We start from the raw sequence: 42,377 nt of genomic DNA on the forward strand, positions 1-42,377 counted from the left end.
GCATCGCTCGCCGCGGTGCCCGATCCGGTACCCACCTCCCCTGGCCCCTCCCCCCGCAGGCGGGCGGAGGGGAAGCGGTGATGACAGTGCGGCGCGGCTTCGAGCCCTCTCCTCCCGGCGCGAGGAGAGGCTTGGATGAGGAGGGCGTCGCTCGCCGCAAGGCGCCGTCATGGCGTTTTCATGACGCTGTCGCGTCAGCATCATCACGTGGCCCTAGATTGCGCGTCCCGTGAATCCGCGCCCGCCCCGCCCGTACCCGACGCGCCGCCCGCTCGTCTTCCTGCTGCCGATCGCGGCGGCCTACGGCGCCGCCGTCGAGTGGCTGTGCGGCTGGCGGCAGCTGTTTGCGGCCTGGTCGGCGCTGTCCTGGCAGCTGCTGCTCGCCTTCGTCGCGGCCATGCTGGCGAGCTACGCGCTGCGTGCCTGGCGCCTTTATCTCGGCGCGCGCGAGGCGCTGCCGGCCGCGGCCTACGCTTCGACGCTGCGCCTGCTCTGGCTGCACAACGCCGCCAACCTGCTGCTGCCGGCGCGACTCGGCGAGCTGAGCTTGCCGTGGATGCTCGGCCGGCGCTTCAAGCTGAGCTGGGCGCACGGCGGCGGTTTGCTGGCCTGGCTGCGCGTGCTCGACCTGCACTGCGTCGCCGCCCTGGCGCTCGCCGCGCTGGCCCTGCGTCTGCGCCATCGGCTCGGCCCGGCGTGGCTGACGATGGCCGTCAGCGTCGCCCTGCTGCCGCTGGCCTTCCATCTGCTGCGCGCGCCGCTCGCGGCGCGCCTGCGGGCGCAGCCGCGCTGGGGCGAGGCGCTCGCCGCCATCCCGGCCGGCGTGCCGGCACTGCTCCGCGATCTCGCGCTGACCTGGCTGGCCTGGCTGCTCAAGCTCGCCGTGTTCGCGGCGGTCTTGCAGGCGCTGGCCGGCGCGGCGCCGGCCGCCGCGCTGCTCGGCGCCATCGGCGGCGACGCCAGCACCCTGCTGCCGCTGCACGCGCCGGCCGGCGCCGGCACCTTCGAGGCCGGCGTGCTGGCCGGCCTCGGCGACGGCGTGTCGGGCAGCGCGCTGGCCGCCGCCGTCACCCTGCACCTGCTGCTGCTCGGCAGCGCGCTCGGCGGCGCCTTGCTGGCACTGCCGGAAATTCCCCTGCTGATGCAGGGCCGCCGCGATGCTGCGAACCACTGATCGGTCCGACACAGGAACCGCGGCGTCCGCGGACGGCTCCGGCGGCGGGACCGCGCCCGGCCTGTCGGTCGTGGTGCCGGTCTACAACGAGGAGGACAACGTGCTGCCGCTGGTGGCGCGCATCCACGAAGGCCTCGCCGGCTATCGCGGACGCTGGGAGCTGCTGCTGGTCGACGACGGCAGCAGCGACCGCAGCGCCGCGCGCATGGCCGAGGCGATCGCCGCGCACGGCCCGCACGTCAAGCGCATCCGCCTGGCGCGCAACAGCGGCCAGACCGCGGCGACGCAGGCCGGCATCGACCACGCGCGCGGCGAGCTGATCGCCACGCTCGACGGCGATCTGCAGAACGATCCGATCGATATCCCGCGCATGGTCGACGAACTGGTCGCCGGCGATCTCGACCTGCTCTGCGGTCTGCGCGCCGAGCGCAAGGATCACTGGCTGTCGCGCAAGCTGCCGTCGAAGATCGCCAACCGCCTGATCGCGCGCGTCACCGGGGTGCGCCTGCACGACTACGGCTGCAGCCTGAAGCTGATGCGGCGCGACGTGGTGCGCCAGGTGCGCCTGTACGGCGAGATGCACCGCCTGATGCCGGTCTGGATCGCGACCGTGACGGCGCCCTCGCGCATCGCCGAGACGCCGGTCGCGCACCATCCGCGCCGGCACGGCCAGTCGAAGTACGGCCTGTCACGTACCTTCCGCGTCCTGCTCGATCTGCTGACGGCGTTCTTCTTCCTGCGCTTCCGCGCACGGCCCGGCCACTTCTTCGGCGCCATCGGCCTCGTGGTCGGCGCGATCGGCTCGCTCGGCATGATGCATCTCGCGTTCGTGAAGTTCGTGCTCGGCGAGGACATCGGCCAGCGTCCGCTGTTCTTCGTCAGCATCCTGCTGCTGATGTTCGCTGCGCAGTTCATCACCACCGGCATCGTCGCCGAGATCATGACGCGCGTGCTGCACGCGCCCGCCGCCGAGCGGCACACGCCGCTCGATCGCCTGTCCGATGCCTGGAGGGAACCGCATGCCTGAGCGCGCCTGGCTCGTCGTCTTCGCCGCGATCGGCTTCTGGCTCGGCGCCTGGAACACGCCGCTGTTCGATCTCGACGAAGGCGCCTTCAGCGAAGCGACGCTGGAGATGATCGACAGCGGCAATTACGTCAGCACCACGCTCGACGGCGAACCGCGCTACGACAAGCCGATGCTGAGCTACTGGCTGCAGGCCGCGTCGGTGCGCGTGCTCGGCCGCAGCGAGCTGGCGTTTCGCCTGCCGTCCATGCTCTGCGCGACGCTGTGGATGTGGCTGGTCTACGCCTTCGCCCGCGAGCGCGAGCAGGCGCGCGGCGAGGCGCTGGTCGCCGCCGGCGCGATCGCCTTCAGCCTGATGAGCAGCCTGATCGGCCACGCCGCGACTGCCGACGCATTGCTGAACCTGCTGCTCGCCTCGGCCGGCCTCGACATCTTCCGCTGGTACGAGCGCCAGCGCCGCGCGACGCTGCTGCGCGTGTACCTCGCGATCGGCCTCGGCCTGCTCGCCAAGGGGCCGGTCGCGCTGGCGATTCCCGGCGCCGCCTCGCTGATCTTCTTCGCCTGGCAGGGCCGCTTCGGATTGTGGCTGCGCGCCGTGCTCGATCCGTCCGGCTGGCTGCTGATGTTCGCCGTCGTGGCGCCCTGGGTGCTTGCCTCGCTCCGCCAGGACGGCGGCGTCTTCCTGCGTCACTTCCTGCTCGATCACAACGTCGGCCGCTATACCGAGACCCTGCAGCATCACGGCGGCCACTGGTGGTTCTACCTCGCGGCGCTGCCGGTCGTCGTGCTGCCCTTCTGCGGCGCGCTGCGCGCCGCGCTCGCGCCCGGGGTTGCCGGCGGCGATGCGTTCGATCGCTACGGGCTGGTCTGGTTCCTGCTCGTGCTGCTGCTGTTCTCGTTCTCGAAGACGCAGCTGCCGCACTACCTGCTGTACGGCTGCACGCCGCTGTTCGTGATGATCGGCCGCCATCACCAGGCGGTCCGCTGGCGCCGCGCCGCGCTCGTGCCGGCGCTGCTGCTGGCGATCGCGCTCGCCGCGCTGCCGTGGGCCCTGCCGCTGCTCGCGGCCGGCGCGCGGCGCGCCTACGAGCGCGGCATTCTCGAACTGGCGGCGACGCAGTTCGACGGCGCCTACGCGGCGCTGTCGGCGGCGGCGGCGATGCTGCTGCTGTACGCACTCGCCGTCGCGCCGCGCCGCTGGACGGCGGCGCTGCTGCTGGCCGGCGTCACGCAGGCCACGCTGCTGTGGGGCTTCACGGTCCCCGCCTTTGCGCGCGCCTACGAGGAGCCGACGCGGCTCGCGGCGCTGCACGCGCGCGCGCGCGGCCTGCCGACGGTGATGTTCCGCACCTACCTGCCAAGCTTCAGCGTCTACCGCGGCGCGCCGACGCCGCCGGGCCTTCCGGCGCCGGGCCAGCTGGTATTCGTCCGCCTCGACAAGCTGCCGGCATTGCGCGAGGCGCTGCCGGGCGACGCACTGTCAATGGAATTTCAAATGGGCGGCGTAGCCTTGCTGCATCGCCTCCCATGACCTCGCCCCGCCATGTCACTCGTCCGGCGTCTCCAGCTGCCGCCTGCCGCTCCGGGCCAGCATCGCTGGCTGCTCAGCACCGCCATGATGCTCAGCCTCGGCGCGCTCGTGCTGCTGCTCGGCGGCGGCTATCACGCCGGCTTCCACACGCTCAACGACGCCGGGCGCGGGCTCGGCGATCGCAGCGTCGAAACCCTGACGCAGGCGGGCGACACGCTGTTCGTGCTGAGCGTGTTCCTTTCGATCAGCTGGCGGCACCCGCGTGCCGTCTGGCACGCCGTGCTGGCGGCGCTGATCGCGACCCTGCTCTCGCACGGCATCAAGATCTGCGCCGATCAGCTGCGTCCGCCGGCGGTGCTGGCGCACGACAGCTTCCGCCAGCTCGGCCCGCCGTGGCGCCGCGACAGCTTCCCGTCCGGCCATTCGGTGACGGCCTTCGTCGCCGCTGCCGCACTCGCCTGCGAATGGCGCGAGCGCTTTGCGCGCGCCCTTGCGCTCGGCGTCGCCGCGCTGATCGCCGCGAGCCGCGTCGCGGTCGGCGCGCACTGGCCGGTCGATATCCTGGCCGGTGCCGCCGTGGGCCTGCTCGCGGCCTGGCTCGCCCTGCACGCGATGCGGCGCTGGCGCTGGGGTCTGCGCCTGCCCGGCCACCTGGCGATCGTCGCGCTGCTCGGCGCCTGCGCCGTCGCCGATTTCGTCCGTGTCCCGGCCTACGCCGCCGCGCAGCCCGCCGTGCGCGCGGCGGCCAGCATCGGCCTCGCGCTGGCGCTGTGGCACTACGTGCTCGTACCGCTCTGGCGTGGCCGCCCGCTGCGCGGCGCCGCGTTGCTGCCGAACGCCGAGGGGCACTGAGGTATCTCCGGCAGTTCAGGGCGGGTTCACGCCCGCCCGCTAGCTTCTGCGCGCAAGCTCTTCCCATTTGTTCGCGCGCTGCCGCACCATGCCGCCCGGCGCCGCAGTGACGCCGCCGAACGACCGAACATGGCACGCGCGATGAACGACAGCACGCAGGCGACTCTGGGCACTCCTTCCGCCGATCTCAACAGCCGGGCGCATACGCTCGGCAGTGATCGCGGCCTCGCCGCGCGTCTCGGCATCGTGCTGCAGACGGCGCTCGAGAACTTCGTCGCGCGCGTGTCGCGCCTGCCCGATGCGCCGGTCTACGCCAGCCGCGACTTCGCCTGGACGGAGAACCTGGAAGCGCACTGGCGCCTGGTGCGCAGCGAGCTCGAGCAAGTGCTCACGCAGCGCGACAACCTGCCGGCCTTTCACCAGATCCTCGACGAGGTGCGCACCATCAGCAACGACGATCAGTGGAAGACTTACTGGCTGATCGGCGCCGGCATGGACCTTGCCGAGAACCAGCTGCGCTGTCCGGAAACGATGGCCCTGCTGCGGCGGATTCCCGGCGTGCTCACCGCCTTCTTCTCGATCCTCGCGCCGGGCAAGAAGATTCCGCCGCACCGCGGTGCCTACAACGGCATCCTGCGCTGCCATCTCGGCCTGATCGTGCCGGAGCCGGCGACGCGCGTCGCCATTCGCGTCGGCAACCGGATCTGCCACTGGCGCGAGGGCGAGACGCTGATCTTCGACGACAGCTTCAATCACGAGGTGTGGAACGGCACCGACGGCTGGCGCGTGGTGCTGTTCATCGACTTCCCGCGCCCGCTGCGCCAGCCCTGGCACGCGCTGAACCGCCTGTTTCTCGGCGTCGCGCGTTTCCTGCCCCTGCTGCGCCGTGCCAACCGGCGGCATCGCGACTGGAAGCGCGCGTTCTACCGCGGCAGCGCGCCGGACTGAACGCGGCGCTCAGCCCGGGCAGCGCGCCGCGTCGCCCGCCTGCCGCAGGCTGCCGACCAGCGTGGCGATGTCGGCGGCGAGCCTGGCGAGGCCGTCCTGCGCGCCGCCGATCAGGGCGTCGTAGCCGGGCGCCACCGGCGTCGTCACGCTGCTCACGCAGGTGCGCCGCGCCTTCACGCCGGCCGCCGTGTCGAGCACCGTCCACACCGCGTCGATGCGCACGCCGCTGCCTAGCCGGGCGTCGAAGCGCTGCAGGTCGACCAGCACGCGATACACGGGCAGGCCGGGCGGCGGCGAGACCATCGAGACGTCCGGCACGCCGAGACGATCGGTGAGCTCGGCGGCGAGCGCGCCGCGCACCTCGTCCGGCAGCGGCGCCGCCCACATGCGCGTCTCGACCACCGCCACCTCGCCGCCGCTCTGGCGCAGCACCAGCTCCGGCACGTTGACGGTCGCCGGCACGCGCACCGGCTGCACGTCGAGCGCGAAGGCGGCCTGGCCGGCGACGATCGGCGTCGCCGAAGGCCGCAGCAGCGTGTAGTAGCGCACCGCTTCGCCGCTGCAGGCGGCGAGCAGGACGGCGGCGAGCGCGAAGGCGGCGGCGCGGATCATCGGCCTCATCACTTCTTCTCCTCTTTGCCCGGGTCCGCGGTGCCGCCGTCGTCACGTGGCGGCGCGTTGCCGGGCGTGCCGAACAGCAGCGATTCGGGATGGCGCTTCAGGTAGTCGGCCAGCTCGCGCATCGAGCGCGCCATGCGTTCCATCGAATCCAGCGTCGCCTGCGTATTGCGCTGCAGCGGCGATTCGTTGGCGATGAAGTTCTGGTTGGCGGCGTCGACCGCCTGGCGGGCGTCCTTGAGCAGGCCGACCGCCTGCGGCGCGAGCTGGCCGTCGAGCTGCTTGAGCAGGCTGTCGGCGCTCTGCAGCGTGCCATTGAGATTGCGGCCGATCTCGCCGAACGGAATCTCGTCGAGCTTGTTGACGATGCTGGCGATCTGCTGCTGGATCTCTTCCAGGCCGCCGGTCACCGTCGGCAGCTCGAACGGCGTCTGCGCGGCATCGACCTTGAACGGCGCGGCCTTCTTGTCGAAGTCGAGCGAGACGTAGAGCTGGCCGGTCAGCAGATTGCCGGGACGCAGCTGCGCGCGCAGGCCGTAGCCGATCATGCGCGTGAAGAATTCGCGGCCGGCGCGGCCCTCGTCGCCCGACTGGCGGATCTGGCGCTGGAACAGGCGGCCAAGCCGCTCCGGATAGAGGCGCGCGTCGACCACGGCGAACAGCTTGCGCGCGTCGCGATCATAGTCGAGCGCGGCCGCCGTCACGCTGCCGATGTTGACGCCGCGGAAATCGACCGGCGCGCCGACCGTGAGCCCGCGCATCGACTGGTTGAAGCGCATGCGCACGTCCATGGCGATGCCGTCCGGCGGCGCCAGCGCCGAGCTGCGATCGTCGAACAGCGCGAAGTGCTCGTTCTCGGCGACCACGCGGCCGGCGTCCTCGAGCGGCGGCGCCTCGAAGGCGATGCCGCCGGCGATCACCGCGGCGATCGATTCGGTGTCGAGCTTGAAGCCGGACGCGCCGACGCTGACGTCGACGCCGCTGGCGTTCCAGAAGCGCGTGTTGCGCGTGACGAAGCGGTCATACGGCGCGTCGACGAACACCGTCAGCAGCACGCCGCGGCCATCGTCGCGCAGCTGGTGGCCGACCACGCGGCCGACCTGGGTGCGGCGGAAGTACACCGGCGAGCCGATGTCGAGCGAGCCGAGATCGCCGGCTTCGAGCACGTAGCGCCGGCCCTTCTGGTCGTTGGTCACCGCCGGCGGCACTTCGAGGCCGTCGAACTCGGTGCGCTCCTCCTGCGAGGTGCCGACGTCGACGCCGATGTAGGCGCCGGACAGCAGCGTGGTCAGGCCGGACACGCCGCCCAGACCGACGCGCGGCCGCACCACCCAGAACTTGCTGTCCTCGACGGCGATGCTGGCGGCGTCGTTGCTGAGCTCGACCTTGACCAGCACGTGCTGGCGATCGTCGGACAGGCGGATGCGCTTGACCTGGCCGACCACCACCTCCTTGTAGCGAACCTCGGTCTTGCCGGCCTCGATGCCCTCGGCGGTCGCGAAGCGGATCGTGATGATCGGCCCCGAGGCCAGCCAGGCGCGCAGCAGCAGCACGATGCCGGCCAGCGCCGCGACCGCCGGCACCAGCCAGATCAGCGACAGGCTCCAGCGGCGGCGATGCAGGACCGCCGGCGCCGGCAGGTCGGACGGTGAATCGGGCGGAGTGGCGGGTTCGTTCTCGCTCATGGTGAGTCTTGTCGCTCGGGTTCGTCCCAGATCAGACGCGGATCGAAGCTCATCGACGCCAGCATCGTCAGCACCACGACGGCGCCGAAGGCGATCAGGCCGGGGCCGGCGCGCACTTCGGCGACCGACTGGAAGTTGACGAGCGCCACCAGCAGCGCGACCACGAACACGTCGAGCATCGACCACTGGCCGACGAACTCGACGAGCCGGTAGAGCCGCGCGCGCTCGACCTGCCGCCACTTGGAATGGCGGCGCGCGCTCAGCAGCAGCACGGTCAGCGCGACCATCTTCAGCAGCGGCACGCAGATGCTGGCGACGAAGACGATGATGGCCAGGTCCCAGGAGCCGCCGACCCAGAGCACGCGCACGCCGCCGAGGATGGTGTTGTTCTCGTCGTAGACCAGCGTCGAGGTCTGCATGATCGGCAGCGCGTTGGCCGGGATGTAGAGCAGCATCGAGGCGAGGAGGAAGGCCCAGCTGCGGCGATAGCTGTCCGGCTTGCGCCGGTGCAGCGGCGCCTCGCAGCGCGGGCAGCACAGCGCCGGCGCGCCCGGCGGCGGCGCGCGGCAGACCAGGCCGCAGGCTTCGCAGGGCAGCAGGCCCATCGCGGTCGCGGTGCGGACCTTCATGCGACGAGCCCGGCCGCGGCGCCGTCGGCGGCGACACGCTCGTGCGCGTCCCACAGCAGGCGCAGGTCGAACGAGTTGATCGTGGTCAGCAGGATCGTCAGCACGCCGAAGGCGAAGATGCCGATCTCCGGCGTCACCTGCGCGAGGCCGGCGATCTTCACCACCGACACCAGGGTGCCGAGCATGAAGACCTCGACCATGCTCCACGGCCGCATCAGGCGCAGGGCGTGCATGATGTCGACGAAGCCGCGCGGCGCGCGCCCGCGCAGGAGCTCGAACAGCACGTAGCCGAACATGAGGATCTGCGCGAGCGGAAAGAAGAACACGGTCAGCGCGGCGAGCACGGCGACCGGCCCGACGCCGGTTTCCCAGGTGGCGTGGATCGCGCCCCACAGCGTGCTGCGGTTGGCGACGCCCTGCAGCTCCAGCGTGATGATCGGATAGACGTTGGCGATGACGAAGACGATCAGGCTGGCCAGCGTCAGTGCCAGCATCGTGTAGAGATCGACGCCGCCGGCGCGGTACAGCTCGGCGCCGCAGCGCACGCACAGCGCCCGCTCGCGCGGCGCCAGCCGGCGCCGTTCGTGAACGGCATCGCAGTGTTCGCAGACGACGAGTGAGCTCGCGCGCATCGGGTGTTCCGCCGGATTCCGGTTCCGCCTCCCTGCTGTCCCGGTAGCGCAGTCTAGAGCGTGGCGACGGCTTTTGGCATCGGCCGCCGGCAGGCGCGTCACTCGGCGCGGTTGCGCATCCAGTCGGCGAGCGGCGCCAGCGCCCGCATGAGCTCCTCGCCCAGGGCCGGCGCGATGCCGGCTTCGAGCAGCGCGGCGGCCATGCAGTCGAGCCACTGGTCGCGCTCGCGCGTGGCGATCGCGAACGGCAGATGCCGCGCGCGCAGGCGCGGATGGCCGAAGCGCGAGACGTAATGCGGTTCGCCGCCGGTCCAGCCGCAGAGGTACCAGAACAGCTTGTCGCGCGAACCGTCGAGCGACGGTGGATGCAGGGCGCGGATGCCGGCGTAGACGGCGTCGCGGTCCATGCGGTCGTAGAAGGCATCGACCAGGCGGCGCAGCACCGCCTCGTCGCCGCCGAGGCGTTCGTAGAGGCTCGTCGTCATCCGCCTATGATCGCACGCCGCCTCGTCACGGCGCGGCGTCCGCCGGCGCCGGACGCTGCAGCAGCGTGTTGATCTCCTCGACGATGCCCGGCAGCGAGGCCTGCGGGGCGTAGCCATGGACATCGCCGTAGTCTGCCTAGTGCTGGCAGTCATGAGCTGAGACGCTTTTGCCCGGTCATGCGCACATCCGCGGGTAATCCCTTAAAATCGCGCCCCGCGCCATCGGGCGCACCGCAGGACGTGCCGTGTCGATTGCCGAAGCCATAGCCCCCGCCGCCCCGAGCGCGAACAGCGCCGGCCTGAGCGCGGACGCGATTGCCGAGCTCAATGCGCGCTATGCGCCGCTCGACTTCGAACGGCGCATCCGCCAGCTGTATCGCGAGTTCGACGTCGACAAGGTGCTCGTCACCTCCTCGTTCGCGGCGACCTCGGCCTACTTCCTGCACCTGATCTCCAGCATCGAGCCGCGCCAGAAATTCGCGTTCATCGACACCGGCTATCACTTTCCGGAAACGCTGAGCTATCGCGACTACCTCGTCGGACTGTTCAAGCTCGACGTGTTCAGCGTGCGCGCCGAGGACTGGAAGCACCAGTTCACGATCGACGACAAGACCTACGAGCGCGATCCGGATTTCTGCTGCGCGATCAACAAGGTCGAGCCGCTCGACGCAATCAAGCCGAACTACCAGATCTGGGTCTCGAGCCTGATGCGCAGCGACACCGAGCACCGCGCGCAGCTCGACATCTTCGAGGTCCGCAACGGCATCGTGAAGTTCAATCCGATGATCGACGTCACGCACGAGGCGCGCGACGCCTACATCCGCGAGCACGATCTGCCGTTCCACCCGCTGGTCGCCAAGGGTTACCAGTCGATCGGCTGCGTGCACTGCACGGTGCCGGGCCAGGGCCGCAGCGGCCGCTGGGTCGGCAAGCCGAAGACCGAGTGCGGCCTGCACCGCTGAACGGTCCGCCGGGCGCGTTTTCCACGGCACGATGAGCGACGCGGTACGTCTCGACCAATGGCTGTGGGCCGCGCGTTTCTTCCGCACGCGCAGCCTGGCCAAGCAGGCGATCGAGGCCGGTCACGTGCGCCACGAAGGCGAACGCTGCAAGGTCGCCAGGGACGTGCGTGTCGGCATGCAGCTGACGGTGCGACGCGGCGGCGAGGAGCACGAGATCGTCGTCGACGCGCTGTCGACCGTGCGCGGCGGCGCGCCGGAAGCGCAGAAGCTCTATCACGAGTTGCCGCAGAGCATCGCCCGCCGCGAGGCCGGGCGCCTCGCGCGCCAGGCGGCCGCGCCCGTGATCGACGGCGGACGGCCGAGCAAGAAGGGCCGGCGCATGCTGGAACGCTTCAAGCGCAGCCTCGGCCAGGAGTAATGGCGCACCATGAACAAGCCCCGCCGCGGACGCGGCGGGGCTTGTTTCGTTGCGAGGCGACCGCCTTATTCGGTCGCGCTCTTCAGGCGCAGATCGTTCTTGACGTCCTTGACGCCCTTGACGTGCTTGGCGACGTCGACGGCCTGATCGATCTGGGCCGACGAAACCACGAAGCCGGACAGCTGCACGACGCCGTTCTGCGTCTCGACGCTGATGTCGGTCGACTTCAGGCCTTTTTCGGCGAGCAGCGCCGACTTCACCTTGGCGGTGATCGCCGAATCCGACACGTACTGGCTCGCCTCGCTCTTCGTCGTCTGCGCGTCGGCGTGGCTCAACAGCGGCGCGGCGCCGAGGCCGACGGCGGCGGCTACGAGGATGGCTTTCATCTTCATGGACTTCTCCTTGTCTGCGACGCGCCGTGCGGGGCGTCGTCTCCATACCGGGACGTTCCGGACGCCGACCATCTTGCGGCGCCGCTCTGAATTTCGACTGAACTTTCGCGGCCGGCGCGCGTTCACGCCGCGCTCAGCTGCGGACATGAAAAAGCCCCGTGTGCGGGCGGGGCTTGGCGGCGAGGCGGTCCGCCTCAGGCGGCGATCGCGTCGCGCTTCTTGGCGACGGCGGCGAGCAGCTTGTCGTCGGCGTCGACGAACAGCTGCACGCCTTCGGCGACGAGGCGCTCGACGCTCGCCGCGAACGGCAGATTCAGCGCGGCGATCTCGTCGAACACTTTCTGCGCGTCGCCGAGCGCGTGTTCGAGTAGCGAGCGCGCCTCGCCGTGGTCGCGGAATGCATCGAGCGTCGCCGGCGGCACGGTGTCGACGGTATCGAGGCCGATCAGCTCCTCGACGTACAGGGTGTCGCGGTACTGCGGATTCTTGGTGCCGGTGCTCGCCCACAGCAAGCGCTGCGGCCGCGCGCGATGCTGCTGCGCGAGCTTCTGCCAGCGCGGCGTCGCGTACAGCGCCTTGTAGTCCTGGTAGGCGAGCCGCGCGTTGGCGATCGCGATCTTGCCGAGCAGCGCGCGCAGACGCGCGGCGTCGCCCTCGCCGGCGGCGATGCGCCGTTCGATCTCGGCGTCGAGCGCGGCGTCGATGCGGCTGACGAAGAAGCTGGCGACGCTGGCGACGCGGTTGCCTTCGCCGCGCTGCGTCCACTGCTCGATGCCGTCGATGTAGGCCTCGGCGACCGCGCGGTAGGCCTCGCGCGAGAACAGCAGGGTCACGTTGACGTTGATGCCCTCGCCGATCAGCGTGCGGATCGCCGCCACGCCGGCCGGCGTGCCGGGCACCTTGATCATCAGATTGTCGCGGCCGACCGCCTGCCACAGACGCCGCGCCTGGGCGATCGTGCCGTCGGCGTCGTGCGCCAGGCGCGGCGAGACTTCGAGGCTGACGTAGCCGTCGGCGGCGCGCGTCTGGTCGTAGACCTTGCGGAACTCGTCGGCGGCGAGACGGATGTCCTCGATCGCCAGGCGCTCGAACAGCTCGGCCGGCTCCTGCACGCCGGATTCCACCAGCGCGCGCAGCGCCGCGTCGTAGTCGCTGCTGCCGCCGATCGCCTTCTCGAAAATCGCCGGATTGGAGGTCAGGCCGGTGATCGCGTCCTGCTCGATCAGGCGCCGCAGGCCGCCGCCGGCGAGCAGATCGCGGCGGATGTAGTCGAGCCAGAGCGACTGGCCCAGCGCGTGGACGGCCTGTAGGCGGTTCATGTTTCCCGAGGAGTGAGCGTGGCTGAGAAAGTCATTACAGCAACCACAGATTACACAGATTTCACAAATGAACAGCAAAGCAACGTTCAGATTTTCAAGCTGTGCAATCTGTGAAATCTGCGGTTAACCGCCGGTGCTTTCACGCGACCAGCTGCAGGCTGGCCAGCCGCGCGTAGAGGCCGCCGCTCCTGGCCAGCTCGGCCGGCGAGCCGATTTCGACGATGCGGCCGTGCTCGAGCACGACGAGGCGGTCGGCGCGCTGCACCGTGGCCAGGCGGTGCGCGATGATCAGCGTGGTGCGGCCCTGCATCGCCGCTTCGAGGCCGCGCTGCACCAGCGCCTCGCTCTCGGCGTCGAGCGCGCTGGTCGCCTCGTCGAGCAGCAGCAGCGGCGGATTCTTGAGGATGGCGCGGGCGATGGCGATGCGCTGGCGCTGGCCGCCGGACAGGCGCAGGCCGCGCTCGCCGAGAAACGTCTTGTAGCCGTCCGGCAGGCGCACGATGAACTCGTCGGCGAGCGCGGCGCGCGCGGCGGCGATCACCGCCTCGTCGCCGGCGTCCGGCCGTCCGTAGCGGATGTTCTCGAAGGCGTCGGCCGAGAACACCACGGGTTCCTGCGGCACCAGGCCGATCTGCGCGCGCAGGGCGCGCGGGTCGAGGTCGCGAAGGTCGATGCCGTTGAACAGAATGCGCCCCGAGACTACGTCGTAGAAGCGCTGCAGCAGCTGGAAGGCCGTGGTCTTGCCGGCGCCGCTCGGGCCGACCAGGGCGACGGTCTCGCCTTCGCGGATGTCGAGATCGAAGTCCTCGAGCGCCGGCGTCTGCGGCCGCGACGGATAGCGGAACGCCACGTGCTCGAAGCGCACGCGCGCCTGTTGCGATGCCGGCAGCACCTGCGGCGCCGCCGGCGCGGCGATCGTCGGCTGCGCCGACAGCAGTTCCATGAGGCGCTCGGTGGCGCCGGCCGCGCGCATCACGTCGCCCCAGACCTCGGCGAGCACGCCGACGCCGCCGGCGGTGATGCCGGCGTACATGACGAAGGAGGCCAGCGCGCCGCCGCTCATCGCGCCGCCGACCACGGCCTGCGCGCCGAGCCAAAGCACGAAGACGATCCCGCCGAATACGCCGCCGATCATGCCGCCGGTCAGCAGCGCGCGGACCCGCGTGCGGCGGATCGCGGTCGCGAAGCTGTTCTCGACGGCGCGGTCGAAGCGGCGCTGCTCGAAGGGCTCGTTGGTGTAGGCCTGCACGGTCGGGATCGCGTTGAGCACTTCGCCGGCGACCGCCGAGCTGTCGGCGATGCGATCCTGCGACTCGCGCGACAGCCGGCGCAGACGGCGGCCGGTCCAGATCAGCGGCACGACCACGACCAGCAGCAGCACCAGCGTCACCGAGAACAGCTTGGGGCTGACCACCAGCATCATCACCAGGCCGCCGGCGAACTGGAAGAAGCTGCGCAGGCCCATCGACAGCGAGGAGCCGACCACGGTCTGCACCAGCGTGGTGTCGCCGGTCAGGCGCGACAGCACCTCGCCGGTCTGCGTCGTCTCGAAGTACTGCGGCGACTGCGACAGCATGCTGCGGTACACGGCGCTGCGCAGATCGGCGGTGACGCGCTCGCCGATCCAGCTGACCTGGTAGAAGCGCCCGGCCGAAGCGGCGCCCCAGACCAGCGCGATCGCGAACAGGCCGAGGAAATGCGCGCCGATCCCGCCGCCGCCGACGAAGCCGTGATCGATCAGGCCGCGAAACGCCAGCGGCACGCCGAGGAAGGCGGCGGAGCTGAGCAGCAGCAGCGCCAAGGCGAGCAGCAGCCGGCCGCGATACGGCGCGATGAAGGGCGCCAGCTGGCGCAGCGCGCCGAGCCGCCGCCGCGCCGCCGGCGCCACCGCGGCCTGCAGTTCGCGCGCCGCTTCGGCGGCGACCTGGTCGGGTGTACGTTCGTTCATGGCGCGCTCCGCGCAAAGACTTCACCGGCCGCGGCGCTCCACACCGTCCACTTGTGGCCGCCGTCGCGTTCGAGATAGTGCCCCGCCGGCAGGAGCGGCGCGATCATGCGTGCCGCCTCGACGAAGCCGTCGTCGTCGCCGCAGACCAGCCAGACGCGCCGCGTGTCCTGCGGGCGCTGCGCCCAGTCGCGCACCACGCGCCACTCCTCGCGCATCGGATTGCCGTCGGCGAGCGTCGCCGGGCGCGGACCCGGCTCCCACTGCGCCGGGCCGCCGGCCGCGCGCACTTCCTGGATCAGCTTGCCGCCGCCCATGTACGGCGCGAACAGCACGAGGCCGTCGAGTTCGCGCGGATGGTCATGCTCGTAGAGCAGCACGCCCATGCCGCCCATTGACGCGCCGATCAGCCAGATCTCGCGGTAGCGCTCGCGGGCCGGCGCGATGATCGCGTGCAGGCGCTCGATGAGCCGGCCCTCGAGGTAGTACGGCAGCGTCGCGCCGGCGAGCAGCACGTCGGCGTCCGGCCGCGCGCCCTGCAGCGCCTCGACGATGCCGGAGGCGCGCAGGCCGGCGAGATCGTCGGCGCGGCCCGGCAGCACCACGACCAGCGCGCGCGCCGGCCGCGGCGCGGCGACCGTCGCCGTCGGCATCACCGCCTCGGTGCGGCCCGGCGAGAAGCAGGAGCCGAGCCCGAGCGTGGCCAGCAGCGCCATCCAGTTCCGCCAGCGTCCCGCCATGGTTGCCGCTCCTCGTCGTTGCCGAAACCGTCCGCGCGGCGATTTTGCCGTACCCCTGGCTGCGGCGATAATGCCAGTCCATTGTCGCCTGGACCGTCATGAGCAAGATCGTCGACGCCGTCACCATCGCCCTCGTCTGCGGCGACGAGTTACTGATGGTGTACCGCCAGCCGTTTCTAAAGGCCTTTCCCGGCTACCACGCCTTTCCCGGCGGCAAGGTCGACGCCGCCGACAGCGAAGGTGCCGCCCTGCCCGCCTTCTGCGCCGATTTCGAGCCGCGCCTGCTGCGCGCCCTGATGCGCGAGCTGCAGGAAGAACTCGGCGTCGATCTCGCGCGGTACGAGGCGATCGCCCTGCGCCCTCTCGGCATTGCCCTGACGCCGCCGAACATGGCGGTGCGCTTCAACACGCATTTCTTCCTCGTCGCCCTGCCGTACAAGCCGCGGATCGCGGTGGATCTCAACGAGATCGGGCATGCCGGCTGGGCGAAGCCGGCCGAATGGCTGGCGCGCTACCAGGCGGGCGAGGTGCTGATGGCGCCGCCGACGCGCGCCGTGGTCGAGGCGCTGGCCGCCGACATCGGCGTCACCGAGATTCCCGGCCTCGACTTTCGCACGCGCGTCGATTTCGATCTGCCGCTGATCGAGCAGATCCACGGCGTGCGCAACATCCTGGTGCGCTCGCACACGCTGCCGCCGGCCGAGCACACCAACTGCTTCCTGCTCGGCGATTCGCAGTCGCACCGCGTGCTCGTCGATCCCTCGCCGGCCAGCGACGAGGAGAGTGAGAAACTGTGCCGCCTCGTCGAGCGCTTCGGCATCCACGAAGTGTTCCTCACCCACCATCACCCGGATCACCACGAGCGCGCGCCGGACATCGCGCGGCGCTTCGGCGTGCCGATCGGCATGTCGGCGGACACGCAGCAGCGCCTGCACGAGAAGAAGGGCCGCGACTATTTCCACGATCTCGCCGTGCATCACTATCGCGAGGGCGACGTGCTGTGCCGCTGGCAGAACCACCCGGTGCGGGTGCTCGAGGTGCCGGGGCACGACGAGGGCCAGCTCGCGCTGATGCCGGACAACCGCGCCTGGTGCATCGTCGGTGATCTGATCCAGGGCATCGGCACCGTGGTCATCGCCAAGCCCGAGGGCGACATGCGCAAGTACTTCGCGACGCTCGAGCGCCTGATCGCGCTCGCGCCGCGCGCGATCGTGCCCTCGCACGGCACCGCGCTCGGCACCGTCTACCGCCTCGAGGAGACGCTCAAGCACCGCCGCCTGCGCGAACAGCAGGTGCTGAGCCTGTGGCGCGAAGGCCGCGACCTCGACGCGATGCTCAGGCTGATCTACGCCGACGTCGATCCGCGCCTGCTGGGTCTGGCGCGCATGAACATCGAAAGCCATCTCGACAAGCTGCGCGCCGAAGGCGTGCTCGACGGCGCGGCGGCCTGAGGCGTGCCAGGCAGGGCTGAAGCGGGCAAAGCGGCGCTCAGCCGGCGCCGAGCAGTTCCATGCTCAGCTCGGTCTTGCCCTTGTTGATGTGCTGGATCTTCACCGGCACGTAGTCGCGCGACGGCGCCAGCCAGTAGCGGTAGGACTTCTTCGGATGGTCGATGCGCGCGACGCGCAGCGTCTCGAACTTGCCGGCCGGCACCTGCACGGTTTCGCGCGCCTCGATGCGGAAGCGGTAGGTGCGCACGTCCTTGTCGTCGATGAAGGCGAAATCCTGCTCGGCGCCGATGCGGTCGGCGTTCTCGGCGGCCCACAGGCGCACCGCTTCGCGGATCGAGAAACGGTCGTAGCTCGGATCGGGCGCGTTGATCTCGGTGACGACGCCGCCCTTGATCTTCTTCACGCGCTGCGTGCCGGCGTCGAAGTCGAGCGAGAAGTTGTCGTCGCTGCGCCTGTCGTTGCTGTACTGGAAGCGCTGCGGGTGCACGAGGCCGCCGCTCACGCAGAAGCGGCTGGCTTCGCTCGGCGAGCCGTAGGTCCAGCGCACGAGCGCGATCGGGTCGGTCGTCGACCGGTAGTCGTAGCAGCCGCTGCCGGTCGGCTTCAGGCTGATGGTGCCTTCGCCGAGCGACACGCTGCCCCAGGCCACGCTGTAGCGGTCGGAGCGCGCCGCCCAGAAGCCCTCGGGCAGGGCGAGCGTCGCGGCGGGCGGGTTAGAGGCGACGCTCGCCGATGCCGGCGGATCGCCGGCGAAAGCCAAGCCGCTCAGCATCTGCATCGCCAGAAGCACCGCGAACGGGCCGCCTGCGCGCAGGCGCGACGGCATCGGCATCTTCATCGAAAACCCTCCTCGAGCGCTTCCAGGCCGACGGGTCCGGCCAGTCTCCGCCCCCGCAGGATGACGCCATCGCCGTTCAATGCAAGCTCGCCGCGCGCCATCCATGCCACCGCCTGCGGGTAGATCTTCAGCTCGATCTCGGACATCACGCGGGCGGCCAGCATCTGCGCGGTATCGTGCGGCCGCACCATGAATTGCCCCTGAATGATGGCGGCGCCGCCGTCGAGCTGTTCGGTGACGAAGTGCACGGTCGCGCCGTGCGCGGCGTCGCCGTGCGCGAGCACCGCCTCGTGCGTGCGCAGGCCCGGATGGCGCGGCAGCAGCGAAGGATGGATGTTGAGCACGCGGCCGGCGAAGGCGGCGATGAACAGCGGCGTGAGGATGCGCATGAAGCCGGCGAGCACGACGATGTCCGGCCGCCGCGCGGCGAGCCGCGCGACCATCGCCGCATCGAAGTCCTCGCGGCTGGCGTAGTCGCGGTGCGACAGCACTTCGACGGCGATGCCGGCGCGCTGCGCGCGCGCGATGCCACCGGCCTCGGCGCGGTTGCTGAGCACGACGACGATCTCGCCTTTGATGCGGCCGTCGGCGCAGGCGTCGATGAGCGCCTGCAGGTTGCGGCCTTCGCCGGAGATCAGGACGGCGATGCGCGCCTTCGCTTCAGGCAAAGCGCACGTCCTGCTTGCCCTTGACGATCTCGCCCATGAGGAACGGCCTGGCGCCCGACTTCTTGAGGCTGGCGAGCGCCCGGTCGGCCTGCAGGCGCGGCACGACGAGGATGAAGCCGACACCGCAGTTGAAGACGCGCCACATCTCGTCCTGCTCGACGCCGCCCTTGTCCTGCAGCCAGTCGAAGATCGCCGGCCGCTTCCAGCTCGCGGTGTCGACCACCGCGGCAATGCCCTTGGCGAAGCAGCGCGGCAGGTTGCCGACGATGCCGCCGCCGGTGATGTGCGACATGCCGCGCACGGCGACGCCCTGCTCGAGCAGCTTGAGCACCGGCTTGACGTAGATCGTGGTCGGCTCGAGCAGCGCATCGGCCAGCGAGCCCTTGCCGAACGGCGCGCCGATGTCGGTCTTGCTGACTTCGAGGATCTTGCGGATCAGCGAGTAGCCGTTCGAGTGCGGGCCCGACGACGGCAGGCCGATCAGCACGTCGCCGGGCTTGATCTTGCTGCCGTCGATGATCTTGCTCTGCTCGGCGACGGCGACGCAGAAGCCGGCCAGGTCGAAATCGCCGCCGTGGTACATGCCCGGCATCTCGGCGGTCTCGCCGCCGACCAGCGCGCAGCCGGCCAGCTTGCAGCCCTGGGCGATGCCCTTGATGACCTGCGCCGCGATTTTCTGGTCGAGCTTGCCGGTCGCGTAGTAGTCAAGGAAGAACAGCGGCTCGGCGCCGGACACCAGCACGTCGTTGACGCACATGCCGACCAGATCCTGGCCGAGGCCCTGCACACGGCCGCTGTCGATGCCGAGGCGCAGCTTGGTGCCGACGCCGTCGGTGCCGGACACCAGCACCGGCTTTTTGTACTTCTTCGGCAGGCCGACCAGCGCGCCGAAGCCGCCGACGCCGGCCAGCACCTCGGGCCGCCGCGTCGACTTGACGATCTTCTTGATGTCGTCGACGAGGGCGTCACCGGCGTCGATGTCGACGCCGGCGTCGCGGTAACTGAGCCCGCTGTTCTTCTTCATTTGCTTGTGCCTGGACCACCGGAAAGGAAGACGCCGGCGGAACGCCGGCGCGATGCTGTTATTTTAGCGGTACGGCCCCGATAATTTGTCCATGCGCCCGCTCTCCTCCGCCCTGCTGGTCCTCGCCGTCCTGTACGCGAGCCTCGTCGCCCTGCCCGCCGCGGCACAGAACGACGGCGGCAATCCCTACGAAGGCCGCGTCGGCGTCGCCGACCAGAGCGCGGCGAGCCGCGACCAGGGCCTGCGCGAGGCGCTCGCCCAGGTGGTCGGCCGGGTCAGCGGCGTGGACGCGCTCGGCAGCGCCGCGCCGGTGCTCGGCCGCGCCGCGCAATACGTCCAGCAGTACGGGTTCACCCAGGAACCGGGCGGCGCGCTGCAGCTGGTCGCGCGTTTCGACAAGACCGCGGTCGACGCCCAGCTGCGCGCGCTCGGCCTGCCGGTCTGGGGTTATGCCTCGGCGCCGGCCGAAGAACTGAAGCTGAGCGTCAGCGGCCTGCGCGGCAGCGCCGACTACGCGCGCGTGCTGAGCACGCTGCGCGCCGTGCCCGGCGTCAAGGCCGTCGCCGTGCAGGGCGCCGAGGCCGATCGCCTGCAGCTGGGCGTGCGCGCCGAAGGCGGCAGCGCGCGTCTGGCCGCGGCGCTGGCGGGCGGCCGGGTGCTGGTCGCCGACGGCGCGGCGCCGCTCGCCGCCGGCACGCTGAACCTGCGCCTCGCCCGATGAATGCGCTCGACGAGACCGAATCCTCGGTCAAGCGTCACTGGCCCTGGTATCTGGGCGCCGCCGCCGGGCTCGCGCTGCTGTGGTTCCTGACGCCGATCCTCGCGCCCTTCGTGATCGGCGCCGGCATCGCCTATCTCGGCGATCCGACCGCCGACCGCCTCGAACGCCTCGGCCTGTCGCGCACGGCATCGGTGAGCATCGTCTTCACCGCCATCGTGCTCGCCTTCCTGCTGCTGTTCGTGCTGCTGGCGCCGATGCTCTACCAGCAGGCGGTGACGCTGATCCACAACATCCCGGCGTGGATCAACTGGATTCTCGAAACCGGCCTGCCGAAGCTCGGCATCCACGTCGGCACGCGCCTCGACGCCGGCGCGCTGCAGCAGATCGTCAGCGAGCACTGGTCGGAGACCGGCGACATCGTCAAGACCCTGTGGCTGCGCGTGTCCGAATCGGGCAAGGCCTTCATCACCATGGGCGCCAACCTGCTGATGATCCCGATCGTCAGCTTCTACCTGATGCGCGACTGGGATCGCCTCGTCGCCTGGATCCGCGCCCTCATTCCGCCGCGCCTGCTGCCGCAGACCACGCGCCTGGCGCGCGAGGCCGACGGCGTGCTGGGCTCCTTCATCCGCGGCCAGCTGCTGGTGATGGCGGCGCTGGCGGCGATCTACTCGATCGGCCTGACGCTGATCGGCGTCGACCTCGGGCTCATCATCGGCGTGATCGCCGGCCTGCTCAGCTTCGTGCCGTATCTCGGCTTCGCGGTCGGCTTCGGCGCGGCGCTGATCGCCATGCTCGTGCAGACGCACGAATGGCTGCCGCTGGTCTGGGTCTGCGTGGTGTTCGGCATCGGCCAGGTCGCCGAAAGCGCCTTTCTCACGCCGATCCTGGTCGGCGACAAGATCGGCATGCACCCGGTCGCGGTGATCTTCGCGGTGATGGCGGGCGGCCAGCTGTTCGGCTTCATCGGCGTGCTCGTCGCGCTGCCGGTGTCGGCCGTGCTCGCCGTGCTGCTGCGTCACGCCAAGGAACAGTGGCTGCTGAGCCCGCTGTACCTGCGCGGCGCGCCGCCGCCGGACGAAACCCCGCCCGACGCATGAAGGGCCGCCAGCTCGCGCTCGCCGTGCAATTGCGCGACACGGCGAGCTTCGCCAGCTATTGGCCCGGCGGCAACGCCGAGACGGTGGCGGCGCTGCGCGAACTGCGGCATCCGATCCTGCTCTACGGCCCGCCGCAGTCCGGCCGCACGCATCTGCTGCAGGCCGCCTGCCGCGCGCACGCCGGCGCCTATCTGCCGCTGCGCGAGATTGCCGCCTACGGCCCCGAGGCGCTCGACGGCTTCGACGCGCCGGCGCTGCTGGCCCTGGACGACCTCGACACCGTGGTCGCCGACCGCGCCTGGGCGCTGGCGCTGCTGCGCCTGATCGACCGTCGCCGCGCCGCCGGCCAGGCATTCCTGTTCAGCGCCGCGGCGCCGCCGGAGCACCTCGCCGTCGCCCTGCCGGATCTGCGCACGCGGCTCGCCGCCTGCGTCGTGCTCGGCCTGCTGCCGCTCAGCGACGCCGAACGCGGCGCGCTGCTGAAGGATCGCGCCCAAGCGCGCGGACTGGCGCTGCCCGACGAGGTGACGCGCTGGCTGCTGCACAGCCAGGCGCGCAGCACCGGCGCGCTGGTCGAGGCGCTCGATGCGCTCGATCGCGCCTCGCTGCGCGAGAAGCGGCGCCTGACCCTGCCGTTCGCGCAGTCGGTGCTCACCGCCCACGCTTCCTGAATCATGCGGCCACGGCCGCGCCGCGGCCCTGCCACGATCTCGCCGTCGCCGACCGCTTCGAACGCGCATCGCACCGCACGGATCGCGCCCTGCGCCGGCACGCGGCGCGCCGAGGCTCACGAACCCGACGAGCTGCCGCCGAGCTTGGCGAGTGCGCTGAGCTGCTGCGTGAGATAGGTGCTGGTGGTCTGCATCGAGGCCATCAGCGTGTCGAGCGCGGTGTACTGCGCGCGGTAACGGGCCTCGACCTTGGCCATGCGCGTGTCGAGCGCGTCGAGCTGGTCGCTGATCGTGTCGAGCTGCGCCTGCAGGGCGTCGTCGCGGGCGTCGATCTGGCCATCGTCGCCGACGATCTTCTCGATCGCCGCGTCGAGCCGGGTCGCGTAGCCGGCGCTGCCGCCGAACAGCTTCTGCACCGAGGCACTGTCGGTCTGCAGCGCCGACTTCAGCTTGCTGCTGTCGAGCGTCAGCGTGCCATCGCTGTTCGCCGTGATGCCGATCTGCGACAGATAGCTGTAGCTGCCGGCACCGTCGACCGTCGTGCCGAGGATGCCGCGCAGCGTGGTCATCGCGCCACGCACCATCGGGTCGCCGTTGAGCGTCGCCGCGGTTTTGCTCGCGGCGTCGTACTTGGTCAGCGAGGTCATCGCCGTCATCGCGCTGTTGTAGGCGTTGACGAAGGCCTGGATCGCCGACGACGCCGAGGTGGTGTCGAGCGCGACGTTCAGCGTGTCGGTCGTGCCGGCCTGGGCCTTGAGCAGATTGAGCGTCACGCCGTCGATGGCGTCGTCGACGCTGTTCGAATCGGAGTAGACATCGTAGCCGTCGACGCGGATGTGCGCGTCGGCGGCCGGCTGCTTCTCGGTGAAGCTGGTCAGCGACGAGCTGACGGTGATGGCGTTGTCGGCGCCGGTTTCGTTGGCCGTCAGCATCAGCCGCGCGCCGCCGCTTTCGCTGATCAGCGTCGCCGTGACGCCGCTGTTGTCGGCGGCGTCGTTGATGGCGTTCTTGAGATCGGCGAGCGTGTTGGCGGTGCTGCCGAGCGTGACCTTGAACGACTTGCCGCCGACCGTGATCGTCATGTCGCCGCTGCCGAGCGCGCTGCCGGCGCCGCCGACGTATGCCGTCGACGCGAGCTTGTGCGACTGCGCCAGCGCCACCACCTCGACGGAATAGCTGCCGCGCGTCGCGCTGCTGGTCGTCGAGGCGGTGAACACATTGGTGTCGGACGAGTTCGCCGTCAGCGTCGCCAGCGTGCCGTCGGACTTCAGCGCGTCGAGCTTGCCCTGCAGATTGCCGAGCACCGACTTGAAAGTGGCGACCGCCGACAGCTGCGTGTTGATCGTCGTCTGCTTGGTCGTCAGGCGCGTTTCGGTCGGCGTCTTCTCGGCCGACACCAGCTTGCTGATCAGCGATTCGATGTCGAGCCCGGAGCCGACGCCCGCCGACGTGAGAGTACCCGTGGAGCTCACCGACGCCATTTTTCCGTCCTCATGCCTGAACCTGCAGCAGCCCGCCGTGGCCGTCCCGCATCATCCGGGCCAGGCGCAAGGCCTCCTCGCCGGGAATCTGTCGCAGCACGGTGCCGTCGCGGCGATCGACGACTTCGACGATCACGCGATGCAGATCGCCGTCGACGCGATAGGTCAGATCGACATCGTTCCTGGCGAGCTGCTGGGATAGCTCCGCGAAGGCCTGCTGCAGTGCCGCCAGATCGGCCTCGCCGTCGCCGGCGACGCCGGCCGAACCTGCGGCCGCCGCCGCGCGGCCGTCGCCTTTCCCGTCGGAAACGCCGAAGCGGGCCGCACCTTTCGGTGCGGCCGCCGGCTCGATTGCCTTGATTGCATCGCTCATCGCCGAAACCTCTGGTCAGGTCCGTCGTCCTCCGCCTCCGGCGGCGTCCATCGGCGCTGACCGCCTTGCGAATCCTTTCGCGAAGCCCGGGTGCGGCGGCGCGCTTCTTCGCGCCGCCGCACCCCGTCTTCGACCCGCATTCAGCCCTTGAGCAGGCTGAGCACGTTCTGCGGCGCCGAGTTGGCCTGGGCCAGCATCGCCGTGCCGGCCTGCTGCAGGATCTGCGCGCGCGTCATGTTCGCCGTTTCGACCGCGAAGTCGGCGTCCTGGATGCGCGAACGCGCGGCGGAGAGGTTCTCCGAGGTCGTCGCCAGGTTGCTGACCACCGACTCGAAGCGGTTCTGCACCGCACCGATGCTGGCGCGCGTCGAGTTGATCTGCGCGAGCGCGCTGTCGACCTGCTTGATGGCGAGCGAAGCGCCGGCGTACGAGTTCAGGCTGAGGCCGGTGAGGCCGGTCGTGGTCGTCGCGGTCGCCGAGCCGTCGCCGCCGGCGACGTTGAAGCCGGTGGCGGTGCCGTCGTCGGTGCCGGTGACGGCGATCGTCGCATCCGAGCTGAGCACGATCTTGCCGGTCGAGCTGTCGAAGGCGGCGTTGACGCCGGTCTGCGAGGCGTAGTTGTTGATCGCATCGACGACCTGGCCGACGCGCTGCTGCGCCGAACCGGCGGCGGTGATGCCGGCGCCGACGTCGACGCCATTGATCACCAGCGCACCGGCGCCGACCGCGCCGAGCGCCGTGATGCCCGACACCGCGCTCGACTGGCCGGTGGCGGCCGTCACCGAGCTCAGCGCGGCGACGTTGGCGTCGCCGAACGAGGACACGGTGATCGTCTCGCCGGCGTTGGCGCCGACCTGGAACACCGCCGAGGTGAAGCTGCCGTCGAGCAGCTTGACGCCGTTGAACTGCGTCTGGTCGGCGACGCGGTCGATTTCGCTGAGCAGCTGCGTGGCTTCGGCTTGCAGCGCGGCGCGGTCGGTCGACGAGTTGGTGGCGTTGGCCGACTGCACGGCCAGTTCGCGGACGCGCTGCAGCGAATCGGAGATCGAGCTCAGCGCGCCGTCGGCGGTCTGCGCCAGCGAGATGCCGTCGTTGGCGTTGCGCTGCGCCTGGTTGAGGCCGGTGATCTGGCTCGAGAAGCGGCTGGAGATCGCCAGGCCGGCGGCATCGTCCTTGGCGCTGTTGATGCGCAGGCCCGAGGACAGGCGCTGGATCGAGGTCGAAAGTGACGACTGCGACGACTGCAGATTGCGCTGCGCGTTCAGCGACATCACGTTGGTATTAATGCCTTGCATGAATGCACTCCTGATGAGGAAGGTTGGAAATCCGGGCCGACGGCCACAACGGCTTTCGGTCCTGCCTCAGCAGATCCGTGAGCGGATTGCCGTTGCTGATTCCTTATCGGGCCACGCCGCACAAACTTGAGCGACTTCGCCGATCGGCGATGGACGGCCGCGGCCCATGGACGAACGGCATTGCCCGGCGGTCGCCGCACCGCGACGGTGCCAGGCACCTCGTGTGCTGCCTCACATTGGGGAGCCAGGCGCGTCCGTTCCTCCCAGAATGGGGCCCGATTGTCGGGAATCGCCTCATCGTCGTGTAGGGAATCGCCTAGTCTGCCGCCCATCCGCCCGCCAGGGCGAACGCCTTCCCATCACAACGATCAGGAGCAACACCGTGAGGAGATGTCTCATTGCGCTCGCCTTGTCGGCCCTCGCCGCGTGCGGCGGCGGCGGCGGCAACAGCGGCGCCACCAAAGCCTCGTTCACCTCCGTCACCGCCTTCGGCGCGAGTCTTACCGACAGCGGCACCTTCGGCTACAAGTTCACGGTCCAGCCGTCGGAAGGCCAGACCTACCGCGTGTGGAGCGAGCGCGTCGCGGCGACCTACGACGTCGACGATCTGTGCCCGGCCTACCTCGCGACCTCGGCCACCACCTTCGCCGACAACACCGGCGCGGGCTGCACCAATTACGCGATCGGCGGCGCGGTGATCCAGAACTTCGTGCCGGCGGCCGATCCGGCCAATGACAGCGTCAACAACGCCTCGCCGATCTCGATCCTCAAGCAGCTCGGCGATGCCGCCACGCACGCGGCGGCCAATGACGGCTTCGGCGCGGACGACCTCGTGCTGGTCGGCGGCGACGCCGGCGCCAACGATGTCGCGGCGATGCTTACCTACCTGCTCTACGCGCAGCAGGGCAGCACCGCCTACCAGCAGCACTTCGCCAAGCGCGTGCTCAGCGTGATCCCGGCCGGCAGCCAGTACGACGCGGTGCGCACGCAGGCGCAGACCGCGCTCGGCAGCGGCGACTTGCCGACCGCGGGCGGCATCTACATGACGGTGCTCGCCGACACGCTGGCGGCCACCGTGCAGGGCACGGTGCTCGCCGCCGGCGCCACGCACGTCGTGGTGCAGAACACGCTGGACGTCACCAAGACGCCGAAGTTCCAGATCGGCCTCAAGCAGCAGCTGATCGCGGGCGGCATGTCGGAAGAGGACGCCACGGCGACGCTCGCGACGATCGGCACGCTGGCGCAGGGCTGGCTGACGGTGTTCAACGACGAGCTGGTCGCCAAGCTCGGCGACGACTCGCGCATCGCCATCGTCGATTTCTACACGCACTTCAACAACGAGATGGCCGACCCGGCGCAGTACGCGCTGAGCAACGTCACGACGCCGGTCTGCACCGCCGTGCAGACGGCGATGGAATCGCCGAATCCGGACGAGCTCAGCACCTGCACCGACACCATCCTCGATGCGGGCCTGCCCGGCTGGCGCTCCTACGTGTTCGCCAACACCTTCCACCCGACGCCTTACGGCCACCAGCTGCTGGCCGAAATGGTGACCGACGTTCTCGCCAAGGCCGGCTGGCTGTGAGGCGCGGAGACAATATGATGAACAACATTGCAAAGATCGCGGCCGCGGCCGCGCTGTCCGCCGCCTTCAGCATGGGCGCGCAGGCCCAGGAAAGCGCCGGCTCGTGGCTGATCAAGGGCGGCGTGATGTCGATCATGCCGGACTCGCGCAGCGGCGACCTGTCCGCACCGAGCCAGCCCGGCACCAAGATCGACACCTCGTCGGGCGACACGCAACTCGCCGGCGGCATCGTCTACATGATCACCGAACACTGGTCGGTGGAAGTGCCGCTGGCCCTGCCCTTCAAGTACGACATCAAGGGCGCCGGCACCATCGACGGCGTCGGCAAGATCGGCGAAACCAGGGCGATGCCGGCCACGCTGTTCGCGCAGTACCGCTTCCTCGGCGCCGGCGCCAGGCTGCGGCCCTACGTCGGCCTCGGCCTGACCTACGCCTACTTCTTCGACGAGAAGGGCAACGGCACCCTGACCGGCCTCACCAACCCGGGCGGCGGCGAGCCGACCAAGCTCGACATCGACTCGAAGTTCGCGCTGACGCCGCAGCTCGGCGTGGTCTGGCACTTCAACGATCGCTGGTTTGCCGAAGTCATGGGCGCCAAGACCTTCCTGAAGACCACCTCGTCGCTGAGCACCGGCCAGAAGATCGACATCACGCTCGATCCATGGACGGCGGGCGCCTTCGTCGGCTATCGCTTCTGAGTCGCGCACGGTAACGAAAGCCGGCCCTCGCGGCCGGCTTTTTCGTGGGCGCGAGAAGTGAACGCCGGCGCGCCGGCGGGGTCGCAATGACACACCCATGCACGGAGAGCGACATGAAGCAGCCCGGCAAACCGCGCGCGCGCCGCGACAGCGGTGCGCAGCACGAGCCGTCGGTCAACCGCAAGGCGCGCGCCGCGCACGGCCGCGCGATGCGGGCCGGCGGCCGGAGCGATACCGGCGGCAGCACCGGCCAGCGATCGAAGCACGATCGCTGAGCGACGCCTTCAGCGCAGATAGTCGAACAGCGACAGGCCCTGCACCTTGACGTAGACCTGCTGCGCGGCCTGCAGGGTCGTCATCTGCAGCTGCACGCGGGCGATGGCGTCGGCGTAGTCGGTGTCGCGCAGATCGGCGACCGCGTTGCTGGCGTGCTCGCTCTGCGCGGCCGACACGTCGAGCGCGTCGTCGAGCGCATCGAGGCGAAGGCCGATGCCGGTGCGCACCTCGCTGAGGCGATCCTCGGCATTCTGCAGGCCGGCGAGGCCCTGCTGCAGCGCGGTCTGGATCTGCGCCGCCTGCGCCGGATGGCCGCTCTGCGGCTGCGCGACCAGCCGCGCCAGACCGTCGACCAGCGCGAACAGGTCCTGCGTCGCCGCCGGCGCCAGCGAGAAGCCGTCGCCGGCGGCCGGCGTGCCGCTGAAGCTGAGCGTCGCGCCGCGGAAGCTGATGGCGCCGCCGCTGGCGTAGCTGCCGCTCTGCAGCACGGCACCGCTGCCGTCGACGATTTCGTAGGCATCGGCGGCGCTGAAACGCACGGTGTAGCTGCCGCCGTCCCAGGCCGAAGCGTCGCTCAGCGTGGCCTGCGTGAGCACCGCGCCGCCGGCATTGGCCGCGCCGGCGGTGACACCGAACACGCCGTTGCCGCCGCGGATGCCCATGAACACGGCGCTGCCCGGCTCGTTCTGGGCGATGGCGCGCTGGCTGCCGACCTGCGCGGTGAGCGTCGTCTGGTCGCCGCTGTAGCTGGCGCTGCTGCCGTTCCAGGCGAACGGCGCCTGCGCGTTGGCGGCGCCGCCGAACAGATAGCGGCCCTGGCCGTCGCCGGTGTTGGCGAGCGCGAGCAGCTGGTCGCGGATGCCGCTCAGCTCCTGGGCGATCGCCTTGCGTGAATCGTCCGACTGCGTCGCCGTGTTGGCCTGCACGACCAGTTCGCGGACGTGCTGCAGGAGACCGACGCCGCTGGCCACGCTGTCCTCTCCGAGCTGCAGCTGGGCCTGCGCGGCCTGCGCGCTGGCGGTATAGCGCGCGCTCTGCGCGAGCAGCGCGTCGTAGCCCTGCGCCGTCGCCCAGCCGGCCGGATCGTCGGCGGCGCTCGCCCATTTCTGGTTGGAGCTGAGCTGCAGCTGCGTCTTCGCCAGATTGTTCTGCTGGCGCTGCATCTCGGCGACGCCCTGCTGGTAGTGCCACGCGGTGGAGATGCGCATCGTCATCAGCCTCTCGCCGCCGACAGCAGCGACTGGAAGATCTGGTTGGCGGTCGCGATCACCTGCGCCGCCGCCTGATAGGCCTGCTGAAAGCGCACCAGATCGGCGGCCTCCTCGTCGAGATTGACGCCGGACGCCGACTGCTGCGCCGCTTCGGCCTGCGTCTTCACCGCGCCCTGCGCGTCGAGCGCGAGGCTCGCCTGCTGCGAGGCGGTGCCGGCGCGCGTGCTCAGCGCGGTCTGTGCGGCATTCAGCGAGTCGCTGCCGAACAGCGCCTGGCCGCCGAGCGCGGCGAGCGCCTGCGCGTTGCGGTTGTCGCCGCTGTCGGCGGCGGTCCTGGCGATGGCGAAGCGGTCACCCGCGGCCGGCGCGCCGGACAGCGTCAGCGACCAGCCGTTGACGCTGATCGCGCTGCCGGCGCTGTACGCATAGCTGCCGCTGCCGTTGATCTGGTAGGTGCCGGCGTCGGTGAAGCTGATCGTCACCGCATCGGTCAGATTGGCGTTGCCGGCGTCGCTGACCGCGAGCGCGCCCACCGTCGCGCCGTTGCCGCTCGCCGCGCTGGCCGACACCGCGCTGGCGGCGGCGATCCTGGCCGGATCGAGCGTCGCCATCTTCAGCCGCCCGGCGACATCGGCCGTCGGCTGCACGAGAAACTTGTCGCCGGCCTGCGCGCTGCCGCTGACGACGATCGCCGCGCCGCCGATCTTCAGCGGATCAGCGGCGCTGCCGGTGCCGGAGAGCGCCACGCCGGCGCCGCTGCGCGCGTCGCTCGCGGTCCAGGCGCTGCCGTCGAACTTCAGCACGTAATCGCTGCCGCTCAGCGCGCCGGCGTCGCCGATCGCGACCGTCATGCCGGCGTTGCCGGTGTTGGCCTTTGCCGCCAGCGCGCTGCCGTTCGGCAGCGTCAGCAGATCGCCGCCGCGCTGGCCGTTCTGGTCGACGCCGGCGGCGTTCTGCGCGTTCACCGCGGCGGCGAATCCGGCCGCGAGCCGGCCCAGTTCGGCGCGCGCCGGATCGACCAGCTCGCGCCGCGTGTCGAGCAGGCCGCCGAGCGTGCCGCCGCTGAGCTGCGCGGTGATCGGCTGGCCGTTGAAGCTGACATCGAGCCGGCCGCTGTTGAAGGCGTCGCCCGCCGTGCCGAGCGCCGTCGCCTGCTGGCCGAGCACCAGCGCCTGGCCGCTGGCGGTGTAGACGTTGAGGCTGCCGTCGTCCTGCAGGGTGGTCGACACGCCGACGCGCGTCGCGATCTTCTGCACGAGCGTGTCGCGCTGGTCGAGCAGATCGTTCGGCGGCTGGCCGAGCGCGGCCTGCGCATCGACGATCTGGCCGTTGAGCTTGGCCAGCGCCGCGCCGTAGTCGTTGATCTCCGCGACCGTCGCGCCGAGCGACTGGTCGATCCGCGAGTCCATCGCGTCGAGCTGCGACTGCTGCGTCGCGAAGCGGCTGGCGACGGTCTGCGCGCTGCCGAGCAGCGCCTGCCGCGCCGCCGTCGACGAAGGATTCGAAGCGAGCGCGCTGGCGGCATCGAAGAAGGACTTCAGCGGCGTCGTCAGGCTGGTGCCGGAATCGGAGAACAGCGTGTCGATCTGCGCCGCGTAGTCGGCGTAGACGGAAATGCGCGAATAGGCCGAGTTGCTCGACTGCAGGCGGCCGTTGACCAGCGCGTCGGTGATGCGCTGCACCGACTGCACGTCGACGCCGGCGCCGACGTAGCCGCTGCCGGTGCCCGAACCGGGCCGCGACAGCAGATCGACGCGCTGCCGCGAATAGCCCTCGGTGTTGGCGTTGGCGATGTTGTGGCTGGTGGTGTTCAGCGCCGTCTGGTAGGCGAGCAGCGCCGAGACGCCGGTGGAAAGCAGATCGCTCATGACCTCTTCCTCATGCCGTCACGGTGCGCGGCCTGCCGGCGAGCGCGAGCTGCAGGGTCGGCCCGTCGGCGATGCGCAGGATCTTCTGCGCATAGGCCGGATCGCTCGCGTAGCCGGCCTTCTGCAGGCCCTGCACGAAATGCGTCGCGCTGCCGCCGTGGTTCAGAGCGTCGGCATAGCGCGGATTGGATTTCAGGAAGTTCACGTAGTCGTCGAACGAGGCCGCCGCCGAATCGTAGGCGCGGAAATCGGCGCGCTCGCGCCGCGCGCTGCCGCCGACGTACTCGGTGGTCGTCGTGCGCACCTCGGCGCCCTGCCAGCGACGGTCGGCCTTGATGCCGAAGTAGTTGAGGCTGGGGTCGCCATCGCCCTTGCGGATCGCATGCTGGCCCCAGCTGGTTTCCAGCGCCGCCTGGGCGATCAGCACCCGCGCTGGCACGCCGAGCTCGCGCGCCGCGCGCTCGGCGTGCGGCAGGATCTTCTGCACGAAAGCCGTGCGCTGGTCGCCGCCGGCGCCCGCCGCCGTCGAGGCCGCCGCCGCGCCGCCCGCCTTCAGGCCGTGGCCGCTGTCGACCGGCGTCGGGCTGAGACGCAAGGATGGCGGCGTGCCTATCGCGCCGAGCGGCAGCGCCGCGTTCGTCGCCGCCGTGGCCGACGCCTCGGCGGCGGCCGTGCCGCGCAGCTGGCGCACCAGCAGGTCGGCGAGACCGAGACCCTTGCCGGACGACAGGTGCACGGCCATCTGCTGATCGAAGATGTCCTGGTAGAACTCGGTCTGCCCGCCGCCCATCACGTCGTTGCCGGGCGAGGCGGCGCGCGCGCTCTTCAGCATCTGCTGCGTGAACAGCGCCTCGAACTGCTGCGCGGCCTTGCGCACGGTGGCGTCGTCGTTCTCGCGCGCGCCGCGGCGCAGGGCATTGAACTGGCTGAAGTCGGTGATGCTGTCGGTGGGCCGCGTGCTGCTCATGCGGCGCTCCGGCTCGGCGATGACCGCATCGCCTGCTTTGCAGTGATCGGTGCTCGATCGAGTTTTCTGATTTCGCCTTGCGGCGACTTACTTCTCTTTGCTTGTGCACCGAAAAGTAGGCGCCTCGAGGCGAAGAGAAGTAAGCAAGAGAAAGCACACCCTGAGGGCCGCATCCCCGCTGTCGCGGGGAAGCCTGTGCTGCTCACGTGCTCGGGGCCGTCACCGACAGGCCATCCATGGCCTGACGGTGACTTGGCGTGCCGTCCTGGCGCGCCATCCGGCCCCGCCCACGGGGCGGGGCGTTCGCCGGGGCGGATGTCCACCGGACATCCGAAAATCCCCGGCTCACCCCCTGCGCGCGCTGCGCTGCTCGGTGCGGCCCTAAGGGGACCAAAGTCAAAAGCGAAAAGCCAAAGCAACGGCAAAAACAGACTCCCTCTCCCCGCTTGCGGGGAGAGGGTTGGGGTGAGGGGCGCTGTTGCCGTGGCTTTTGACTTTGGGCCCCTTTGCGAAGCGCCGAGGAGCGCAGACCGCCGGGGGTTGTCCGGCGCTGACTGTCTGAGCGGGCGCAGCCCGCGAGTTTCAGCGACGGCCCGGCGGTCGAGCACCGCAGGGAACCCTCGCGCAGCGAGGGCGCGAAAGCCAGGGTGTGCTTTCTCTTGCCTACTTCTCTTCGCCTCGAGGCGCCTACTTTTCGGTGCACAAGCAAAGAGAAGTAAGTCGCCGCAAGGCGAAAGCAAAAAGCCCGATCAAAAAACCGAGCGCAAGCACAACGCGCCGACCGTTGATCGCCGACAAGCGTATTGAAGCTGTGTGTCGAATGTTTGGCGCCGTGCGCAGGAACGGAAGTTGCCTCGTTGCCTGCGAACCGTCACCCGCGTCACGACCCGATGAACGAGATGGATGTCAGCCGCGTCCTCGCGCAGATCCGCTCCCTGCAGGCGCAGGCCAGCCTCGCGCCGGCGACCGCGCGCGTCGACGCGACGGCGGCGCAGCCGCAGGGCGGATTCGCCGGCGTGCTCAAGGCGGCGATCGGCGAAGTCAACCAGTCGCAGAACAATGCGGCGGCGCTGCAGCGCTCGTTCGCGCTCGGCGACAACAACGCCGATCTGTCGACGGTGATGCTGGCCGGCGCCAAGGCGCAGGTCGAATTCAAGGCGATGACCGAAGTGCGCAACCGCCTGGTGGCGGCGTACCAGGACATCATGAACATGCCGCTCTGAGAGCTAGCGCGCGATGGCAACGATCTCCCTGCCGGCGGCCCGGCAACTCAAGGACATTCCGGCACTGCGCCAGCTCGCGGTGCTGCTCGGCATCGCCGCCGCGGCGGCGATCGGCATCGGCATCTGGTCGTGGTCGCAGAAGCCGGGCTATGTGCCGGTCTACGCTGGCCTGTCCGACAAGGATGCCGCCGAACTCGCCGATGCGCTGCGCGCCGCCAACATTCCGATGAAGCTCGACGGCGGCACCGTCACCGTGCCGCAGGCGCAGCTCTACGACGCGCGTCTCAAGCTCGCGGCGCAGGGCCTGCCGCGCGGCAGCGACAGCCAGGGCTTCGAGCTGATGCAGCAGGACCAGGGCTTCGGCACCAGCCAGTTCGTCGAGAACGCGCGCTACCAGCACGCGCTGGAAACGGAGCTGGCGCGCACCATCGGCAGCCTGCAGCCGGTGCGCGGCGCACGCATCCATCTGGCGATTCCCAAGCCGAGCGCGTTCGCGCGCAAGAGCGACGCGCCGAGCGCGTCGGTGTTCGTCGAGCTGTACGCGGGCCGCACGCTGGAGCAGGACCAGGTCGCCTCGATCGTGCACCTGGTCGCCGCCAGCGTGCCCGGCCTGCAGCCGGCGGCGGTGACGGTGATCGACCAGTTCGGCCACCTGCTGACCAACAGCGATTCCGACAGCGCGCTGGCGCGCACCGCCGAGCAGTTCGACTACACGCGCCGCCTCGAGGCCGACTATCAGCGCCGCATCGAGCAGCTGCTGACGCCGATGGTCGGCGCCGGCCGCATCAACGCGCAGGTCGCTGCCGACATGGACTACTCGGAAACCGAGGAAGCGCGCGAGCAGTACGGCGCCGATCCGGCCAAGCTGCGCAGCGAACAGACGTCGGAGGACGTGCAGCGCGGCGCGGCGAAGACGGCCGCCGGCATTCCCGGCGCGACCAGCAACCAGCCGGCGCCGCAGACCGCTAATCCGCCGCTCAACCAATTGTCGGGGCAGCCCGCCGGCCAGCCGGGCGCGGACGGCAGGGGCGACGACATCCAGTCGCAGAGCAGGCAGGCCACGCGCAACTACGAGCTCGACCGCACCGTCAGCCACACGCGGCAGTCCGTCGGTCGTCTCCGGCGTCTGTCGGTCGCCGTGCTCGTCGACCATGTGCCGCAAACCGACGGGCAGGGCAGGGACCAGAAAACCGTCATGCGTGCGCTGACGCCCGAGGAGCTCGGCAAGGTGGAGGCGCTGGTCAAGGAAGCGGTCGGCTTCGACGCCGCGCGCGGCGATTCGGTCGCCGTGCAGAACTCGGCGTTCGTGCCGAACGAGACGCTCGCCGTCGAGCCGCTGCCGTTCTGGCAGCAGCCGCAGCTGCAGTCCTGGGCGCGCCAGGGCGGCGGCGTGCTGCTGGTGCTCGCGCTGATCGTCTTCATCCTGCGTCCGGCCCTGCGCCAGCTGCTGTCGGCCTCGACGCAGGCGCCGGCGCTGGAAGGCACGGTCGAGGACCGGCGCGCGGCGGGCCCGATCGCCGACGATCGCCTGACGCTCGGCGGCGAGCCGCCGCCACCGTCGCCGTATGAGCAGCGCCTGCAGCTGGCGCGCAAGGCCGCCGCCGAGGATCCGAAGCGCGTCGCGCAGGTGGTGAAGAGCTGGATCGGTCAGGAGAACGGCTGATGGGCGAAGCGGCGAACAGCAGCGGTGTCGAGCGCGCCGCGATCCTGCTGATGTCGCTCGGCGAAGCCGAGGCGGCCGAGGTGCTCAAGCACATGAGCGCCAAGGACGTGCAGAAGGTCGGCGCGGCGATGGCGTCGCTGGCGAACATCACGCGCGATCACGCGACCGACGTCATGGAGCGCTTCGCGCTCGAACTCGACGACCAGACCTCGCTCGGCGTCGGCGCCGACGACTACGTGCGCCGCGTGCTGGTCAACGCGCTGGGCCAGGACAAGGCCTCGGGCCTGATCGACCGCATTCTGCTCGGCCGCAACAGCAAGGGCCTGGAGGCGCTGAAGTGGATGGAGACGCGCGCGGTCGCCGACCTCGTGCGCAACGAGCATCCGCAGATCGTCGCCATCGTGCTCGCCTATCTCGATCCCGACCAGGCGGCGGAGATCGTGCAGCTGCTGCCGGAACGCATGCGCGGCGACGTGCTGATGCGCATCGCGCGGCTCGACGGCATCCAGCCGCAGGCCCTGCGCGAGCTGGACGAGATCATGGAGAAGCAGTTCTCCGGCACCAACAATCTGAAATCGTCGAGCGTCGGCGGCATCAAGGCCGCGGCGATCATTCTCAACCTGATGGACTCGTCGATGGAGCAGGCGATCGTCGCCAAGATCGGCGAGGCCGACGCCGAGCTGAGCCAGCGCATCCAGGATCTGATGTTCGTGTTCGATGATCTGGCCGGCGTCGACGACCGCAGCACGCAGACCCTGCTGCGTGAAATCTCCACCGAGACGCTCGGCCTCGCGCTGAAAGGCGCCGATCCGCGCGTCAAGGAAAAGATCCTCAAGAACATGTCGAAGCGCGCCGCCGAGATGCTGGTCGAGGACATGGAAGCGAAGGGTCCGGCCAAGCTGTCCGACGTCGAAGCAGCGCAGAAGGAAATCCTCGCCGTGGCGCGCCGTCTCGCCGACGCCGGCACGATCGCGCTCGGCGGCGGTGAGGCGATGGTCTGATGGCGACGCCCGCCGAGCGCGCCGAGCCTGTCGATCTGCTCGAGGATCCGCAGGCGCGCTTCAGGCGCTGGACCTTGCCGGTGTTCGATGCGCCGGCCGACGCGCCGCCGACCGCGCAGGCGCTGGAGGATATCGAGGCCGCCGCCTACGAGGAGGGCCGCCGTCGCGGATACGAGGACGGCCGGCTCGCCGGCCGCGAGGACATGCGCCGCGAGGCGGCGCGCCTGGGTGCCCTGATCGAGCAGATCGCGCGGCCGCTCGCGCAGCTCGACGACGAAGTCGAGCGCGCGCTGGTCGATCTGGCCTGCGCGATCGCGCGGCGCCTGCTCGACGACGAACTGCGCGGCGAGCCGGCGCGCGTGGTCGCGCTGGCGCGCGCCGCGCTCGCCGCCCTGCCGCCCGATCTGCGCGACATCCGTCTCTACCTGCACCCGCAGGACGCGCAGCTCGCGCGCGGCGAGCTGCTGCCGCCGCCCGACGCGCAGCATTTCCGCATCGTCGAAGACGCCGCGCTGGCGCGCGGCGATTGCCGCGTGCAGACCGAATCGACCTGGCTCGACGCGCGGCTCGACACGCGCATCGCGCTGGCCGCCGCCGCTTTGCGCGATACGCCATGAGCGCCCGGCCCGACGAGTGGCGACGCGCCTCGGCGCAGCGCCTGAGCGGTCGCCTGCTGCGCCACGGCGGCGCCGTCCCCGGCATCGCCACCCTGCGTCCCGAGGGCCGTCTGCAGCGCGTCGTCGGCCTCACCCTGGAAGCGGTCGGCTGCCGCCTGCCGATCGGCGCGCGCGTGCAGGTCGACAGCGCCGACGGGCGCGGCATCGAGGCCGAGGTGGTCGGTTTCGCCGGCGAACGCACCTTCCTGATGCCGACCGCCGAGATGCGCGGCCTGATGCCGAATGCGCGCGTGCATCCGCTGGCGGGCGGCGCCGGGATCAAAGCCGGCGACGCCCTGCTCGGCCGCGTGCTCGACGCCGAGGGCCAGCCAATCGACGGCCGCGGCCGCCTGCAGGGCGATGCGCATGCGCGCGTCGACGCCACGCCGATCAATCCGCTGACGCGCGCGCCGGTGACGCTGCCGCTCGACGTCGGCGTGCGCACGATCAATTCGCTGCTGACGGTGGGCCGCGGCCAGCGCCTCGGCCTGTTCGCCGGCACCGGCGTCGGCAAATCGACGCTGCTCGGCATGATGACGCGCTTCACGCAGGCCGACGTCGTGGTCGTCGGCCTGATCGGCGAGCGCGGCCGCGAAGTGCGCGAGTTCCTCGACAAGAGCCTCGGCGCCGAGGGTCTGCAGCGCGCCGTGGTGGTCGCCACGCCGGCCGACCGCTCGCCGCTGCTGCGCCTGCGCGCCGCCTACACGGCGACGGCGATCGCCGAGCATTTCCGCGATCGCGGCCGCCACGTGCTGCTGCTGATGGATTCGCTGACGCGCTTCGCGCAGGCGGCGCGCGAGATCGGTCTGGCGATCGGCGAGCCGCCGACCACGCGCGGCTATCCGCCGTCGGTGTTCGCGCGCCTGCCGGGCCTCGTCGAGCGCGCCGGCAACGGCCGCGAAGGGCAGGGCTCGATCACCGCTTTCTACACGGTGCTGACCGAGGGCGACGATCTGCAGGACCCGATCGCCGACGCCGCGCGCGGCATTCTCGACGGCCACATCGTGCTGTCGCGGGCGATCGCCGACGCCGGCCTGTATCCGGCGATCGACATCGAGGCCTCGATCTCGCGCGTCATGCACGACATCGTCGACGACACGCAGCTGCAGCAGGCGCGCCGCCTGCGCGCGCTGTTCGCCGCGTACCAGCGCAACCGCGACCTGATCAATATCGGCGCCTATCAGCGCGGCGCCGATGCGAAAGTCGATGCCGCGCTCGAACGCTGGCCGCGCATCGAGGAATTCCTGAAGCAGTCGGTACGAGAGGCGGCGCGTCTGGACGACAGCCGGCGCCGCCTCGCCGAACTGCTGGGCTGAAGAGGAGAAGAACCATGGGTCATGCCCTCATGTCCGAGCGCCTGCAGCCGCTGCGCCAGCTCGCCGATCGTCGCGAGGACGACGCGGCGCGCCTGCTGATCGACGCGCAGCGCCTGCTCGGCGAACGCCAGGCGCGCTACGTCGAGCTGTGCCGCTACCGCGAGGAGTACGAGCGCCAGAACGCGGCGGCGACGCCGCAGCTGCTGCGCAACCGCCAGGCCTTCATCGAACGCCTGCGCGAGGCCGAGCGCTTCCAGCTGCAGCTCGTCGAGCAGGCGCAGCGCGGCGTCGACCAGTGCCGCGCGCACTGGCTGCTGCAGCAGCGCGAGACGCGCACCGTCGCGCAGCTGATGAGCTGCTACGTGGCGCGCGAGCGTCGCGAGGAAGAACGCCGCGAGCAGCGCCAGCACGACGAGCTGGCGCTGCAGCGCCACGCCCGTCGCGCCGCGGAAGGCGATTGAGCGCCGTGCCGCCGGCGGCCGCCGCCGCCGCGCCCGTCGCGCCGCCGCGAACCGCGGCGGCGCCGGCCGCGGACGTCATGCCGTTCGCCGAGCTGCTCGGCGCCGGCGGCGCGGCGTCGAGCGACGACACCGCAGCCGCGACCGACGACGGCGCAGCGGACAGCGCGTCGCCGGCCGCCGCCGACCCGGCGCCGGCGGGCGCCGCGGCGGCCGATGGCATGCGCGTCATCGACTGGCTGCTCGCCCTGCGCCAGACCCTGTTGCCGCCGGCAACGCCGGACACTGTGCCCGTCGCGCCGCCGGCAGCGCCGGGCATCGCGACGCATCGGGCCGGCAAGGCGGCGGCGATCGGCGCGGCGCCGCCGGAGACCGCCGCCGCCGAGCTCGGCGCGGCGGACGGGAGCGCCGCCCTGGCGACGGCGCTGGACGGCGCGCTATCGGCGCCGGGCGAGGCGCGCGAGGCCGATGTGTCCTTTGCCGCCTTGCCGCTCGTCGTCGCCGATGCCGCGGCGCCAGTGCCAGTGCCAGTGCCGTCGCTGCCGCCACCGTCGACCTTGCAAGGCGGCGGCGCCACGCCGGCGGCGCCGCTTCCGGAGCCGGCCACGGCGCCGCCGCTGCAGCTGGCGCCCGATCATGCGGATTTCGTCGAGGGCCTCGGCGAGCGCATCGTCTGGATCACCGACGGCGGCCTGCAGCACGCGCGCATCGAGCTGCATCCCGTCGAGCTCGGCGCCATGAGCGTGCAGGTACAGATCCGCGGCGACGAGGCGCAGATCGCCTTCAGCGCGGATCTGCCGGCGACGCGGGCGCTGCTGCAGAACGCGGTGCCGCAGCTGCGCGCGCTGTTGGACGCGCAAGGCCTGCAGCTGCTGCGCGCGCGGGTCGATGCGCGCGTCGCCGCCGTGTCCGAGTCCGACGGCACGTCCGACGCCTGGCGTGACGCGCGCGAGCCGCGCGCCGCGCCGCGCCGCGTCGGCCGCCTGAAGCTGGTCGACGCCTACGTCTGAAAACCGTCGCGGCGTGCGCAGAAAACGCCGACGGCTTTCCGGCGCGCGCGCCGGCGCCGCGACCGCCCGTCGCCGATCTGCGGTCGCGGCCCCGTTCGCAGCGGGCTTGCACGCCACGCTCGTCGGCCGCATCACCGGCATCGCGCGGCGCTGGAACACGTCTTGCTCGGCGCCGGTACCACACCGGAGCTCACGCGACATGGCCAAGGCCGCCGCCACCGAAGAAGAGAACCCGCCTGCCGCCGCCGCCAGGCGCAGCCTGCTGCTGCCGATCGTCGCCGGCGTCGTGATCGCGGTCGGCGCCAGCGCCGGCATCAGCTTCGTGATGATGCAGCATGCGATGCCGAAGCCGGCCGCCGAGGCGGGCCAGGAAGGCAAGAGCGAAGAAGCGAAGGTCGAGAAGAAAAGCCCGCCGGTCTACATCCCGCTCGATCCGGCCTTCGTCGTCAATCTCGAAGGCGACGACACGCGCTTCCTGCAGGCGCAGGTGCAGCTGATGGCGCGCGAGGCGCAGGCGGCGGACGAGATCAAGCTGCACGAGCCGCGCATCCGCAACGCGCTGCTGATGATCTTCTCCCAGCAGCGCGCCGCCGACATCGCCACGCGCGAGGGCAAGGAGAAGCTGCAGGCGTCGGTGCTGGCCGAGGTGCAGAAAATCATGACCGAAGAGACCGGCAAGCCGACCATCGAAGCCGTCTACTTCACCAGCTTCGTCACGCAATGAGCGGCGATCTGCTGTCGCAGGACGAAATCGACGCGCTGCTGCACGGCGTCGACTCCGGCAAGGTCGATACCGCGCCGCCGCCGGCCGCGCCGGGCGAAGCGCGTTCCTACGACTTCGCCTCGCAGGAACGCATCGTGCGCGGCCGCATGCCGACGCTGGAGATGGTCAACGAGCGCTTCGCGCGCCTGTTCCGCATCTCGTTGTTCAACATGCTGCGGCGCACGCCGGAGCTGACGGTGGTCGGCATCGAGACCATGAAGTTCTCCGAGTACACGCACTCGCTGTTCGTGCCGACCAGCCTCAACCTGATCCGCGTCAAGCCGCTGCGCGGCACCGCGCTGTGCGTGTTCGAGCCGCGCCTGGTGTTCACCGTGGTCGACAACTTCTTCGGCGGCGACGGACGGCTGCCGACCAAGATCGAGGGCCGCGAGTTCACGCCGACCGAGATGCGCGTGATCCAGCTCCTGCTGCGCCAGGTCTTCGCCGACCAGCAGGAGGCCTGGAGCCCGGTGCTGGGCCTCGATTTCGAGTACCTCAATTCCGAGGTCAATCCGCATTTCGCCAACATCGTGTCGCCGGGCGAGATCATCGTCGCCTGCAAGTTCAAGATCGATCTCGAAGGCGGCGGCGGTCACCTGCACCTGACCTTTCCGTATTCGATGCTCGAACCGATCCGCGATCTGCTCGACGCCGGCATCCAGTCCGACCGCGGCGACAAGGACGAGCGCTGGCCGGCGACGCTGCGCGCGCAGATCCGCGACGCCGAGGTCGACGTCAGCTGCGAGCTGGTGCGCACGACCATGAGCCTGCGCCAGCTGCTGCAGCTGAAGGCCGGCGACGTCATTCCCGTCACCTTGCCGCGCACCCTGGAACTTTGCGTCGAGGAGATGCCGCTGTTCCGCGGCAGCTTCGGCATCGCCAACGGCCACAACGCGCTGCGCATCCACGAAGTCATCCGCCGCGCCGTCGTGCCGGCCACCAGCCAGGAACCCGCATGAGCACTCCCACCGTCGCTCCGGAAGCCACGCGCGCCACTTTCCAGACCCTCGAGGACAAGCCGACCGGCAACGGCATGGACGTCAATCTCGACGTCATCCTCGACGTGCCGGTCACGCTGTCGATGGAAGTCGGCCGCGCCCGCGTGCCGATCCGCAACCTGCTGCAGCTCAACCAGGGCTCGGTCATCGAGCTCGAACGCGCCGCCGGCGAGCCGCTCAACGTCTATGCCAATGGCACGCTGATCGCGCACGGCGAGGTGGTGGTCGTCAACGAGAAGTTCGGCATCCGCCTGACCGACGTGGTCAGCCCGGCCGAACGCATCCGCAAGCTGAAGTGACATGCAGCTGAGTCCCGCGCTCGACGCCGCGCCCGCCGCGTCCGCCGCGTCCGCCGCGTCCGCTGCGGCCCACGCCGCCGTGCCGTCGGCGCCGCCGGCGATCGGTGCCGGCAGCGTCGCCGGCGCGCTCGGCAGCCTGGCGCTGGTCGTCGCGCTGATCTTCGCGCTCGGCTGGCTGGCGCGGCGCCTGCGCGGCCTGCGCGCCGCGCGCGGCGGCGGCGAGCTGCAGCTGCTCGGCGGCGTGTCGATCGGCAGCAAGGAACGCGTCGTCGTGCTGCGGGTCGGCGGCGAGCACCTGGTCGTCGGCGTTGCGCCGGGCTGCGTGAGCCTGCTGCATCGCTATGCCGGCAGCGCCGCGCGCGCCGCGTCGGGCGACGATGCGCCGGCGGCGAATGCGGTGGTGATTCCCTTCGCCGACAAGCTGCGCGAGCTGCTGCGCAGGCAGGGCGCGGCATGAAGCGCAGTCCGCGCGCCGCCGTGCGGCATCGCTGGCTCAAGCGCCTGCTCGGCGCCGCGCTGTGGGTCGCGCCGGCCCTGCCGGGCCTCGCCGCCGCCGCCGGCCTGCCCAGCGTGACGGCGACGCCGGCCGCCGGCGGCGCCACGCAGTACAGCCTCAACGTCGAAGTGCTGCTGCTGATGACGCTGCTGACGCTGCTGCCGGCGCTGCTGCTGAGCATGACGGCGTTCACGCGCATCGTCGTCGTGCTCGGCCTGCTGCGGCAGGCGCTCGGCACCAACCAGACGCCGAGCAACCAGATCCTCGTCGGCCTGTCGCTGCTGCTCAGCTTCTTCGTCATGGCGCCGGTGCTGCAGAAGGCCTACGACGACGGCGCCAGGCCGTACATGGACGGACAGATGGCCTTCGAGCCGGCGCTCGCCGCCGGCGTGAAGCCCTTGCGCGCCTTCATGCTCGCGCAGGTGCGCGACGCCGATCTCATGACCTTCGGCAAGATCGCCGGACACGAGAGCTACGCGACGCCGGACGACATTCCGTTCACGGTGCTGGCCGCGTCGTTCGTCACCTCCGAGCTGACCACGGCCTTCCAGATCGGCTTTCTGCTGTTCATCCCCTTCGTGGTCATCGACCTCGTGGTGTCGAGCGTGCTGATGAGCATGGGCATGATGATGCTGTCGCCGATGCTGGTGTCGCTGCCGTTCAAGCTGATGCTGTTCGTGCTCGTCGACGGCTGGTCGCTGGTCATGGGCATGCTCGCGGCCTCGTTCCACGCGGCGGCCTGACGATGACGCCGGAGACCGTCCTGTCGCTGGCGCGCGAAGCCCTGTGGCTGACCCTGCTGCTGGCCTCGCCGCTGCTGCTCGCCGCGCTCGCCGTCGGCGTGCTGGTCGGCATCGTGCAGGCGGCGACGCAGATCAACGAAATGACGCTGAGCTTCATCCCCAAGCTGCTC

Annotated in this window: 45 protein-coding genes; 27 read left to right on the forward strand and 18 right to left on the reverse strand. The window is 70.6% G+C overall.

Going from position 1 to position 42,377, the window contains the following annotated elements; all coding sequences use genetic code 11:
* The first annotated feature begins 229 nt into the window (after window positions 1-229).
* The 5 genes from K344_RS22470 (at window position 230) to K344_RS0118130 (ending at window position 5,529) form a co-directional block, all read left to right on the forward strand.
* Window positions 230-1,174 carry a lysylphosphatidylglycerol synthase domain-containing protein gene (locus K344_RS22470; protein WP_051362394.1) on the forward strand — a complete coding sequence of 315 codons (945 nt, stop codon included), beginning with the start codon at window positions 230-232 and terminating at the stop codon, window positions 1,172-1,174.
* Window positions 1,158-2,201, forward strand: a complete 1,044-nt coding sequence (locus K344_RS22475; RefSeq protein WP_043114938.1) for a glycosyltransferase family 2 protein — start codon at window positions 1,158-1,160, stop codon at window positions 2,199-2,201. Before K344_RS22470 ends, K344_RS22475 begins: the two co-directional genes overlap by 17 nt.
* Entirely contained in the window at window positions 2,194-3,729 is a 1,536-nt protein-coding gene (locus K344_RS0118120) for an ArnT family glycosyltransferase (protein ID WP_051362395.1), read from the forward strand. The genes K344_RS22475 and K344_RS0118120 overlap by 8 nt, the downstream gene beginning before the upstream one ends.
* 12 nt (window positions 3,730-3,741) lie before the next feature.
* A complete protein-coding gene (locus K344_RS22480; protein WP_051362396.1) occupies window positions 3,742-4,581 on the forward strand; it encodes a phosphatase PAP2 family protein in 840 nt (279 codons plus the stop codon).
* Between the two features lie 129 nt (window positions 4,582-4,710).
* Window positions 4,711-5,529, forward strand: coding sequence for an aspartyl/asparaginyl beta-hydroxylase domain-containing protein (locus tag K344_RS0118130; protein WP_245586263.1), 819 nt, complete (start codon window positions 4,711-4,713; stop codon window positions 5,527-5,529).
* Window positions 5,530-5,538: 9 nt separating this feature from the next.
* Here the strand turns inward: K344_RS0118130 and K344_RS0118135 are convergent, their stop codons facing one another.
* The 5 genes from K344_RS0118135 to K344_RS0118155 form a co-directional block, all read right to left on the reverse strand.
* Window positions 5,539-6,150: a PqiC family protein gene (locus K344_RS0118135; protein WP_051362397.1), complete on the reverse strand. Its 612-nt coding sequence runs from the start codon at window positions 6,148-6,150 to the stop codon at window positions 5,539-5,541.
* The gene (locus tag K344_RS22485) at window positions 6,150-7,832 is read right to left on the reverse strand and encodes a PqiB family protein (protein WP_051362398.1); all 1,683 of its coding nucleotides are present in this window, start codon (window positions 7,830-7,832) and stop codon (window positions 6,150-6,152) included. The genes K344_RS0118135 and K344_RS22485 overlap by 1 nt, the downstream gene beginning before the upstream one ends.
* Complete coding sequence (locus tag K344_RS0118145) at window positions 7,829-8,461, reverse strand: paraquat-inducible protein A (protein ID WP_028081858.1); 633 nt, start codon at window positions 8,459-8,461, stop codon at window positions 7,829-7,831. Before K344_RS0118145 ends, K344_RS22485 begins: the two co-directional genes overlap by 4 nt.
* Complete coding sequence (locus tag K344_RS0118150; RefSeq protein WP_028081859.1) at window positions 8,458-9,093, reverse strand: paraquat-inducible protein A; 636 nt, start codon at window positions 9,091-9,093, stop codon at window positions 8,458-8,460. Before K344_RS0118150 ends, K344_RS0118145 begins: the two co-directional genes overlap by 4 nt.
* A gap of 98 nt (window positions 9,094-9,191) precedes the next feature.
* Window positions 9,192-9,578 carry a group II truncated hemoglobin gene (locus K344_RS0118155; protein ID WP_028081860.1) on the reverse strand — a complete coding sequence of 129 codons (387 nt, stop codon included), beginning with the start codon at window positions 9,576-9,578 and terminating at the stop codon, window positions 9,192-9,194.
* A 251-nt stretch (window positions 9,579-9,829) separates the two neighbouring features.
* Here K344_RS0118155 and K344_RS0118160 point away from each other — a divergent pair, with 251 nt between their 5' ends.
* Window positions 9,830-10,540, forward strand: coding sequence for a phosphoadenylyl-sulfate reductase (locus K344_RS0118160; protein WP_051362420.1), 711 nt, complete (start codon window positions 9,830-9,832; stop codon window positions 10,538-10,540).
* A gap of 31 nt (window positions 10,541-10,571) precedes the next feature.
* Window positions 10,572-10,958, forward strand: coding sequence for an RNA-binding S4 domain-containing protein (locus K344_RS0118165; RefSeq protein ID WP_028081862.1), 387 nt, complete (start codon window positions 10,572-10,574; stop codon window positions 10,956-10,958).
* 65 nt (window positions 10,959-11,023) lie between these two features.
* On the opposite strand, the gene K344_RS0118170 is transcribed toward K344_RS0118165, so the two are convergent.
* The 4 genes from K344_RS0118170 to K344_RS0118185 all read right to left on the reverse strand — a co-directional run bounded on the left by K344_RS0118170 (window position 11,024) and on the right by K344_RS0118185 (window position 15,354).
* Window positions 11,024-11,350 (reverse strand): BON domain-containing protein, encoded by a 327-nt coding sequence (locus tag K344_RS0118170; RefSeq protein WP_084197606.1) that lies wholly within the window; start codon window positions 11,348-11,350, stop codon window positions 11,024-11,026.
* 194 nt (window positions 11,351-11,544) lie between these two features.
* The gene (tal, locus tag K344_RS22490) at window positions 11,545-12,669 is read right to left on the reverse strand and encodes a transaldolase (protein ID WP_043114939.1); all 1,125 of its coding nucleotides are present in this window, start codon (window positions 12,667-12,669) and stop codon (window positions 11,545-11,547) included.
* Between the two features lie 139 nt (window positions 12,670-12,808).
* Entirely contained in the window at window positions 12,809-14,617 is a 1,809-nt protein-coding gene (locus K344_RS0118180; RefSeq protein WP_028081863.1) for an ABC transporter transmembrane domain-containing protein, read from the reverse strand.
* On the reverse strand, window positions 14,614-15,354 hold the full coding sequence (locus K344_RS0118185) for an alpha/beta hydrolase-fold protein (RefSeq protein ID WP_028081864.1): 741 nt from the start codon (window positions 15,352-15,354) through the stop codon (window positions 14,614-14,616). Before K344_RS0118185 ends, K344_RS0118180 begins: the two co-directional genes overlap by 4 nt.
* Window positions 15,355-15,452: 98 nt before the next feature.
* On the opposite strand from K344_RS0118185, the gene K344_RS0118190 reads away from it, so the two are divergent.
* Window positions 15,453-16,805: an MBL fold metallo-hydrolase gene (locus K344_RS0118190; RefSeq protein ID WP_028081865.1), complete on the forward strand. Its 1,353-nt coding sequence runs from the start codon at window positions 15,453-15,455 to the stop codon at window positions 16,803-16,805.
* 37 nt (window positions 16,806-16,842) lie between these two features.
* Here the strand turns inward: K344_RS0118190 and K344_RS0118195 are convergent, their stop codons facing one another.
* The 3 genes from K344_RS0118195 to purM are packed head-to-tail and all read right to left on the reverse strand — an operon-like array spanning window position 16,843 to window position 19,335.
* Complete coding sequence (locus tag K344_RS0118195) at window positions 16,843-17,643, reverse strand: DUF3108 domain-containing protein (protein WP_028081866.1); 801 nt, start codon at window positions 17,641-17,643, stop codon at window positions 16,843-16,845.
* Window positions 17,640-18,311, reverse strand: a complete 672-nt coding sequence (gene purN / locus K344_RS0118200) for a phosphoribosylglycinamide formyltransferase (RefSeq protein WP_028081867.1) — start codon at window positions 18,309-18,311, stop codon at window positions 17,640-17,642. The genes K344_RS0118195 and purN overlap by 4 nt, the downstream gene beginning before the upstream one ends.
* Window positions 18,304-19,335 carry a phosphoribosylformylglycinamidine cyclo-ligase gene (purM, locus tag K344_RS0118205; RefSeq protein WP_028081868.1) on the reverse strand — a complete coding sequence of 344 codons (1,032 nt, stop codon included), beginning with the start codon at window positions 19,333-19,335 and terminating at the stop codon, window positions 18,304-18,306. Before purM ends, purN begins: the two co-directional genes overlap by 8 nt.
* Window positions 19,336-19,426: 91 nt before the next feature.
* Between purM and K344_RS0118210 the strand changes: the two genes are divergently transcribed.
* Genes K344_RS0118210 through hda form a run of 3 tightly spaced genes read left to right on the forward strand, consistent with a single transcriptional unit; the run spans window position 19,427 to window position 21,827 of the window.
* Complete coding sequence (locus K344_RS0118210) at window positions 19,427-20,056, forward strand: DUF8605 domain-containing protein (RefSeq protein WP_028081869.1); 630 nt, start codon at window positions 19,427-19,429, stop codon at window positions 20,054-20,056.
* Window positions 20,053-21,156, forward strand: a complete 1,104-nt coding sequence (locus K344_RS0118215) for an AI-2E family transporter (RefSeq protein ID WP_084197608.1) — start codon at window positions 20,053-20,055, stop codon at window positions 21,154-21,156. Before K344_RS0118210 ends, K344_RS0118215 begins: the two co-directional genes overlap by 4 nt.
* On the forward strand, window positions 21,153-21,827 hold the full coding sequence (gene hda, locus K344_RS0118220) for a DnaA regulatory inactivator Hda (protein WP_028081871.1): 675 nt from the start codon (window positions 21,153-21,155) through the stop codon (window positions 21,825-21,827). Before K344_RS0118215 ends, hda begins: the two co-directional genes overlap by 4 nt.
* A 116-nt stretch (window positions 21,828-21,943) precedes the next feature.
* Here the strand turns inward: hda and fliD are convergent, their stop codons facing one another.
* From fliD to K344_RS0118235, 3 genes are all read right to left on the reverse strand, one after another.
* Entirely contained in the window at window positions 21,944-23,299 is a 1,356-nt protein-coding gene (gene fliD, locus K344_RS0118225; protein WP_169729323.1) for a flagellar filament capping protein FliD, read from the reverse strand.
* A 19-nt stretch (window positions 23,300-23,318) separates the two neighbouring features.
* A complete protein-coding gene (locus K344_RS0118230) occupies window positions 23,319-23,681 on the reverse strand; it encodes a flagellar protein FlaG (protein WP_028081873.1) in 363 nt (120 codons plus the stop codon).
* Between the two features lie 140 nt (window positions 23,682-23,821).
* Window positions 23,822-24,976 (reverse strand): flagellin N-terminal helical domain-containing protein, encoded by a 1,155-nt coding sequence (locus K344_RS0118235; RefSeq protein ID WP_043114941.1) that lies wholly within the window; start codon window positions 24,974-24,976, stop codon window positions 23,822-23,824.
* A 382-nt stretch (window positions 24,977-25,358) separates the two neighbouring features.
* Between K344_RS0118235 and K344_RS0118240 the strand changes: the two genes are divergently transcribed.
* The 3 genes from K344_RS0118240 (at window position 25,359) to K344_RS24235 (ending at window position 27,534) form a co-directional block, all read left to right on the forward strand.
* Entirely contained in the window at window positions 25,359-26,561 is a 1,203-nt protein-coding gene (locus K344_RS0118240; RefSeq protein WP_157623103.1) for an SGNH/GDSL hydrolase family protein, read from the forward strand.
* Between the two features lie 17 nt (window positions 26,562-26,578).
* On the forward strand, window positions 26,579-27,259 hold the full coding sequence (locus tag K344_RS0118245; protein WP_028081876.1) for an OmpW/AlkL family protein: 681 nt from the start codon (window positions 26,579-26,581) through the stop codon (window positions 27,257-27,259).
* 113 nt (window positions 27,260-27,372) lie between these two features.
* Complete coding sequence (locus K344_RS24235) at window positions 27,373-27,534, forward strand: hypothetical protein (RefSeq protein WP_157623105.1); 162 nt, start codon at window positions 27,373-27,375, stop codon at window positions 27,532-27,534.
* A 9-nt stretch (window positions 27,535-27,543) separates the two neighbouring features.
* Here K344_RS24235 and flgL read toward each other — a convergent pair whose 3' ends face one another.
* Genes flgL through flgJ form a run of 3 tightly spaced genes read right to left on the reverse strand, consistent with a single transcriptional unit; the run spans window position 27,544 to window position 31,581 of the window.
* Window positions 27,544-28,749, reverse strand: a complete 1,206-nt coding sequence (flgL, locus tag K344_RS0118255) for a flagellar hook-associated protein FlgL (protein ID WP_051362401.1) — start codon at window positions 28,747-28,749, stop codon at window positions 27,544-27,546.
* A complete protein-coding gene (gene flgK, locus K344_RS0118260; RefSeq protein ID WP_028081878.1) occupies window positions 28,749-30,614 on the reverse strand; it encodes a flagellar hook-associated protein FlgK in 1,866 nt (621 codons plus the stop codon). Before flgK ends, flgL begins: the two co-directional genes overlap by 1 nt.
* 10 nt (window positions 30,615-30,624) lie before the next feature.
* Window positions 30,625-31,581 (reverse strand): flagellar assembly peptidoglycan hydrolase FlgJ, encoded by a 957-nt coding sequence (gene flgJ, locus K344_RS0118265; RefSeq protein WP_028081879.1) that lies wholly within the window; start codon window positions 31,579-31,581, stop codon window positions 30,625-30,627.
* Between the two features lie 890 nt (window positions 31,582-32,471).
* Between flgJ and fliE the strand changes: the two genes are divergently transcribed.
* From fliE to K344_RS22510, 13 genes are all read left to right on the forward strand, one after another.
* The gene (gene fliE / locus K344_RS0118270) at window positions 32,472-32,804 is read left to right on the forward strand and encodes a flagellar hook-basal body complex protein FliE (protein ID WP_028081880.1); all 333 of its coding nucleotides are present in this window, start codon (window positions 32,472-32,474) and stop codon (window positions 32,802-32,804) included.
* Between the two features lie 13 nt (window positions 32,805-32,817).
* The gene (gene fliF / locus K344_RS0118275) at window positions 32,818-34,467 is read left to right on the forward strand and encodes a flagellar basal-body MS-ring/collar protein FliF (RefSeq protein ID WP_028081881.1); all 1,650 of its coding nucleotides are present in this window, start codon (window positions 32,818-32,820) and stop codon (window positions 34,465-34,467) included.
* Window positions 34,467-35,468 carry a flagellar motor switch protein FliG gene (fliG, locus tag K344_RS0118280; protein WP_028081882.1) on the forward strand — a complete coding sequence of 334 codons (1,002 nt, stop codon included), beginning with the start codon at window positions 34,467-34,469 and terminating at the stop codon, window positions 35,466-35,468. The genes fliF and fliG overlap by 1 nt, the downstream gene beginning before the upstream one ends.
* Window positions 35,468-36,085, forward strand: coding sequence for a FliH/SctL family protein (locus K344_RS22495; RefSeq protein WP_051362402.1), 618 nt, complete (start codon window positions 35,468-35,470; stop codon window positions 36,083-36,085). Before fliG ends, K344_RS22495 begins: the two co-directional genes overlap by 1 nt.
* Window positions 36,082-37,440, forward strand: a complete 1,359-nt coding sequence (gene fliI / locus K344_RS0118290) for a flagellar protein export ATPase FliI (protein ID WP_028081883.1) — start codon at window positions 36,082-36,084, stop codon at window positions 37,438-37,440. Before K344_RS22495 ends, fliI begins: the two co-directional genes overlap by 4 nt.
* A 14-nt stretch (window positions 37,441-37,454) precedes the next feature.
* Window positions 37,455-37,901 (forward strand): flagellar export protein FliJ, encoded by a 447-nt coding sequence (gene fliJ / locus K344_RS23235; RefSeq protein WP_084197609.1) that lies wholly within the window; start codon window positions 37,455-37,457, stop codon window positions 37,899-37,901.
* Between the two features lie 5 nt (window positions 37,902-37,906).
* Entirely contained in the window at window positions 37,907-38,908 is a 1,002-nt protein-coding gene (locus K344_RS0118300) for a flagellar hook-length control protein FliK (protein ID WP_245586267.1), read from the forward strand.
* 199 nt (window positions 38,909-39,107) lie between these two features.
* On the forward strand, window positions 39,108-39,632 hold the full coding sequence (locus tag K344_RS0118305) for a flagellar basal body-associated FliL family protein (protein ID WP_028081885.1): 525 nt from the start codon (window positions 39,108-39,110) through the stop codon (window positions 39,630-39,632).
* Entirely contained in the window at window positions 39,629-40,630 is a 1,002-nt protein-coding gene (gene fliM / locus K344_RS0118310) for a flagellar motor switch protein FliM (RefSeq protein ID WP_028081886.1), read from the forward strand. The genes K344_RS0118305 and fliM overlap by 4 nt, the downstream gene beginning before the upstream one ends.
* Entirely contained in the window at window positions 40,627-40,968 is a 342-nt protein-coding gene (fliN, locus tag K344_RS0118315) for a flagellar motor switch protein FliN (protein WP_028081887.1), read from the forward strand. The genes fliM and fliN overlap by 4 nt, the downstream gene beginning before the upstream one ends.
* A 1-nt stretch (window position 40,969) precedes the next feature.
* Window positions 40,970-41,425 carry a flagellar biosynthetic protein FliO gene (gene fliO, locus K344_RS22505; RefSeq protein WP_051362404.1) on the forward strand — a complete coding sequence of 152 codons (456 nt, stop codon included), beginning with the start codon at window positions 40,970-40,972 and terminating at the stop codon, window positions 41,423-41,425.
* Window positions 41,422-42,207 (forward strand): flagellar type III secretion system pore protein FliP, encoded by a 786-nt coding sequence (gene fliP, locus K344_RS0118325; RefSeq protein WP_043114943.1) that lies wholly within the window; start codon window positions 41,422-41,424, stop codon window positions 42,205-42,207. The genes fliO and fliP overlap by 4 nt, the downstream gene beginning before the upstream one ends.
* A gap of 2 nt (window positions 42,208-42,209) precedes the next feature.
* Window positions 42,210-42,377: flagellar biosynthetic protein FliQ (locus K344_RS22510; protein ID WP_043114983.1), on the forward strand; the 168-nt coding region annotated here is incomplete at its 3' end.

The sequence above is a fragment of the Solimonas soli DSM 21787 genome (assembly GCF_000474945.1).
Taxonomy (GTDB): domain Bacteria; phylum Pseudomonadota; class Gammaproteobacteria; order Nevskiales; family Nevskiaceae; genus Solimonas; species Solimonas soli.

Bases quoted from the DNA above. Each gene is read 5' to 3' on its own strand.
- K344_RS0118235 (WP_043114941.1), bottom strand. From the start codon at position 24,976: ATGCAAGGCATTAATACCAACGTGATGTCGCTGAACGCGCAGCGCAAT.
- K344_RS0118180 (WP_028081863.1), bottom strand. From the start codon at position 14,617: ATGAACGAACGTACACCCGACCAGGTCGCCGCCGAAGCGGCGCGCGAA.
- fliG (WP_028081882.1), top strand. From the start codon at position 34,467: ATGGGCGAAGCGGCGAACAGCAGCGGTGTCGAGCGCGCCGCGATCCTG.
- flgL (WP_051362401.1), bottom strand. From the start codon at position 28,749: ATGACGATGCGCATCTCCACCGCGTGGCACTACCAGCAGGGCGTCGCC.
- fliF (WP_028081881.1), top strand. From the start codon at position 32,818: ATGGCAACGATCTCCCTGCCGGCGGCCCGGCAACTCAAGGACATTCCG.
- K344_RS22495 (WP_051362402.1), top strand. From the start codon at position 35,468: ATGGCGACGCCCGCCGAGCGCGCCGAGCCTGTCGATCTGCTCGAGGAT.
- flgK (WP_028081878.1), bottom strand. From the start codon at position 30,614: ATGAGCGATCTGCTTTCCACCGGCGTCTCGGCGCTGCTCGCCTACCAG.
- fliN (WP_028081887.1), top strand. From the start codon at position 40,627: ATGAGCACTCCCACCGTCGCTCCGGAAGCCACGCGCGCCACTTTCCAG.
- K344_RS0118150 (WP_028081859.1), bottom strand. From the start codon at position 9,093: ATGCGCGCGAGCTCACTCGTCGTCTGCGAACACTGCGATGCCGTTCAC.
- fliE (WP_028081880.1), top strand. From the start codon at position 32,472: ATGAACGAGATGGATGTCAGCCGCGTCCTCGCGCAGATCCGCTCCCTG.
- K344_RS0118170 (WP_084197606.1), bottom strand. From the start codon at position 11,350: ATGAAGATGAAAGCCATCCTCGTAGCCGCCGCCGTCGGCCTCGGCGCC.
- K344_RS0118245 (WP_028081876.1), top strand. From the start codon at position 26,579: ATGAACAACATTGCAAAGATCGCGGCCGCGGCCGCGCTGTCCGCCGCC.
- fliP (WP_043114943.1), top strand. From the start codon at position 41,422: ATGAAGCGCAGTCCGCGCGCCGCCGTGCGGCATCGCTGGCTCAAGCGC.
- K344_RS0118120 (WP_051362395.1), top strand. From the start codon at position 2,194: ATGCCTGAGCGCGCCTGGCTCGTCGTCTTCGCCGCGATCGGCTTCTGG.
- K344_RS0118135 (WP_051362397.1), bottom strand. From the start codon at position 6,150: ATGAGGCCGATGATCCGCGCCGCCGCCTTCGCGCTCGCCGCCGTCCTG.
- K344_RS24235 (WP_157623105.1), top strand. From the start codon at position 27,373: ATGAAGCAGCCCGGCAAACCGCGCGCGCGCCGCGACAGCGGTGCGCAG.
- K344_RS0118165 (WP_028081862.1), top strand. From the start codon at position 10,572: ATGAGCGACGCGGTACGTCTCGACCAATGGCTGTGGGCCGCGCGTTTC.
- K344_RS0118145 (WP_028081858.1), bottom strand. From the start codon at position 8,461: ATGAAGGTCCGCACCGCGACCGCGATGGGCCTGCTGCCCTGCGAAGCC.
- purM (WP_028081868.1), bottom strand. From the start codon at position 19,335: ATGAAGAAGAACAGCGGGCTCAGTTACCGCGACGCCGGCGTCGACATC.
- K344_RS0118215 (WP_084197608.1), top strand. From the start codon at position 20,053: ATGAATGCGCTCGACGAGACCGAATCCTCGGTCAAGCGTCACTGGCCC.
- flgJ (WP_028081879.1), bottom strand. From the start codon at position 31,581: ATGAGCAGCACGCGGCCCACCGACAGCATCACCGACTTCAGCCAGTTC.
- fliI (WP_028081883.1), top strand. From the start codon at position 36,082: ATGAGCGCCCGGCCCGACGAGTGGCGACGCGCCTCGGCGCAGCGCCTG.
- K344_RS0118185 (WP_028081864.1), bottom strand. From the start codon at position 15,354: ATGGCGGGACGCTGGCGGAACTGGATGGCGCTGCTGGCCACGCTCGGG.
- fliO (WP_051362404.1), top strand. From the start codon at position 40,970: ATGCAGCTGAGTCCCGCGCTCGACGCCGCGCCCGCCGCGTCCGCCGCG.
- K344_RS0118195 (WP_028081866.1), bottom strand. From the start codon at position 17,643: ATGAAGATGCCGATGCCGTCGCGCCTGCGCGCAGGCGGCCCGTTCGCG.
- K344_RS22480 (WP_051362396.1), top strand. From the start codon at position 3,742: ATGTCACTCGTCCGGCGTCTCCAGCTGCCGCCTGCCGCTCCGGGCCAG.
- K344_RS22485 (WP_051362398.1), bottom strand. From the start codon at position 7,832: ATGAGCGAGAACGAACCCGCCACTCCGCCCGATTCACCGTCCGACCTG.
- fliJ (WP_084197609.1), top strand. From the start codon at position 37,455: ATGGGTCATGCCCTCATGTCCGAGCGCCTGCAGCCGCTGCGCCAGCTC.
- K344_RS0118305 (WP_028081885.1), top strand. From the start codon at position 39,108: ATGGCCAAGGCCGCCGCCACCGAAGAAGAGAACCCGCCTGCCGCCGCC.
- K344_RS0118155 (WP_028081860.1), bottom strand. From the start codon at position 9,578: ATGACGACGAGCCTCTACGAACGCCTCGGCGGCGACGAGGCGGTGCTG.
- K344_RS22475 (WP_043114938.1), top strand. From the start codon at position 1,158: ATGCTGCGAACCACTGATCGGTCCGACACAGGAACCGCGGCGTCCGCG.
- tal (WP_043114939.1), bottom strand. From the start codon at position 12,669: ATGAACCGCCTACAGGCCGTCCACGCGCTGGGCCAGTCGCTCTGGCTC.
- K344_RS0118210 (WP_028081869.1), top strand. From the start codon at position 19,427: ATGCGCCCGCTCTCCTCCGCCCTGCTGGTCCTCGCCGTCCTGTACGCG.
- hda (WP_028081871.1), top strand. From the start codon at position 21,153: ATGAAGGGCCGCCAGCTCGCGCTCGCCGTGCAATTGCGCGACACGGCG.
- fliM (WP_028081886.1), top strand. From the start codon at position 39,629: ATGAGCGGCGATCTGCTGTCGCAGGACGAAATCGACGCGCTGCTGCAC.
- K344_RS0118190 (WP_028081865.1), top strand. From the start codon at position 15,453: ATGAGCAAGATCGTCGACGCCGTCACCATCGCCCTCGTCTGCGGCGAC.
- K344_RS0118130 (WP_245586263.1), top strand. From the start codon at position 4,711: ATGGCACGCGCGATGAACGACAGCACGCAGGCGACTCTGGGCACTCCT.
- K344_RS0118230 (WP_028081873.1), bottom strand. From the start codon at position 23,681: ATGAGCGATGCAATCAAGGCAATCGAGCCGGCGGCCGCACCGAAAGGT.